55 protein-coding genes (2 of these 55 cut by a window edge) are annotated in these 57,671 nt (G+C 70.6%); 39 read left to right on the forward strand and 16 right to left on the reverse strand.

The features are described 5' to 3' along the window. The 9 genes from FS641_RS06835 to FS641_RS06875 form a co-directional block, all read right to left on the reverse strand. Positions 1-2,102, reverse strand: partial view of a glycoside hydrolase domain-containing protein gene (locus FS641_RS06835; RefSeq protein ID WP_144761878.1) — the 5' portion only. The gene continues 244 nt to the left of window position 1, outside the view; the window shows 2,102 of its 2,346 coding nt (coding positions 1-2,102); it begins with the start codon at positions 2,100-2,102; the stop codon falls past the left edge of the window. A 14-nt stretch (positions 2,103-2,116) separates the two neighbouring features. Continuing rightward, entirely contained in the window at positions 2,117-3,181 is a 1,065-nt protein-coding gene (locus FS641_RS06840) for a hypothetical protein (RefSeq protein ID WP_144761881.1), read from the reverse strand. A 68-nt stretch (positions 3,182-3,249) separates the two neighbouring features. Next, positions 3,250-3,630: a peptidoglycan-binding protein gene (locus FS641_RS06845; RefSeq protein WP_144761883.1), complete on the reverse strand. Its 381-nt coding sequence runs from the start codon at positions 3,628-3,630 to the stop codon at positions 3,250-3,252. 300 nt (positions 3,631-3,930) lie between these two features. After that, on the reverse strand, positions 3,931-5,037 hold the full coding sequence (locus FS641_RS06850) for a sugar-binding protein (RefSeq protein ID WP_144761886.1): 1,107 nt from the start codon (positions 5,035-5,037) through the stop codon (positions 3,931-3,933). A gap of 124 nt (positions 5,038-5,161) precedes the next feature. Next, the gene (mmsB, locus tag FS641_RS06855; protein WP_144761889.1) at positions 5,162-6,454 is read right to left on the reverse strand and encodes a multiple monosaccharide ABC transporter permease; all 1,293 of its coding nucleotides are present in this window, start codon (positions 6,452-6,454) and stop codon (positions 5,162-5,164) included. Further along, the gene (gene mmsA, locus FS641_RS06860; protein ID WP_144762862.1) at positions 6,451-7,974 is read right to left on the reverse strand and encodes a multiple monosaccharide ABC transporter ATP-binding protein; all 1,524 of its coding nucleotides are present in this window, start codon (positions 7,972-7,974) and stop codon (positions 6,451-6,453) included. The genes mmsB and mmsA overlap by 4 nt, the downstream gene beginning before the upstream one ends. 563 nt (positions 7,975-8,537) lie before the next feature. Then, positions 8,538-9,560, reverse strand: a complete 1,023-nt coding sequence (locus FS641_RS06865) for a LacI family DNA-binding transcriptional regulator (protein WP_144761893.1) — start codon at positions 9,558-9,560, stop codon at positions 8,538-8,540. A gap of 166 nt (positions 9,561-9,726) precedes the next feature. Beyond that, entirely contained in the window at positions 9,727-10,782 is a 1,056-nt protein-coding gene (locus tag FS641_RS06870; protein WP_144761896.1) for a magnesium and cobalt transport protein CorA, read from the reverse strand. Positions 10,783-11,152: 370 nt separating this feature from the next. Next, positions 11,153-11,650, reverse strand: coding sequence for a hypothetical protein (locus FS641_RS06875; RefSeq protein ID WP_144761899.1), 498 nt, complete (start codon positions 11,648-11,650; stop codon positions 11,153-11,155). Between the two features lie 621 nt (positions 11,651-12,271). Between FS641_RS06875 and FS641_RS06880 the strand changes: the two genes are divergently transcribed. The 7 genes from FS641_RS06880 to FS641_RS18005 all read left to right on the forward strand — a co-directional run bounded on the left by FS641_RS06880 (position 12,272) and on the right by FS641_RS18005 (position 15,160). After that, complete coding sequence (locus tag FS641_RS06880; RefSeq protein WP_144761902.1) at positions 12,272-12,556, forward strand: hypothetical protein; 285 nt, start codon at positions 12,272-12,274, stop codon at positions 12,554-12,556. Further along, positions 12,553-12,699: a hypothetical protein gene (locus FS641_RS18000; protein ID WP_186317620.1), complete on the forward strand. Its 147-nt coding sequence runs from the start codon at positions 12,553-12,555 to the stop codon at positions 12,697-12,699. Before FS641_RS06880 ends, FS641_RS18000 begins: the two co-directional genes overlap by 4 nt. A 247-nt stretch (positions 12,700-12,946) precedes the next feature. Beyond that, complete coding sequence (locus FS641_RS06885; RefSeq protein ID WP_144761905.1) at positions 12,947-13,333, forward strand: hypothetical protein; 387 nt, start codon at positions 12,947-12,949, stop codon at positions 13,331-13,333. Beyond that, positions 13,330-13,563, forward strand: coding sequence for a hypothetical protein (locus FS641_RS06890; RefSeq protein WP_144761908.1), 234 nt, complete (start codon positions 13,330-13,332; stop codon positions 13,561-13,563). Before FS641_RS06885 ends, FS641_RS06890 begins: the two co-directional genes overlap by 4 nt. A gap of 76 nt (positions 13,564-13,639) precedes the next feature. Beyond that, positions 13,640-13,972, forward strand: a complete 333-nt coding sequence (locus FS641_RS06895) for a hypothetical protein (protein WP_144761911.1) — start codon at positions 13,640-13,642, stop codon at positions 13,970-13,972. Next, a complete protein-coding gene (locus FS641_RS06900; protein ID WP_144761914.1) occupies positions 13,972-14,400 on the forward strand; it encodes a hypothetical protein in 429 nt (142 codons plus the stop codon). Before FS641_RS06895 ends, FS641_RS06900 begins: the two co-directional genes overlap by 1 nt. A 601-nt stretch (positions 14,401-15,001) precedes the next feature. Further along, positions 15,002-15,160 (forward strand): hypothetical protein, encoded by a 159-nt coding sequence (locus FS641_RS18005; RefSeq protein ID WP_186317621.1) that lies wholly within the window; start codon positions 15,002-15,004, stop codon positions 15,158-15,160. Positions 15,161-15,242: 82 nt separating this feature from the next. On the opposite strand, the gene FS641_RS06905 is transcribed toward FS641_RS18005, so the two are convergent. Continuing rightward, positions 15,243-16,028, reverse strand: coding sequence for an alpha/beta fold hydrolase (locus tag FS641_RS06905; protein ID WP_144761917.1), 786 nt, complete (start codon positions 16,026-16,028; stop codon positions 15,243-15,245). Then, entirely contained in the window at positions 16,028-16,555 is a 528-nt protein-coding gene (locus FS641_RS06910) for a phenolic acid decarboxylase (RefSeq protein WP_144761920.1), read from the reverse strand. Before FS641_RS06910 ends, FS641_RS06905 begins: the two co-directional genes overlap by 1 nt. 64 nt (positions 16,556-16,619) lie before the next feature. Here FS641_RS06910 and FS641_RS06915 point away from each other — a divergent pair, with 64 nt between their 5' ends. Both FS641_RS06915 and FS641_RS06920 read left to right on the forward strand, forming a co-directional pair. Continuing rightward, positions 16,620-17,093, forward strand: a complete 474-nt coding sequence (locus FS641_RS06915) for a MarR family winged helix-turn-helix transcriptional regulator (RefSeq protein WP_260855718.1) — start codon at positions 16,620-16,622, stop codon at positions 17,091-17,093. 135 nt (positions 17,094-17,228) lie between these two features. Beyond that, a complete protein-coding gene (locus FS641_RS06920; RefSeq protein WP_144761923.1) occupies positions 17,229-18,065 on the forward strand; it encodes a hypothetical protein in 837 nt (278 codons plus the stop codon). Between the two features lie 82 nt (positions 18,066-18,147). On the opposite strand, the gene idi is transcribed toward FS641_RS06920, so the two are convergent. After that, entirely contained in the window at positions 18,148-18,681 is a 534-nt protein-coding gene (gene idi / locus FS641_RS06925; protein WP_144761926.1) for an isopentenyl-diphosphate Delta-isomerase, read from the reverse strand. A 21-nt stretch (positions 18,682-18,702) separates the two neighbouring features. On the opposite strand from idi, the gene FS641_RS06930 reads away from it, so the two are divergent. From FS641_RS06930 to FS641_RS06975, 10 genes are all read left to right on the forward strand, one after another. After that, positions 18,703-19,761, forward strand: coding sequence for a polyprenyl synthetase family protein (locus tag FS641_RS06930; RefSeq protein WP_144761929.1), 1,059 nt, complete (start codon positions 18,703-18,705; stop codon positions 19,759-19,761). After that, complete coding sequence (locus FS641_RS06935; protein ID WP_144761932.1) at positions 19,758-20,693, forward strand: phytoene/squalene synthase family protein; 936 nt, start codon at positions 19,758-19,760, stop codon at positions 20,691-20,693. The genes FS641_RS06930 and FS641_RS06935 overlap by 4 nt, the downstream gene beginning before the upstream one ends. Next, positions 20,690-22,366, forward strand: a complete 1,677-nt coding sequence (gene crtI / locus FS641_RS06940; protein ID WP_144761934.1) for a phytoene desaturase family protein — start codon at positions 20,690-20,692, stop codon at positions 22,364-22,366. Before FS641_RS06935 ends, crtI begins: the two co-directional genes overlap by 4 nt. After that, entirely contained in the window at positions 22,366-22,701 is a 336-nt protein-coding gene (locus FS641_RS06945) for a lycopene cyclase domain-containing protein (protein WP_144761937.1), read from the forward strand. The genes crtI and FS641_RS06945 overlap by 1 nt, the downstream gene beginning before the upstream one ends. Further along, complete coding sequence (locus tag FS641_RS06950) at positions 22,698-23,117, forward strand: lycopene cyclase domain-containing protein (protein ID WP_260855719.1); 420 nt, start codon at positions 22,698-22,700, stop codon at positions 23,115-23,117. Before FS641_RS06945 ends, FS641_RS06950 begins: the two co-directional genes overlap by 4 nt. After that, complete coding sequence (locus FS641_RS06955) at positions 23,114-24,022, forward strand: prenyltransferase (protein WP_144761940.1); 909 nt, start codon at positions 23,114-23,116, stop codon at positions 24,020-24,022. Before FS641_RS06950 ends, FS641_RS06955 begins: the two co-directional genes overlap by 4 nt. 63 nt (positions 24,023-24,085) lie before the next feature. Beyond that, positions 24,086-25,129 (forward strand): Gfo/Idh/MocA family protein, encoded by a 1,044-nt coding sequence (locus FS641_RS06960; protein ID WP_144761943.1) that lies wholly within the window; start codon positions 24,086-24,088, stop codon positions 25,127-25,129. A gap of 188 nt (positions 25,130-25,317) precedes the next feature. After that, a complete protein-coding gene (locus FS641_RS06965; protein ID WP_144761946.1) occupies positions 25,318-25,782 on the forward strand; it encodes a hypothetical protein in 465 nt (154 codons plus the stop codon). A gap of 2 nt (positions 25,783-25,784) precedes the next feature. Then, entirely contained in the window at positions 25,785-26,816 is a 1,032-nt protein-coding gene (locus FS641_RS06970) for a YihY/virulence factor BrkB family protein (protein ID WP_144761948.1), read from the forward strand. A 51-nt stretch (positions 26,817-26,867) separates the two neighbouring features. Further along, entirely contained in the window at positions 26,868-27,563 is a 696-nt protein-coding gene (locus FS641_RS06975; RefSeq protein WP_144761951.1) for an SDR family oxidoreductase, read from the forward strand. Here FS641_RS06975 and FS641_RS06980 read toward each other — a convergent pair. Next, positions 27,560-29,122, reverse strand: a complete 1,563-nt coding sequence (locus tag FS641_RS06980; RefSeq protein WP_144761954.1) for an ABC-F family ATP-binding cassette domain-containing protein — start codon at positions 29,120-29,122, stop codon at positions 27,560-27,562. The two genes, FS641_RS06975 and FS641_RS06980, sit on opposite strands and share 4 nt — an antisense overlap. 284 nt (positions 29,123-29,406) lie before the next feature. Here FS641_RS06980 and FS641_RS06985 point away from each other — a divergent pair, with 284 nt between their 5' ends. Next, complete coding sequence (locus tag FS641_RS06985; RefSeq protein WP_144761957.1) at positions 29,407-29,826, forward strand: DUF3151 domain-containing protein; 420 nt, start codon at positions 29,407-29,409, stop codon at positions 29,824-29,826. A 149-nt stretch (positions 29,827-29,975) separates the two neighbouring features. On the opposite strand, the gene FS641_RS06990 is transcribed toward FS641_RS06985, so the two are convergent. Beyond that, positions 29,976-32,966, reverse strand: a complete 2,991-nt coding sequence (locus tag FS641_RS06990; protein WP_395879254.1) for a glycoside hydrolase family 2 TIM barrel-domain containing protein — start codon at positions 32,964-32,966, stop codon at positions 29,976-29,978. Positions 32,967-33,180: 214 nt separating this feature from the next. Here FS641_RS06990 and FS641_RS06995 point away from each other — a divergent pair, with 214 nt between their 5' ends. After that, positions 33,181-34,329: a Vms1/Ankzf1 family peptidyl-tRNA hydrolase gene (locus FS641_RS06995; protein ID WP_144761963.1), complete on the forward strand. Its 1,149-nt coding sequence runs from the start codon at positions 33,181-33,183 to the stop codon at positions 34,327-34,329. Positions 34,330-34,409: 80 nt separating this feature from the next. Here the strand turns inward: FS641_RS06995 and FS641_RS07000 are convergent, their stop codons facing one another. After that, positions 34,410-35,555, reverse strand: a complete 1,146-nt coding sequence (locus FS641_RS07000; RefSeq protein WP_144762868.1) for an MFS transporter — start codon at positions 35,553-35,555, stop codon at positions 34,410-34,412. A gap of 152 nt (positions 35,556-35,707) precedes the next feature. Between FS641_RS07000 and FS641_RS07005 the strand changes: the two genes are divergently transcribed. The 8 genes from FS641_RS07005 (at position 35,708) to FS641_RS07040 (ending at position 45,569) form a co-directional block, all read left to right on the forward strand. Then, positions 35,708-36,409: a GntR family transcriptional regulator gene (locus tag FS641_RS07005; RefSeq protein WP_260855720.1), complete on the forward strand. Its 702-nt coding sequence runs from the start codon at positions 35,708-35,710 to the stop codon at positions 36,407-36,409. Between the two features lie 113 nt (positions 36,410-36,522). After that, on the forward strand, positions 36,523-37,584 hold the full coding sequence (locus FS641_RS07010) for a LacI family DNA-binding transcriptional regulator (RefSeq protein WP_260855721.1): 1,062 nt from the start codon (positions 36,523-36,525) through the stop codon (positions 37,582-37,584). Positions 37,585-37,957: 373 nt separating this feature from the next. After that, positions 37,958-39,790 (forward strand): ABC transporter substrate-binding protein, encoded by a 1,833-nt coding sequence (locus FS641_RS07015; protein WP_260855722.1) that lies wholly within the window; start codon positions 37,958-37,960, stop codon positions 39,788-39,790. Beyond that, positions 39,787-40,767: an ABC transporter permease gene (locus FS641_RS07020; RefSeq protein WP_144761968.1), complete on the forward strand. Its 981-nt coding sequence runs from the start codon at positions 39,787-39,789 to the stop codon at positions 40,765-40,767. Before FS641_RS07015 ends, FS641_RS07020 begins: the two co-directional genes overlap by 4 nt. After that, complete coding sequence (locus FS641_RS07025) at positions 40,764-41,717, forward strand: ABC transporter permease (protein WP_144761971.1); 954 nt, start codon at positions 40,764-40,766, stop codon at positions 41,715-41,717. Before FS641_RS07020 ends, FS641_RS07025 begins: the two co-directional genes overlap by 4 nt. Continuing rightward, positions 41,714-43,480, forward strand: coding sequence for an ABC transporter ATP-binding protein (locus FS641_RS07030; RefSeq protein ID WP_144761974.1), 1,767 nt, complete (start codon positions 41,714-41,716; stop codon positions 43,478-43,480). The genes FS641_RS07025 and FS641_RS07030 overlap by 4 nt, the downstream gene beginning before the upstream one ends. Further along, on the forward strand, positions 43,477-44,349 hold the full coding sequence (locus tag FS641_RS07035; RefSeq protein ID WP_144761977.1) for an alpha/beta fold hydrolase: 873 nt from the start codon (positions 43,477-43,479) through the stop codon (positions 44,347-44,349). The genes FS641_RS07030 and FS641_RS07035 overlap by 4 nt, the downstream gene beginning before the upstream one ends. Before the next feature lie 8 nt (positions 44,350-44,357). Next, positions 44,358-45,569 carry a glycoside hydrolase family 1 protein gene (locus tag FS641_RS07040; protein ID WP_395879256.1) on the forward strand — a complete coding sequence of 404 codons (1,212 nt, stop codon included), beginning with the start codon at positions 44,358-44,360 and terminating at the stop codon, positions 45,567-45,569. Here the strand turns inward: FS641_RS07040 and FS641_RS07045 are convergent. After that, positions 45,566-46,735: an ankyrin repeat domain-containing protein gene (locus tag FS641_RS07045; protein WP_186317622.1), complete on the reverse strand. Its 1,170-nt coding sequence runs from the start codon at positions 46,733-46,735 to the stop codon at positions 45,566-45,568. The genes FS641_RS07040 and FS641_RS07045 overlap by 4 nt on opposite strands. Before the next feature lie 174 nt (positions 46,736-46,909). Between FS641_RS07045 and dnaK the strand changes: the two genes are divergently transcribed. The 10 genes from dnaK to FS641_RS07095 form a co-directional block, all read left to right on the forward strand. Beyond that, positions 46,910-48,778: a molecular chaperone DnaK gene (dnaK, locus tag FS641_RS07050; RefSeq protein ID WP_144761983.1), complete on the forward strand. Its 1,869-nt coding sequence runs from the start codon at positions 46,910-46,912 to the stop codon at positions 48,776-48,778. Between the two features lie 2 nt (positions 48,779-48,780). After that, positions 48,781-49,440: a nucleotide exchange factor GrpE gene (locus tag FS641_RS07055; RefSeq protein ID WP_144761986.1), complete on the forward strand. Its 660-nt coding sequence runs from the start codon at positions 48,781-48,783 to the stop codon at positions 49,438-49,440. A 22-nt stretch (positions 49,441-49,462) separates the two neighbouring features. Further along, a complete protein-coding gene (locus tag FS641_RS07060; RefSeq protein WP_144761989.1) occupies positions 49,463-50,455 on the forward strand; it encodes a DnaJ C-terminal domain-containing protein in 993 nt (330 codons plus the stop codon). 121 nt (positions 50,456-50,576) lie between these two features. After that, the gene (locus FS641_RS07065) at positions 50,577-50,987 is read left to right on the forward strand and encodes a heat shock protein transcriptional repressor HspR (RefSeq protein WP_144762876.1); all 411 of its coding nucleotides are present in this window, start codon (positions 50,577-50,579) and stop codon (positions 50,985-50,987) included. Between the two features lie 192 nt (positions 50,988-51,179). Further along, entirely contained in the window at positions 51,180-51,791 is a 612-nt protein-coding gene (locus tag FS641_RS07070) for an acyltransferase (RefSeq protein WP_144761992.1), read from the forward strand. Next, positions 51,788-52,906: a DegT/DnrJ/EryC1/StrS aminotransferase family protein gene (locus tag FS641_RS07075; RefSeq protein ID WP_144761995.1), complete on the forward strand. Its 1,119-nt coding sequence runs from the start codon at positions 51,788-51,790 to the stop codon at positions 52,904-52,906. Before FS641_RS07070 ends, FS641_RS07075 begins: the two co-directional genes overlap by 4 nt. Next, positions 52,903-53,898, forward strand: a complete 996-nt coding sequence (locus FS641_RS07080) for a Gfo/Idh/MocA family protein (RefSeq protein ID WP_260855723.1) — start codon at positions 52,903-52,905, stop codon at positions 53,896-53,898. Before FS641_RS07075 ends, FS641_RS07080 begins: the two co-directional genes overlap by 4 nt. Further along, entirely contained in the window at positions 53,895-55,244 is a 1,350-nt protein-coding gene (locus tag FS641_RS07085) for a nucleotide sugar dehydrogenase (RefSeq protein ID WP_144761998.1), read from the forward strand. Before FS641_RS07080 ends, FS641_RS07085 begins: the two co-directional genes overlap by 4 nt. A 63-nt stretch (positions 55,245-55,307) precedes the next feature. Beyond that, the gene (locus FS641_RS07090; RefSeq protein WP_144762002.1) at positions 55,308-56,531 is read left to right on the forward strand and encodes a glycosyltransferase; all 1,224 of its coding nucleotides are present in this window, start codon (positions 55,308-55,310) and stop codon (positions 56,529-56,531) included. A 39-nt stretch (positions 56,532-56,570) separates the two neighbouring features. Then, positions 56,571-57,671, forward strand: partial view of a lipopolysaccharide biosynthesis protein gene (locus FS641_RS07095; protein WP_186317623.1) — the 5' portion only. Its footprint extends 132 nt past the window's final position; the window shows 1,101 of its 1,233 coding nt (coding positions 1-1,101); it begins with the start codon at positions 56,571-56,573; its stop codon lies beyond the right edge, outside the window.

The raw sequence follows: 57,671 nt of genomic DNA on the forward strand, positions 1-57,671 counted from the left end.
CACGTGCGGAACGACTCCGGCACGGTCACCGTGCCGAGGATGTCGCGTCCCACGAGCCATCCGTCGGCATCCGAGATCACGTCGGCTCGACTCCACTCGGTCTTGTCGGTGTCCTGACCCATGTTCTCCGTCACGAAGACGTCGATCTTCTGTCCGGCGCCGAACTTGACCCAGTTCGCCCAGAGTTGGACGACGTCCAGGGCCCAACCGCCGAGGTCCGCGGGCCCGATGCGCGCGTTGCCTTCGCAGGTCCCCCAGCCCACGATGCCCTGCAGGACGACGCCGACGTGCTCGATGTCGCCTTCGTAGCCGGCAGTGTGGCCGGTGGGCACCCCGGCGAGCTTCATGTACGTGTCGAAGGCGATCTGCTGGTTCCCGTCGTTGCCGGTACCCGGCACCGGGAAGGGGGTGTAGTCCTTGAAGCTCGCCGATGTGTACTTGACTGACTCCAGGTAGAAGAAGAAGAAGTAGTTCGCGTAGGTCCGGACCGTCGGGTCCACCTGGTCGATCACATGCTCGATGAGGACCTGCTGCCGGACCAGGTTCCAGTAGAAGTCGAGCTCGTCGTCACTGCGATCGAGGATCCTGTCGACGGCGTTCCTGACGAGGGGGACCGCGTTCTTCGACACGACGTCGTGGTCGATGCCGAGCTGCTTGGTGACGCCGCCCTCGGTGTACGTGGTCGTGAGGTCGACGGCGACCTGGTTGTACCACCAGTTCTTCGGCATGGTGTACCCCTGGTTCCCAGACCACCCCGTCGACGCACCGGACACCCAGACCGCGTCGACGAGTCCGGCGTCCGCGAGGCGAGTACAGACGTTCCGCGCTGCGTATACGCCGATCCGGTAGCGGACGGACACCGAGATGGCGAGTCCCTCGGCGACGCCCTCGAAGTAGGGTTTCAGGAACCCGTCGATGTCGGTGTCGTAGGCGTCGTAGTCGACGGCGAAGAAGATGACCGCTCCGGCGTGGATCCCGAGTTGCCGTGCGCGGATGGCCGCCTGCTGGCCCTGATCGACACCGATGTCGTGGTTGAAGTACGCGGCCTGGTTGTTGTAGTTCTCGAAGATCGGGACGACCTTGAGGCCCGCGTCGAGCAGCATGCTCAACTCACCGCGGGCGAACCCCTTCGCCGCCACCGTCAGGTAGCGGAGCACGACGCCGTAGCCGGCATCGATCAGCTTCTGCGCGGAGGCACTGGTGAGTGGTGTGCTCGTGTCCACGCCGCTCGTTGCACGGGCAGGGTCGCCCGAGGTGACCAGCAGTGCTGCCCAGGTCGCGAAGTCGCCCTTCCCCGACGCCGGGAGTTCCATGAACGACTGGAAGGCCGCCACCGCCGCGGACGTCGCCGCATCGAAGCTCCCGGTGAGCGCGACGTCGTAGCCGTTGAACGCCAGAGCGATCTGGAAGAGGGTGACCCAGTGGTTGGTGCTGCTGTCGAACTGGTTCGAGCTCACCGTACCGCTCGACCGGATGCCCGTCTGCGTCCCCGGCCCGAAGTTCGCGTTGGCGGTCGCATCGTCCATCCCGATCTGGTACTGGATCGCGAGCATGAGCCCACGCTGGACGTCCCGGGTGAACCGGCCGTCGCAGGGAACGATCGTGAAGAGCGACCGAGACGTGTACCGGGCGTTCAACCACACCTGTCCGGCGCGGATCCGATCCGTTCCACCGGTGACGAGCACGTACGGGTCGAGTGTGAGCAGCGACCGCATGAGCTTGACGTCGACGGACGCCGAGCTGGACAGCCCGATCTGCGTCCGGATGGTCGACACGGAGTTCGCCACCACCGTCGACCACTTGCCGAACGTCGTGTCTCCCGAGTACCCCTTGCACCACAGAGCGCACTGCAGGATACCGAGCACCCCCGCTCCGGACGTGCTGGCGGTGATGCTCCCCACCTTGCTCCGGAACGCTGAGGCCGTCCCGTCGCCGAAGTTGTCCGACAGCGCGGTGATCCCGAGCTCGTGCTGCAGCGCGCGCGTCAGCGCGTACATCGTCTGCCAGCCCGTGACACCGTCCTCGGCGACCTTGTTGTAGCCGGAGACCTTCGCGTAGCGCTGGTTGAGCCACACCTGCGAGTTCTTGACCCAGAGATCCATGAGCGAGCGTCCTGTCAGTTCAGGCTGAGAGCCGGATCGGCTCCGAACGGGCGTCCGGAGGACGACACGGGCACGTTCGACTCGAGCCCGGTCACACGCTGGTACACGCCGCTCGCGCTCCGCGCCGAGAACACGACCCTCGGGAGGACCATCCCGGTCGCGAGAGCAGCATCGTCCTGGTCCGAGATCTCCAGGGCGATCTCGATCGAGGTGCCGGCCGGCACGACCACGGGGATCCGCAGGCTCGTCCGAGCACCGGGCGCGACGGCTCCGAGCCACTGTTGCGCAGTGCCGTCGACGGTGACGGATGTGACCGAGAGCGCCCGCACGACGTGGTCGTCGACGAAGACGTCCACCTGCCCGTTGGCCGGGATCGCGCCGGGCCCGGAGCTGACGACGCGGATGTGCGTGGGGTAGTTGTACGTCGCTCCGCTCTCGGCCTGGACGTCCGCGAACACGGCCCACGCGGCGTAGACCGATGCACCCCACGCGCTGGACACCGGAGCGATCACGGTCGCCTCTGACAGCACCGTCTCGGTACCGCTTGCGGTCCGGACCGAGACGCTCGCGGCGACGGCGTCTCCGACGTTCTCGACCGGGTAGCGTGCGGCCACGTCGACCGGGAGGCTGACCGACACCTCTGCCGTCCCGAGGCCCTCCGGAAGCGTCACGGTGATCCGCGAGTTCGCTCCGTCCTGCTGCTCCTCGACGGGAACGGTGGTGACGTGTCCGCCTTCGTTCACGACGGCAGGGGAGCCACTCCACCGGAGCAGAGCGGTCGGGAGCGTCACCGTGACGGCTGCGCCCGCGGCCTCCGTACCGGGAGGGAACGACAGTCCCACCGGCACGGTGAACTCGAACCGGGTCGCGTAGTCGGGGGAGAAGGCGACGGCCGTGCTGGACTGCAGGGCGATCGCTGCCGTGGTGCCGCCGGCCGTGGTCGCGCCCGGTTCGCCGACGGTGTCCGCACTCTTCGACACCACATCGGCGTGCGCCGCGTCGGCGACGATCGTCGACGACGCCGAGGCCGCTCCGGCAGCGACCGCACCGATGAGTTGGCGTCTCGTGAACGTCGTCATCGTCCCCTCTTCGAAGCTCGTTCGACCATCTCGGTCACGTCCGGATCACACCGCATCGGCATCCTTCGTCATCCCCACTGGATCGCCTTGCACCCGGCGTCCACCTGCGGACCGGTTGCCTCGTACTTCTGGCAGACGAGGCGCCAGGTCTGCGGTCCGACGATCCCGTCATGGGTGTAGCCGTACGCGGACTGCAGCTTCATCACGTCGGCCTTCGTCTGAGCGCCGAAGACTCCGTCGACGGTCAACCGGTACGGTCCGATCCCGCGGTCGTTCACGAGCTCCTGGATGTCGTAGACACAGTGACCCGTCGACCCGTCCCGGAACGTGCTGTTCACGCAAGCGGTCGCTGCCTCGGCGGTGTCCGATGCGCCCGTGTCCAGGACCGAGAGCCCGACGAGTGTCATCGTGGCCGCAGCGGCCGCGATGAGCTTGGTCGTACCGATCATGTGCGATCCCCTCGTCGCTCGTGGTGCGTGTCCCGGACGGACAGCTCACGCGCCCGTGTGGTCGTCCCGACAGGAGGACGGCGAGGACGTCGAGCCTCCGCGACGCCACCGTTCGACCGGCCCCCTGCAGGAACTGAGCGCTCCTTCACGGTATCGAGAGCCAGTTCGGGAAGTAAAGAGGTGGAGCCCTGAGGGAGCGCACAGCCGGGGTCTTCCCGACGCAGCGTTCGACGGATCCGACGCAGGACGGCCCCGCCCCGCTGGAGCGGGACGAGGCCGTCGGTGGTGCCGAAGTGTGGGTCAGCCCTGCTTGGCGAGCTGCTCCAGGGTGTCGTTGCCCTTGTAGGCCTCGACCGCGTTCTCCTTGGTGACGAGGATCGGGGTCAGCTCGATGGCCGGCACCGTCTTCACACCGTTGTAGTTGTTCGTCTTGTCGATCTTGGTGTCCGGCTTCTTGCCCTTGGCGAGGTCCGAGACCAGGTCGACGGCCGCCTGGGCCTCTTCGGTGGTGTTCTTGTAGATCGTCGAGTACTGCTCGCCGCTCATGATGAGCGGGATCGAGGCGGTCTCCGAGTCCTGGCCGGTGATGACCGGGTTCGGCTTGCCGGCGGCCTTGGTCGCCTGCAGGATCGCACGGGCCAGGGTGTCGTTCGGCGAGAGGACACCGTCGAGCTTGGTGTCGCCCGAGTAGTACTTCGAGAGCAGGTCGGACATGCGGGACTGCGCGTTCTGCGCGAGCCAGCCCTGCGTGTTGACGTTGCCGAACTCGGTCAGGCCCGAGACGACCTTGAGGGTGCCGTCGGCGATCTTCGGCTTGAGCACGCTCATCGCACCGTTGAAGAACACGGTGGCGTTGGCGTCGTCGGGCGAACCGGCGAACAGCTCGATGTTGTACGGGCCGCTGCCCTTCTCGTCTTTGAGGCCCTTGAGCAGTGCGTTCGCCTGCAGCTGGCCGACCTTGTAGTTGTTGAACGCCACGTAGTAGTCGACGTTCTTGGTGTTCAGGATGTTGCGGTCCCAGGCGATGACGACGGCGCCGGCGTCCTTGGCCGCCTTCACCTGCGAGCCGAGCTGCGAACCGTCGGCCGCACCGATGATGACGGCCTTGTCGCCCTTGGTGACCATGCTGGAGATCTGGCCCTGCTGGTCCGGGACGGTGTTCGACGCGGCTGCGTACTGGATGTCGGCCTTGAAGCCGGCGTCCTCGATCGACTTCTTGAACGCGGCGCCCGCGAGCACCCAGTTCTGCGAGGTCTTCGCCGGGAGCGCGACGCCGATGGTGTCGCCCTTCTTGATGCTGGCGCCGGAGCTGTCGCCCGAGCCGGAGGTGCCACGAGCCGAGCAGCCGCTGAGGGTGAGGCCCGCGATGAGCGCCAGGCTGAGGCCGGCGACGATCTTCTTGCGCATGTGATTGCTTTCTCTTCGTTGAGGAGGGTGGGGCCGGGGCCCCGCTGTGGGGAATGGGAACGTGGTCCGATCCGGGGGCACGAGCCCCCGGGGACCCGGGGGCCGGAGCCCCCGGGCTGGACGGCTAGGGGAGGGTGACCTTCTCGGGCTGGTCCTCGATCGAGCGCGGCTGCTGCGCGGCCACCGTGTTCTGCTCGGTGTCCTTCCGCTGGAACTGCCGCATCATGCCGCCGATGAGCGACGGTCGGCCCTGCGACTTCGAGTAGACGTCGAAGGCGACGGCGACGAGCAGCACCAGACCGCGGATGATCTGCACCTTGTTGGACTCGAGGCCCATGAGCTGCAGACCGTTCGACAGCAGCGCCATCACGAGACCACCGATGATCGACCCGGAGATCGTGCCGACACCACCGGCGACCGCGGCACCACCGACGAACACGGCGGCGATCGCGTCGAGCTCCCAGCCGGTGCCGTCAGCGGGGCCGGAGGCTCCGGCGTAGCCGACGAAGACCATGCCGGCGACGGCGGCGAGGACGGACATGTTCATCATGACGAAGAAGTTGACCTTCTTGGCCGAGACACCGGACAGGACGGCGGCGCTGGAGTTGCCACCGACGGCGTAGACCTGGCGACCGAAGATCGTGTTCTTCGTGACGAAGCCGTAGATGATCGTCAGGACGCCGAGGATGATCGCCACGATCGGGACCGAGGTGCCCGGGCGGCCGGAGGCGAACAGGTAGGTCGCGACCAGGGTGACGGCCACGAGGACGCCGGTGCGGACGAAGGAGACCCACAGCGGCGGGACCTCGGCCTGCATCTTCTTGCGACGCTGGCGGCCGCGGACCTCGACGATGATGAGCACGAGGACGGTCACCAGACCGAGGAGCACGGTGCCGTTCGAGAACGGCGTCGCCGGACCGAAGTCGGGGATGAAGCCGGAGCCGATCTGCGCGTAGCCGTCCGGGACGGGCAGCGAGGTCGAGTTGCCGATGATCTGGTTCGCACCGCGGAAGATGAGCTGGCCGGCCAGCGTCACGATGAACGCCGGGACGCGGACGAACGCCACCCAGAAGCCCTGCCAGGCACCGACGAGACCGCCGACGACCAGGCCGAGGATGATCGCGAGCCAGGCCGGGAAGTGCCAGACGGCCATCGACTGCGCCACGATGATGCCCGTGAACGCCGCGACCGAACCGACCGACAGGTCGATGTGGCCGGCGATGATCACCATGACCATCCCGAGCGCCAGGATCAGGATGTAGGAGTACTGCAGGAACAGGTTGATCACGTTGGTGGGCTGCAGGATGAGCCCGTTGGTCGTGATCGAGAAGAAGATCAGGATCGCGATCAGGGCGATGATCATGCCGTACTGGCCGATGCTGTTGCCCTTGCCGAACAGCAGTTTCAGGTTGTTCATGAGACGGTGGCGCCCTTCCGCGCGGAGGTCATGCTGCGCATGAGCGATTCGGGATCGGCCTGGTCGGCCGGCAGGTCAGCGGTGATCTGGCCTTCGAAGATGGTGTAGATCCGGTCGGACAGGCCGAGCAGTTCGGGGAGCTCGGACGAGATGAGGATGATGCCCTTCCCCTCGGCCGCGAGCTGCTGGATGATGCCGTAGATCTCGAACTTGGCGCCCACGTCGATGCCGCGGGTCGGCTCGTCGAGGATGAGCAGGTCGGGGTCGGTGAACATCCACTTCGACAGGACGACCTTCTGCTGGTTCCCGCCGGAGAGCTTCCCGACGTTCTCCTCGACGGTCGGCACCTTCGTGCGGAGCATCTTCCGGTACTTCTCGGCGATGTCGTACTCCTGCAGGGAGTCGACGACACCGGCCTTCGAGATCTTCTGCAGGTCGGCCGCGACGGTCGAGCGCTTCACGGAGTCGAGCAGGTTCAGCCCGAGCGCCTTGCGGTCCTCGGACACGTAGCCGATGCCGTTGTCGATCGCCTGCTGGACGTTGTTGACCTTGATCTCGCGGCCGTCCTTGAGGATCTGACCGCCGAGGAACGTGCCGTACGAGTGACCGAAGAGGCTCATCGCCAGCTCGGTGCGTCCGGCACCCATGAGGCCGGCGAACCCGACGATCTCACCACGACGCACGTGGAAGTTCGAGCCCTTGCAGACCAGGCGCGAGGAGTCGAGCGGGTGCTGCACGGTCCAGTCGCGGACCTCGAAGAACGTCTCGCCGATCTTCGGCGTGCGGTCCGGGAAGCGGGACTCGAGCGAACGCCCGACCATCCCGCGGATGATCCGGTCCTCGTTGACGCCGTCCGCCTTGACGTTGAGCGTCTCGATGGTCTTGCCGTCGCGGATGATCGTGATGCTGTCCGCGATCTGCTCGATCTCGTTGAGCTTGTGGCTGATGATGATGCTCGAGATGCCCTTGGCCTTCAGCCCGACGATCAGGTCCAGCAGGTGCTGGGAGTCGTTCTCGTTGAGGGCGGCGGTCGGCTCGTCGAGGATGAGGAGCTTGACGTCCTTGTGCAGGGCCTTGGCGATCTCGACGAGCTGCTGCTTGCCGACACCGATGTTCTTGATCTGCGTGTCCGGGTCGTCGGCGAGGCCGACGCGGGCGAGCAGGTCCTGGGCGCGGAGCTGGGCGACCGTCCAGTCGATCCGGCCGAACCGGCTCGGCTCGTTGCCGAGGAACAGGTTCTCGGTGATCGAGAGCTCGGGGATGAGCGCGAGCTCCTGGTGGATGATGACGATGCCGGCCTGCTCGGACTGCTTGATGTCCTTGAAGCGGACCTCTTGGCCCTCGAAGACGATGTCACCGGTGTAGGTGCCGTACGGGTACACCCCGGACAGGACCTTCATCAGGGTCGACTTGCCGGCGCCGTTCTCGCCGCAGATGGCGTGGATCTCGCCGGCGCGGACGTTGAGCGACACGTCGGACAGTGCCTTGACACCAGGGAACTCCTTGGTGATCGATCGCATCTCGAGGATCGTCTCGGGTGCGGTGATCGACCGGGTCTCGAGTCCGGTGTCGATCGGGTTTGACGCCACAGTGCATCTCCTTCTGCCGCTTCGGTGCAGGAGTCCTTCGGTGGTTCTGCGAGCGGCAGCGAAGGCGCAGGGAGATCTGCGTGGACTTCGTTGTCGCGTCCGGGGTTCCGATGCCGGTGTGACGGTCCATGTGAACGGTCACATCGGCTGGAACGGAGGTAATACTACGCACGGCGTCGGCACCGGTGTCAATTCGGATTGGTCGCGTTTCGGTAACGGCCCGCTCCGTGCCTGCCTCGACGGCCCTCCGTGCCCCCCGGTGTGGGGTCACTTCCGCGGCGTGCCGCGGATCGGACGGGAGGCTCTCGGCGGCCCGGCACCGTGCCTCCAGTCCGTCAGATGGCGGGTTCCCGCAGCGGCACGGGTGCCCACGCGCGCCGCTCGCCGCTCCGGCGGGCGCGCGTCGGGTCGCACCTCGCTGCGGACGTCGCGCCCCGCGCTGAGGGGGCGCGACGTGTGTCCCGGGGTGCGGACCCGCGGAGGCCGCCCCGGCGCTACCCGCGCTGGCGAGGTGCGCCGGTCGAGGCGCGCACCACGAGCTGCGGCACGATCTCGATCGCGCGGAGCCGCTCGTGCTCGCCCGGGAGCAGCATGTCGACGCAGCGCCGACCGAGCTCGGCGAAGTCGACCTGCACGGTCGTGAGCGGCGGCCAGAAGTGCTTCGCCTCGGGGATGTCGTCGTAGCCCACGACCGACAGGTCACCGGGGACGTCGAGTCCGTAGGACCGGGCGGCGTGCACGACGCCGAGCGCCATCGCGTCGTTCGAGCAGAACACGGCGGTGCAGTCGCGCCAGCGCAGCAGCTCCCGTCCGGCGTGGTATCCGAAGTCCGCGGTCCAGTCGCCGAGGATCGGGGGCTGCACGGGCTTGTCACGGTCCGACATCTCGCGGAGGAAGCCCTGCATCCTGGCGTCGGCCTCGATCCAGTCCTGCGGTCCCGCGATGTGGCGGATGTACTCGTGCCCGAGGTCGAGCAGGTGCGCCGTGGCGAGCCGCGCGCCCTCCATCTGGTCCACCCACAGGGCCGTCGGGTCCTCGCCGATGCTGGACCGCAGCGTGATGTACGGCGTACGGACCCCGAGCTCCTCGATGAGGTCGAACACGCGCTGCTGCGGGGCGATCACGATGATGCCCTCGACGTCCTGGTCGAGCAGGTGTCCGAGTCCGTCGCGCACGGCGGCGTCGGTGGGTTCGGCGATGTTCGCCGTCGTGACCGAGTAGCCGCGCGCCACCGCGGAGTCCTCGATCGCCTGCATCGTCACCGCCGGCCCGTAGTGCGAGCGCTGCGCGGTGAGGACGCCGATCGTCCGGGTCCGGCTCGTGACCAGCGCCCGCGCCGCCCGGTTGGGGCGGTACTGCAGCTGCTCCATCGCGGCGACCACGCGCTCGCGGGTCTCGGCGCGGATGGCGTCGGAGTTGTTGAGCACCCGTGACACGGTCTGGTGCGACACCCCGGCGACCCGCGCGACATCGCGGATGCTGGGCGATCGCGGTTGCTGTGCCCGCGTCGACGCCATTGCTACTCGTTTCTCGCTCGGAGCCGCGGCACGCCCATGTGCACGTTCACATTCCGAGCCAGATCATTATGCACGTCTACCGCCCCGGCGCCACCTGAGCGTGTGTTCCGCCTGCTCCGGAGGCACGGTGCCGGTCCGCCGGACCGGCACCGTGCGTGGCGTCCGGCTACAGCCAGTTGCGCTTCCGGAAGACCACCCAGAGGACCCCGGCCAGGGCGAGCATCGCGACGATCGCGGCTGGGTAGCCGTAGCGCCAGTGCAGCTCGGGCATGTGGTCGAAGTTCATCCCGTACACGCCGGCGATGAGCCCAGGGGCGAACAGGATCGCCGCCCACGAGGAGATCTTCTTGACCTCCTCGCCCTGCTGGTGCGCGGCGCGCGCGAGCTGCCGGCTCTCCTCGCCCTGCGCCAGGCTCGCGCTCGTCATCCGCCGCATGGCCTCGTTCTGCTCCTGCGACACCAGCGTGGAGTGCAGGGTCAGGGCGTTCTCGAGCAGTGCGCGGAACGAGTCGATCCGCTCCGTCACCCGCAGGGCGTGGTCCATCACGTCGCGCAGACGGTGCTGGACGTCCTCGTCGACGGCGTACTTGTCCGCGCCGCGGAGCAGACCGCGCACCATCGCCGGGACGGGCTTCGTCGCACGCTGGAACGCCAGCACCTCGCTGAGGAGCTGGTAGATGCGCTTCGAGACGTCGGCGGCGACGTGACCGGCGAACAGCTGGTCCTCGATCTCGTCGATCTCGTCCTGCAGCACCTCGACGACCGGAGCGTAGCCGTCCACGACCTCGTCGAGCACCGCCGCCGTCACCGCCTCGGAGCCCTTCGCGAGGAACTCCGGGTCCTGCTCGACCCGCGCCCGCAGTGCGGCCAGGTCGGGACGGTCGGCGTGTCGGACGCTGACGACGAACCGATCACCGACGAACAGGTGCACCTCGCCGAACTCGACCGTGCCGGACTCGGCGTCGTACCAGGCCGGGCGCAGGACCACGAAGAGCGTGTCGCCGTACCGCTCGAGCTTCGCGCGCTGGTGGCCCTTCTGCGCGTCCTCGACGGCGTTCTCGTGCAGGTCGAACTCCGTCGCGACGGTCTCCAGCTCGTGCGGATCCGGGCGCAGCAGCCCGATCCACGCCAGGTCACAGTCCCGCCGTGCATCGAGCGACAGGGTCGATGACGACTCGACGCGACGTCCGTCGACGTAGACCGCGTTGTCGATCATTGCCATGCTGTGCTCCTCGGGGTCGGGAGCAGGCAGGCGCGAGGCCTCAGCGGCAGTGCCGCTGCGAGGTGTTGCCCTGGGACACGGGCACGGGGACGACCGGGAGGGTCAGCGGGCCCGTGCGAGGATGACCACCCGACATCGCGCCTCACCTGCCCTACTGGTTCGTCCTGCGGCTCGTGTACCGCGCGGCGCGTGCGTGCGCCCGGCTGCACCGGAGGTGCAGCCAACGGGGAAGCGTACGCCGATCCGGTCGTGATCGCGAATGGTCGGTCGTCCCTCGGGCTCGTCGCGTCGTGGCGGTCCGCCTCGGCCTCGTCGCGTCGTGGCGGTCCGCCGCTGCCTGGTGGCGTCGTGGCGGTGAGCCGCTGCCTCGTCAGGAAGCCGAGTGGTCGCGATGCGTCTCGGTACCGGTGCCCTCGGAGCGGCCCAGGAGGGCAGCCCACGAAGCCACTTCACGATCGACGTCGGCAGACGGCCGGAGACCGGCGCCGTCGAAGTCGAACACCTCGAGGTCGACGTCCAGGGGATGCGTCCCCACCCCGGCGACCGACAGCCGGAGGACCTGCTGCGCGAGGGGCGGGGTGGCGTTGAGCTCCGTTGCGGTCCGCACACTCGTGACGTCGGTCGCAGCGATCCAGCCCGCCTCCTCCACCGGGTCGGCACCCGAGTAGAAGCGCACACCCTGCTCGTCGACCGCTGCCGTCAGCGGGGTCTTGCCGAGGAGGGGGATCTTGTCGTCGCCCTCGTGCTCTTCGACCGCTCGCAGCACCACACGAGCCGGCAGCGTCGCACGGACGTGCTTGCGCGTGGTCGTGGGGTGCATCCGAGCGACTTCTGCGTCGCGGGCTGCAGCGGCTTCATCAGCGTTCATGCCGAGAAGTTATCTCCGCGACGCTGCTGTGCTCCGCTCCCTGTAGGAAGCATCAGCCGTGGTCGCTCGCGAGTGATCGTCGCCGTGCAGATCGACTGCAGCTGTGCTCAGCTTCGAGCTGTTCGACGCAGCGTGCACACAGGCCTCCGGCGCAAGCTGCGCTGGAGTTCAACTCCTCCCCGCTGTCGTTGCGCATGGGATCACGTCAGGCGCTGTCACCGCTGGGAGACTGGGAGTCGCGACACCCGGCCTGACGGGCTACAGGAGTGTGCTGAAACTCGCGCTGGCCTCCACACGGCTGTCGATGGAGGCCACTCCGCACTCGCTGCGGGCACCTCGTTTCGGGCTTCACGAGACAGGCAGGAAGCAACGATGATCGCGGCGGGACAGCAGATCTGGGGCCCTCTGCCCCTCATCGTGATTGCAATTGCAACCGCCTTCGTACTGGTGGCGATCCGAAGTCGTCGGGGTAGGAAGTGAGTACGTGGCTGATTGACGACACCGACGCGAATGGACACTCGGCAGCGTCTGTCGTCGACGGCATCAGCAACCAGGGCCGTGCAGCTGCGGGGCTGTGGGTCGGCGAGACCCCCCAGGTCTCGACTCGATCGCGGCTGTGGGATGCCGGAAGTCAAGTTGACCGATCACAGCGATGAACGAGAGTGCCAGATGAATCTCCATGACAACGACATCCCCGGCGAGCAGACGCCTGTCCAGAGGTTCGAATTCGGGAAGAGCGTCGTGCTCGGCATTGCCGTCATCGTGCTCGGTGGGATCCTCGCCGTGGTCGGGATCGTGGGGCATCACAACCCGATCGTTCCCATCGTCGCCGTGGTTGCGGGTGTTCTGATCGTCGTCTTCGATCTGTCGACGAGGCGATCTCGACGCGAGCGCCAGGGCAGATGACGCTCAGCGACGCGGTCGACGTCGACGGCTGGCAGCAGCTGGCGGACAGCATCGGGGTCCTCAACAGGGTCGCCGAACGTGATCGCGCAGTCGGCGGGGTCGACGTGGGAAAGGTCGTCGTCCGATCGCCGGTGCAGGACTGAACACGACGGCGCGGAGTGCCGACCGGAGCCAGGCTGACTGACACCGACGGGGTCGGCGTTGCGGCGACGTCCCCGGCGGCGTGGCGTCGCGGGCGGAGATGCTGTCGAAAACCACAGCCGGCCCGCACGCGTACACCTCCACGTACAGCAGGACGGAGCGGATGTGCTCGAGATCGACACGGAGACCACGAACGGACCGACGCGTGCGCGAGCTCTGCCGTGGGGACGGCACTGCGACCGTGGTGCGGTGCATCAGCGAGCCGAACGCCAGCGTGGGAGGTTCGTGATGAAGGGCAGAGACGTCGCGCTCGCCATCGCGGTCCTCATCGGACTCGCGTTCATCGGTGCACTCGGCGGTCGTCAAGCGCGCGGGGAAGACAGCTTCGGCCTCCTGTGGATGGTCGGGGCGGCAGTCGCCTCCGTGGCGCTCCTTGCTCGCAGAGTGCGCGCCGCGCAACCACTTGCGAGCTCGGCGTGGTGGTTCGCGGTGGCATCCCTCTGCTGCGTGATCGGCGCCCTGACCGTTGTGACGTTGGCGCCGCTGGCGTGGATCGGAGGGGTGATCGTGGGTGCCGGGATGGCAGTGCCCATCCTCAAGATCCCGACGGTGAGGGGCCCGGAGGACTTCCGGTGAAGCGGGGCGTCTTCGATGTCCCGCACCCGTGGGCCCTCATGGTCGCTGGAGTCGCGTTCATCGTGTTGGGCGTGGTCCTCGCACCGACGCTGGGCCGCCCTGGCCACCGTTCCGTGATCGATCCGTTCACGGAGTTCGCCCCCTCGTCACTGATCATCATCGTGATGGGGCTCATCGGAGCGTGGTTCATCGTGCAAGGCGCGGTGACGCTGTTCCGGAGGCGATCGTGAGGACCCGACGGGGGCCGTTCGGTCGACGGCGTCCCCAGCAGGCCGCGGAGGCAGAGCCCTCGCGGCACGCGGATTCGTGGACGTCGGAAGCCAAGGGCGCACCGACACGTCTGCAGGGATCACCGCCTGTCTCGACTTCTGCGTCGACGTCGGGGTTGACATCTCCGATGGTGACTTTGCGTTCAGGTCCGGACTGGGCTTTGGAGAAGGACTCGACGTCGAGTGGTTCGACGACCCTGGAGAACCGGGGACGGAACAAGGCGGGGAGGGGGAACGTGCCGCCGGGAACTCCAGGTTCGGCGGCTCCCTGACTGGCGATGACGGCGCTACCAGCATGAGCGCGGGGTCGACGTGTTCCGATGGCGGTGACTGTTCTGCGAACGACGAGCACATGAGGATGATCAGCTGATGGTGTTTCTGTTCGGTCGCATGGACGGTCCTCGTGAGAAGAACCCTCCCCGCTCTGTCCGGGTTGCGTTCTGGCTGTTCATCGTCGGTGCGTCTCTCAGATTGATCGCTGCCGGAAGTCAGTTGCTCGCCGAGGATGCCGGGCATGGTCACGTGCAGCGCGGTGGTGCAGCGGTGGATGCATTCGGCTTGTTGTTCTCAGCGATATTTGCGGGCCTGACGGTGGTCGTCGTCATCCGCTTCAGGCAGGGAAGCCGAGTCGCCAGGGTCTTGCTGCTCGTCGTCGTGGTGTTCAGCCTCCTGATCGCTCCCGGGCCGAACTTCGTCCTCCTACTGCTTCCGGCTGTCGTGTCCGCTTGTGCTGTCGTCATGGGCTTCACTCGATCGGCGAATGAACACTTCAAGGAGTCGATGCACAGGACAGGTTGAACCACGTAGCCCTCGGCGGCGGCGCGGGCGCGTCAGCTGGCCTCAGCGATTCGTTGCGTGTTCAGTCCGGTTCAATCTCTTCTGGAGATAGCTATGCCAAGTCCTGCGGAGGAGCGGCAGGACTTGGGCTTCACGGCGCCTACTCCACGCCCGTCGACGGGTGGTCTTGGGCTCATGGCACTTCTGAGTGCAAGACCGGTGGCACGGATGTACTGCAACCTGGACAAGCAGTTGTCCGGACGCTCACCAGTGTCGGAGCGAACTCTCGAATGGGGCGTTCGTGGAGCTGGTTCTGTTGCTCTCGTCATCTGCGCGGTGCTGCTCTTGTCGGACTGAGCCGACAGCGCCCATGCCATACGTGTCGAAGCCGCTGAGCGCGCCGACGCGCAGCCGCCGGCGAGTTCGGGGGCGGGAGAGTGGCTGCCGCCGAACGAGAGGGTGTTGATGCATTCGACAGGCATTCATTCGGGGCCGCCAGGCATTCCCAGGCCACGTCTGGAGGACCTCGACCCCTACTGCCGCGGCGGTTCAGCGCCTTGCACGGAACAGCGTCGAGCTGCAGCAGCGCGATCATGCGCGAAATGTCGGTCGAGGCCGCAGTGTGGCTAGCGTCGTTCTCCTGGTCATCGCGGCGTTCAGCCTGATGATCGCGCTGGGACCGGACCTCTCGCTCCTGCTGCCCGCGGCGGTCTCCGTGTGTGGTGTGGTCGCCAGCTTCACGAGATCGGCGAACGAGTACTTCACGCCAGCGACGCAGTAGTCGCTGGCTCGGGGAGCTGCGCCTCCGGCGGGTGCGGGCACTCCGGCCGCGCGGACCGTCCGCGGAGTGCCCGCTGGGGCCTTCAGGCGGCGGGGGAGACCCCGACGAACCTGGTGAGGTGATCGAGCAGCAGCCGCCGGAAGGGGACCGACGACCATCCGTGATCGGCGCCGTCCACCGCGGTGAACGTCGCTCCGGGGAGTCGGTCGGCGTACCGCTGGCCGTACTCCAGCGGCACGATCGCGTCAGCGGTGCCGTGCAGCACCTCGGCCGGCCCGGTGTAGGCGTCGATCGCGGCGTAGACGTCGAGCCCGGCCGTGACCTCCTCGATGAACGCCATGCCGAGGGCCATCCCACCGAAGTCGAACCACCCCTGTTCACGTGCCGGGGCCAGCGGCTGCCCCTGGATCGCGTCGTGCTCGGCGATGTCGTCGACGACCACCCCAGCCGGGGACCACAGCGTCAGCGTCGCCACCAGCTCCGGCACACGTGCCGCCGCCATGGCCGACTCGACCGCGCCGAGGCTGTGCGCGACGACGTGGACCGGGGCGTGTGCGTCGTCGGCGAGTCGCCGGATCATCCGCGTGACCTGGTCGACCTCGTCACCGATCGTGATGTCGGCGAAGTCCCCGTCGCTCGTGCCGTGGCCGAGTCGGCTGTAGGACCGCACGGTCGCGCCCCGGTCGGCGAGCGCTCGTGCGGTCTGCACGAAGAGCTGCTGGCCGCCGGTGTCGGTGCTGCCGAACCCGTGCACGAGGAGCACCGGCGCGGCGCCCGTGACCGGACCGGTGCCGAGCTGCCAGCCACGCAGGGTGTGGCCGTCGTGCTCGAGGGTCACCGGCACCAGGCCGGACAGCGGCGCCGGCATCAGTTGCTCCGGTCCGCGAAGCCCTCGGGCAGGTCGCCGGGGGCGGTGTCGACGACGGTCTCGTCGTCCTCGCCGACGTGCTCGAACAGCGTGATGTGCGCGAACTCGGGGACGATGTAGATCGGGTAGGTCGGTCCCTGGTCGCGGTACTCGCGCATCCGGTCGAGGTGGTCGTTCTGGAACAGCACGGTCTTGCTGCCGTCCTCCTCGACCCAGTGCGGGAAGAAGATCGTGCCGTGCAGCACACGCTCACCGGGGACGACGTTCACGACGACGCTGGTCCCGGTCGGTTCGTTCCACGACACCTTGTAGACGCCCTTCGTCAGCACGACGAGGTCGACCTGCTGGTCCTTGACCCAGCGGCCGCCGACCATGCCGCTGTGGATGCGGTAGTCGATCGTAGTGGCGTTCTTGACGTACATCTCGTACTGCCAGCCGTTGGCGTACGTGTAGATGAAGCGGTGTCCGACGATCCCGGACAGGTCCTGCTCGGGGACGGGGTGCTCGACGCTCGTGGTGATGTCCATGCCCTCGATTTTGCTCCCGAACTGCGTTTGTTGCAAGCGCAGTTGCTGTGACTACGCTGAGGGCGTGAGCGACTCCACGACCGACCCCGACCTGCCCATGGTCGCCCGTCGCCTGAGCGCCGAGATCGGCCCGTTCCGGCGGGCTCTGTTGGGCACTGCCCGGCGATCGGTGGCGCTGCCGGACATCCCCGACGCGCAGATCGAGGTGCTCCGGCGGCTCGACGAGGACGGCTGGTCCAGCCCGACCGCGCTCGGCCGCGCACTGGGACTGGCTCGGTCGACGGTGAGCAACCTCGTCGCGGCGATGGAACGGGACGGGCTCGTCGAACGACGCCTCGCGGTCGGGGACGGCCGCAGCACCGAGGTGGGCCTCACCGACCTTGCACGCCGGCGGCTCGCCGAGTACGACGTCTCAGCGGAACACGTCCTCGTCGCGGCACTCGTCGCCCTCCCGCAGGAGGACCAGCGGGCGCTCGCCGCAGCGCTGCCCGTGCTCGAACGGCTCAGGGCGCAGCTCGATCCCGCCGCGCGGCACTGAGTCGCTGGATTGCCCGCTGCTGCACAGGAGGGTGAACGCGCTTGCCTCTGCGCAGGTGCGGTCGGTACTGTCGTGATGTCCAGAACATCGGATATCACACGAGGGAGTGTCATGAAGAAGAAGCAACCGATCACCGTGGGGCTGGTGATCGCGTCAGTGGGGCTCATGGCTCTGGCGTTCGCACCCGTTCTGCGCGACGGGGCCGCCGTCTGGTGGTTCATCGGCCTCGTCGGACTGATGACGGCCTTCTCGATCGAGCAGCGAGCGGCGCGGACGACGGCGCGCTCGGTCACGCTGCCGGGGATCACATTCGTCGCGGCGGCCGCAGCTGGGATCGCCCTCGTCGGAGTCGTCGCGCCGGCATCCGCTCAGGCCGCGGAGCTCGAGGTGCCCGGGGCGGCGGCGGGTCCGCGTCGTGTCGTGCAGCTGGCGTCCGAACTCCAGGAGGCCGATCGCGATCGGTCTGAGAACCTGATCCGCGCGGCCCAGCGTCTTCGCTACGAACCGCGATCGGGGCTGACGCCGAACTGGGCAGCAGCGACAGCGTACGACCACCGGGGGGCCGAGGTGGTCTCGGTGCCTCTCACCGGGACAGACGTCCCGGAGATGACCAAGATCTCGTTCCTCACCGCGGGCGGCAGGACGTCGGTGACGGAGATGGCATCAGCGATGCAGTCATCCACCGAAGTCCACTTCGCGATGTGGGAGGACGGGACGCTCACCAAGAACGTGAAGCTCGACGAAGGGACGCCCGAAGTGCAGCCCTCGTCGATCGGGACAAATGGCCTGGACTGGAACCGACTGAACAACTGTCTGAACAGCATCGGGATCAGCTGGGCTGTCATCGCGATCCTGGGCGTCGCATGTGGCGCGGCCTGTGCAACCGCGCTCCTCTGCGCGCCGTGCCTCGCAGCGGCAGCCGGGTTCACCACCGGAACCATCGCGAAGTGCGTCTCGATCGCCTGGTCGTGACGCTGTGACCACTATCCCCGGGTGTGCGGGCCGGACGGAGCTCGCACACCCGGGGATCGTGGGCGCGAAGGCTTCTTGCGTCTCAGTCCAGCGCGCGCACCGGCAGCTCGGTGAGCTGCCACCCGAGCCACGGGCTGAACGCGAACGGCGCAGCCGACACGGCAGCGCGCAGCTTGTCCTCGGAGAGCCACACCCACTCGGCGACCTCGTCGGGTGCCGGCTCCGGGTCGCGGTCGACGGCGGCACGGAACACCGGGCAGACCTCGTTCTCGACGATGCCCGAGGCGTCCACGGCGCGGTACCGGAAGTCGGGCAGCACGCACTCGATGTCCGACACGGTGATGCCGAGCTCGCGGGCGGCGCGCCGGGCGATCGCGTCCTCGAAGGACTCGTCCGGACCGGGGTGTCCGCAGAACGAGTTCGTCCAGACGCCTGGCCAGGTCTTCTTCGACAGCGCACGCCGTGTGACCAGGAGTTCCCCGGCGCCGTTGGTGACGTGACAGCTGAACGCGAGGTGCAGCGGAGTGGCGTCGGTGTGGACGGCGAACTTGTCCGCGGTGCCGATCGGGGTACGGTCTTCGGCCAGCAGCACGACGGATTCAGGGAACTGGTTCATCTGACTCGATACATTAGGCCAATGACGGACGAAGCGGCCACCGTGGCGCCCATCGACCTCGCGTTGGTCGACGAGTGCCTGGAGCGCTTCTTCACCGCGTCCTCGACCCGGGCTCAGGCGTTCGGTCGGCCGTCCGCAGAACTCTGGCGGGTGCTCCGCAAGGCGTCCATGGGCGGCAAGCGCTTCCGCCCCCGCATGGTGTTGACCGCGTACGCCGGACTGGGCGGGACGGACGAACACGCCGCCGCGAACGTCGGGGCCGCGTACGAGCTCCTGCACACCGCGCTCGTGGTCCACGACGACGTCATCGACCGCGACTGGTCCCGCCGCGGTCAGCCCAACGTCGCCGGGTCCTTCCGCGACACGGGCACGACGGGCGGTCTGCCGCTCCCGACGGCCGAGCACCGCGGGATGAGCGCCGCCGTGATCGCGGGGGACCTCGCACTCGCCGGTGCTCCGCGCTTCATCGAGTCGAGCGGTGCGACCGGGGAACGCCGCGCCCGGCTCCTCGACCTCTTCGACGACGCGGTGTTCGCCAGCGCTGCCGGTGAGATGGCCGACGTCGACCTGACCCACGGCGTGATGCCGACGGTCGACGAGGTCCTCGCGATGGAGCGGGCGAAGACGAGTGTCTACTCGTTCGAGGCGCCCCTGCAGTCCGGGGCGGTCCTCGCCGGCGCTCCGGAGTCGGTCGTCACCGCTCTCGGCGCCTTCGGTCGTGAGATCGGCATCGCCTACCAGGTGGTCGACGACCTGCTCGGGGTCTTCGGTGACGAGGCGGCGACGGGCAAGACCGCGATCGGCGACCTCCGTGAGGGCAAGCGCACGATGCTCATCGCCTACGCGGCGACCACCGACTGCTGGTCCGAGCTGGCGCCGTACCTCGGCGACCCGGACCTGACCGAGGAGCGTGCCACCGAGATGCGTCGCCTCCTCGTGCACTGCGGCGCCCGTGACGCCGCGCTGGCCCGCGTCGAGGAGCACACCACGATGGCCCGCGCCGAACTCGCCGCGCTGCCGTGCGACCTCGCGGTCCAGCTCGAGGCGCTGGTCTCGGAACTGGTGGAGCGCGTCCGGTGACCACGAACCCCACCGGGAGCACGCACGCCGCGCGGCTCCCGCTCTACGACGCCACGGCCGAGGCCGCGTCCGCCGTCGTCATCGACCGGTACTCCACGTCGTTCGGGCTCGCCAGCCGCCTGCTCACCAAGGACACCCGGGAACACATCACGAACGTCTACGCGCTGGTGCGCGTCGCCGACGAGGTCGTGGACGGTCCGGCGACCGAAGCCGGCCTCGACCCGGTGCTGGCCCGCACCGTGCTCGACGAGCTCGAGCAGGACACCGAACGGGCGATCGCGCGCGGCTTCTCCGTGAACCCGGTCGTCCACGCCTTCGCCAGGACGGCCCGCGCGACCGGCTTCGGCGCTGAGCTCACGCGGCCGTTCTTCGCGTCGATGCGGATGGACCTCGAGCAGACCGAGCACGACGACGCCTCGTTCGCCGCGTACGTGTACGGCTCCGCCGAGGTCGTCGGGCTGATGTGCCTCCGTGCCTTCGTGTACCGCGCGGGTCGCCCCACCTTCGACGAGGCGGTGCTCGTCGACGGCGCGCGTGCACTCGGTGCGGCGTTCCAGAAGGTGAACTTCCTCCGCGACCTGCACGCCGACTTCGAGGTGCTCGGGCGGTCGTACTTCCCCGGTGTCGACGTCCGCACCTTCGACGAGGCCACCAAGCACCGGCTCGTCGCCGACGTGCAGGCCGACCTCGACACGGCGGCCCGCACGGTGCCGCTGCTGCCGAGGGGTGCCCGCAACGCCGTCGGGCTGGCGCACGCGCTGTTCCAGGAGCTGAACGACCGGATCGCCGCCACCCCGGCGCACCGCCTGATCACGACGCGCGTGCGCGTCCCCAACCCCGTCAAGGCGCGGCTCGCCGCGCAGGTGCTCGCCGGGCGCGCGCCGCTGACGTCCCGAACCGTCCCCCCAGGACAGACTGGAGGCTCCTCATGAGCCCGACACGTGCCTCCCGTCCGGAGTCCATCCGCAAGGTCCCCGTGCGTCGCGCCGTCGTCATCGGCGGCGGCATCAGCGGGCTCGCCTCCGCCGCGCTGCTCGCACGGGACGGCTTCGCCGTCACCGTGCTCGAGCAGCGCACCCAGCTCGGCGGCCGTGCCGGCTCGTGGGAGCAGAACGGCTTCCGGTTCGACACCGGCCCGTCGTGGTACCTCATGCCCGAGGTGTTCGACCACTTCTTCCAGCTGCTCGGCACCAGAGCCGACGAGCAGCTCGACCTGGTCAAGCTCGACCCCGGGTACCGCGTCTACAGCGAGGGCTACGACGACCCGATCGACCTCCGGGCCTCGCGCGAGGACAACCTCGCGCTGTTCGAGTCGATCGAGCCCGGCTCCGGCGCGCGGATGGCGAAGTACCTCGACTCGGCGGCCGACACGTACGAGATGGCTGTGCGCCGGTTCCTCTACGGCACGTTCCAGGACTTCCGGAAGCTCGCCGCTCCCGACGTGCTGCTCCGGATGGGCAAGCTCGCCCGGCTGCTGCTCGAGCCGCTGTCGACCTTCGCCGAGAGCGCCGTCCGCGACCGCCGCCTCTGGCAGGTCCTCGGCTACCCGGCGGTCTTCCTCGGCACGAGCCCGTACTCGGCGCCGAGCATGTACCACCTGATGAGCCACCTCGACCTGGCCGACGGCGTGCTGTACCCGAAGGGCGGCATCACCGAGGTGATCGCCGCCGTGGAGCGCGTCGCCCGGGCCGAGGGTGCGCAGATCATCGCCGGCGCGAAGGTCGAGCGGATCCAGGTCGAGGGCGGCCACGTGACCGGTGTCGTGCACCGCGACCGCCGCGGGGCGCAGCACGTCGCCCCCGCGGACGTCGTCGTGAGCGCCGCTGACCTGCGGCACACCGAGATGCAGCTGCTCGACCGCGAGCACCGGACCCACGGTGAGTCGCACTGGAAGAAGCGCGACCCCGGTCCCTCCGCCGTGCTCGTCTACCTCGGCGTCGACGGTCCCGTGCCCGGGCTCCTCCACCACACGCTGATGTTCACGGCGGACTGGAAGGCGAACTTCGGCGCGGTGTTCGGCGACGACCGTCACGTGCCCGATCCGGCGTCGATCTACGTCTGCGCCCCGTCCGAGACCGACCCCACCGTCGCCCCGCCCGGGTCGAGCAACCTCTTCATCCTGGTGCCGCTGCCCGCGGACGTCGGCATCGGCAAGGGCGGCATCGACGGCGCCGGCGACTGGGAGGTCGAGCAGATCGCGGACCGCGCGATCGACGTCGTCGCCGAACGGTCCGGCGTCGCGGACCTGCGCGACCGCATCCGGGTGCGTCGGACGATCGGTCCGCGGGACTTCGCGGACGACTTCAACGCCTGGAGCGGGTCGATGCTCGGGCCGGCGCACACGCTCAAGCAGAGCGCGTTCTTCCGCGAGGGCAACAAGTCCGCCAAGGTCGAGGGGCTGTACTACGCCGGGTCCTCGACCATCCCGGGCATCGGGCTGCCGATGTGCCTGATCAGCGCCGAGGTCCTGCTGAAGCGCATCCACGGCGACACCTCGACGGAGCCGCTGCCGACGCCGCTGGAGCGTTCCGCCGGAGCGCCCCCGCGGCCGGCGGCGCGTGCTCCGCGGCGCACGGAGGCCGCGGCGTCGGCCACGACCACCTGATGCCGGGGCTGTACCTCCTCGGACTGCTGGTGTCCCTCACCGGCATGGTCGTCCTCGACGCACGCTTCCGGCTGTTCTTCTGGCGGGCACCGTGGCGTGCCGCGGTGGTCCTCGCCGTGGGCGTGGCGTTCTTCCTGGTCTGGGACGCCTCGGGCGTCGCGCTCGGCATCTTCTTCATCGGCCCGCAACGGCTGTTGACGGGCGTCGTGCTCGCGCCGGACGTGCCGCTCGAGGAGGTCTTCTTCCTGCTGCTGCTCGGCTACACGACGATGAACCTCATCGGGTTCGTGCGGCCCGTCGTCGCGCGGGCGCTGGACCGGGCGGACCGGTCGTGACGGGCTCGGGCGCGTACGCGCTGCTCAGCCTGCCGTTCTTCGCGGTCGTCGCGGTGGTCGGCGTCGTCGCGGCCGTGGTCGCCGCCCGTCGGGAGCGCCGGGCCGGACGGGACGCGGGGCGTGGCCGTCGGGTCACCCTGGTCACCGGGCTCGTCGCGGGCGTCGTGCTGCTCGTGATGACCGTCGTGTTCGACAACGTCATCGTGGCCCTGCGGATCGTCGCCTACGACCCGGCGCTCATCAGCGGGGCGAGGATCGGGGTGATCCCGATCGAGGACCTGGCGTACTCGATCGCGGCGGTCGTGCTGCTGCCGAGCCTCTGGGTCCTGTTCGACCGCACCGACCGCAACCAGGCGGACCCCACCCGCACCGGGCCCGTCACCGGGCCATCCACCGGACAGGAGCACGACCGATGACGGCGACCCCGGCCTCCCGGCAGTCCACCATGCGCGCGCTGTTCACCTCGTCGCGCCCGATCAGCTGGGTGAACACCGCCTACCCGTTCGGTGCCGCGTACCTGCTCGGCAGCGGGGACGGCTTCTCGCTGACCGCGTTCCTGATCGGCGTCGTGTACTTCCTGGTGCCGTACAACCTGGCGATGTACGGCATCAACGACGTCTTCGACTACGAGTCCGACCTCCGGAACCCGCGCAAGGGTGGCGTCGAGGGAGCCCTCCTCGACAAGAGCGTGCACCGCACGACGCTGTGGGCTGTGGTCGTCACCAACGTGCCGTTCCTCGTCGCGCTGGTCGTCCTCGGCGCGGTGTCCGGCAACGGACCGTGGTCGTGGCTCGTGCTCGCGATCAGCGTCTTCGCGGTGATCGCGTACTCCGCGCCGGGCCTGCGCTTCAAGGAGAAGCCGTTCCTCGACTCGCTGACCTCGAGCACGCACTTCGTGTCACCCGCGGTCTACGGGCTCGCGCTCGCCGGGCCGCACTGGACGGGGCAGCTCGTGGCGGTGTGCGTGGCGTTCTTCCTGTGGGGTGTGGCCTCGCACGCGTTCGGCGCCGTGCAGGACGTGCTCGCCGACCGTGCCGGCGGGATCGGCTCGGTGGCGACCGTGATCGGTGCCCGGGCGACCGTCCGGCTGGCGTTCGTGGCGTACGTCGTCGCCGGGGTCGCGCTGCTGTTCTCGGCGTTCCCCGGCCCGATCGCCGCGGTCGTCGTCATCCCGTACGCGCTCAACGTGCTGCCGTGGTGGAACGTGACCGACGACCAGGCCGAGTCGGCGAACGCGGGGTGGAAGCGGTTCCTGTGGATCAACTACCTCGCCGGGTTCCTGGTCACCATGGCGCTCATCGGGTACGCCTTCACGCGCTGACGTCCTCCTGACAGACTGGACGGGCGCGGACATCGCGCGCGTCGAACACGAAGGAGTGCACGCATGACGGTCCGGATCATCCACGTCGGTCTCGGAGGGTGGGGCGGCAGCTGGGCACGCGAAGCGCTCCCCGCGGTGTCGGAGGTCGAGGTGGTCGGGATCGCCGACCCGAGTGCGCCGACGCTCGAGGCGGTGCGGGAGGACCTCGGCCTGCCGGCGTCGGCGGCGTTCGCGTCGCTGACCGATGCGCTCGCCGGCGTCGACGCCGACGCCGTGGTCGTCACCGCCCCCGCGGTCACCCACGTCCCGCTCGCGCTCGAGGCGCTCGAGGCCGGCAAGCACGTGCTCGTCGAGAAGCCCTTCGCCAACACGACCGCCGAGGCCGCCGAGGCCGTGCGCCGTGCCGAGGAGCTCGGGCTCGTGCTGCAGGTGAGCCAGAACTACCGCTGGTACCCGGCGCCCCGCGTGACGAAGGACCTGCTCGCCGCCGGCGCCGTCGGGGAGCTCTCCGCGATCAACGTCGACTTCCGCCAGTGGGACAACGACCGGGCGTTCGAGGACCACCCGCACTACCGGTTCCCGCACGCGATGATCAACGACATGGCGATCCACCACTTCGACCTGCTGCGGATGATCACGGGGCAGGAGGCCGTCCGGGTCTTCGCCCGTGCCACCTACCCGTCCTTCAGCAAGTACCAGGACGAGGCCGTGGCATCGATGCTCATCGAGCTGTCCGACGGCCTCGTCGTCAGCTACCGCGGCAGCTGGCTCAGCCGGGCCCCGCACACCGCGTGGGCGGGGGAGTGGAGCATCCAGGGCGAGGACGGCGAGCTCCGGTTCACCAGTCGCGCCGGCGAGCCGGGTGACGTCTCCGGCGACCTCGTCACCGTGCGGAAGGCCGGTGAGCAGGAGCCCACCTCGGTGGAGCTGCCGACCGCGGAGCACCACGACCGGCAGGGCGGGCTGCAGGCCTTCGCCCGGTCGGTGTCGGGCGGTCCCGCACCGGAGACGAGTGGGCGGGACAACCTCCGGAGCCTGGCGCTCATGGAGGCGGCGACCCGGTCGGCGGCGTCCGGACTGCCCGAGGACGTCGTCGTCCCCGACTGACCCACTCCGTCGGAGTCGCTCGCGCTGACGACGACCGCACCTGCGCCCGCGTGCGCACCTGTCGCCAGCGCGAGCGGTCGTCCGACGCGCGCGGAACCGCACCTGTCGTCAGCGCGAGCGGTCGTCCGACGCGCGCGGAACACCGCAACCGCGGGCCGTGCTCGGCGTCGAGCGTGTACGAACGACGTATGGCGAACGACAGTCTTCCTGAGCTCGAGCTCGCGAACGTCCGTACCCGAGAGCGCATCACCGACACCGTGGAGCTGATCCGACACAAGGTGGACGTGCCCGCACGCACCCGTCTCGCCATCGCGAAGACGCGGCAGCGGTGGCACCGTGACCCCACGCCGCTCGTCGCCCTCGCTGCCACCGCTGCCGCCGGGATCGCCGCGATCGTCGTGGGGGTCCGGATCCGCCACTCGCCGGCCGCCCGCATGGAGGCGCTCCGCACCCCGGCGCCCGTCCCGGTGTTCAAACCGGTGAAGCTCGGCAAGGACGGCACGGCGAAGGGCGTCCCGGTGTTCGCGCGCAAGGACGACAAGCACAACCCCGTGCTGCAGGACCGGCAGGCCGCCGAGAAGCGGCTGAAGAAGGCCCGGAAGCAGGCGAAGAAGGCCGGCGGGCAGGCTCGTCGCCGAGCGAAGCGGATCTGAGGATGGCACACGACAACGGCAAGCCGGCGGCGAACGACCCCCGCAAACCCGACAGCCCGATGGACCTGACGAAGCCGACGTTCGTCTACACGCTGAAGAAGACCCTGCGGGAGTTCTCCTCCGACCAGTGCACCGACCTCGCAGCGAGCCTGACGTACTACACGGTGCTCGCCCTCTTCCCCGGCCTGCTCGCGATCGTGTCGATCCTGGGGCTCATCGGGCAGGCGCAGTCCGTCGTGGACACCCTGCTCGGGATCATCCGGCAGGTCGGGTCCGAGCAGGTCGCATCGCTGCTCAAGGACCCCATCGAGGGGCTCGTGCGGTCGCCCGCCGCACCGATCACGTTCGTCGTCGGTGTCGTCGGTGCGATCTGGTCGGCGTCCGGGTACGTCGGCGCCTTCGGCCGCGCGATGAACCGCATCTACAACGTGCGCGAGGGACGCCCGATCTGGAAGCTCCGCCCGACCATGCTCGGCGTGACGCTGGCCACGGTGATCCTGCTGGTGATCGGGCTGCTCGCACTGGTCAGCGGTCCCCTCGCGCGGAGCTTCGGCGACGTCATCGGCCTCGGCGACGTCGCGGCCACCGTGCTGTCGATCGTGCAGTGGCCGATCCTGCTCGTCATCGCGATCGTCGTCGTGGCGGTGCTGTACTACTTCGCGCCGAACGTGAAGCAGCCGAAGTTCCGGTGGGTGAGCGGCGGGTCGATCCTCGCGATCGCGATCCTCGTCGTCGCCAGCGTCGGCTTCGGGTTCTACGTCGGGAACTTCTCGAACTACAACGCCACGTACGGCTCGCTCGGCGGGGTCATCGTGTTCCTGCTCTGGGTGTGGATCACGAACAACGCCCTGCTCTTCGGTGCCGAGTTCGACGCCGAGCTCGAGCGCGGGCGGGAACTGCAGGCCGGCATCCGCGCGGAGGAGGACATCCAGCTCCCCGAGCGGGACACCCGCCAGATCGAGAAGCAGGACGAGAAGCGCGCACAGGACGTCCTCGACGGCATCCGCATCCGCGAGAACGCGGACCGCGACTGAGCAACCGGGACCGGACGGGAGGCTCGGCGCGGCGTCCGTAGGCTGGCCTGCGTGACGACACATCAGCCTCCCGTCCGTCCGGTCGCCCTGGTGACCGGAGCCACCCGCGGCATCGGCCGCGCGATCGCGGCCGACCTCGGCCGCACGCACCACGTGCTCGTCGGCGGGCGGTCCGCTGACGCCGTCGCGGCGGTCGTCGCATCGCTCCCCAGCGCCGCGCCGTCCGTCGGCGATCTCGGCGCGGGCGAGGTCCCCGCGCTCCCCGAGCGGCTCGACGTCCTCGTGCACTCCGCCGGCGTCGAGCAGGGCACCCGGATCGGCGACACACCGCGCTCCACGTGGGAGACGGTCTTCGCCACGAACGTCTTCGCCGTCGCCGAGCTCACCCGCCTCGCGCTGCCGGCGCTCCGGGCGTCACGGGGCATCGTCGTGACGATCAACTCCGGCTCGGGCTTCGTGTCGGGCCCGGGCGGTGGGGTCTACGGCGCGTCGAAGTTCGCCCTGCGCGCGTTCACCGACGCCCTGCGCGAGGAGGAACGTCCGAACGGCGTGCGGGTGTCGAGCGTGCACCCCGGTCGGACGGACTCGGACATGCAGCGGGCGCTGACGGAGAAGCTCGGCGAGACCTACGACACCGAGTACTTCCTCGCCCCGGAGGACGTCGCGGATGCGGTGCGGACCGTCGTCGACCTGCCGGAGCGGGGCACGGTCGAGATGCTCTCGATCCGGCCGACCCGGAAGCGCTAGGGGAGCTGCAGCCGTTCGTCCAGGCCCAGCCGGTCGAGGAACGTCTCGTCATGGCTGACCACCACGACGGCCCCGCGGTAGGCCCCGAGCGCGTCGACGAGCTGGTCGACGCTCGTCATGTCGAGGTCGTTCGTCGGCTCGTCGAGCACGAGCAGCTGTGGCGGCGGGTCGGCGAGCACGAGGCCGGCCAGCGCGACGCGGAAGCGCTCGCCGCCGGACAGCGTGCCGGCAGCCCGGTCGACCGTGTCCCCACGCACCAGGAAGCGCGCGAGACGGTTCCGGAGCACGGCATCGGCGACGTGGGGTGCACCGCGACGGACGTTCTCGATGACGCTCGCTCCGTCGTCGAGACCGTCCTTCCGCTGCGGCAGGTACCCGATGTGCTCCACGTGCGCCTCGACCCGGGTCCCCGGCAGCGGGTGTTCCCGCGCCGTCGGGAGCCCGACGAGCTGGTCGAGCAGCGTCGTCTTGCCGACGCCGTTGTCCCCGGCCACCGCGACCCGCTCCGGCCCCTGCACGACCGTCTTCCGCCCGTGGACCGTGATCGTCGCGATCCGCCGTGACGCCGGCACGCCCGGGTCGGGGAGCTCGACGTGGAGGGACTCGTCGACCCGGAGCCGGGACTGCGCCTCGCGTTTCGCCGCCAGGGCCGCGGCCTCGTCGTCCGCGACGCCCACCCGCATCCTGCCGGCGGTCGCCTCGGCACGCTTCCGCATCTCGTTCGCGAACATCTTCGGCATCGACCGACCGGCCTGCGCGCCAGCCTTCGCCCGCCGTGCGATCGTCGTCTCCGCCTCGATGCGCTGCCGCTTCTCGGTGCGGTGCCGCTGCTCGGCCACCCGGACCTCGCGCTCGACCGCGGCCTGCTGGACGGCGAGGTGCTCCTCGAACGCGCTGAACGTCCCGCCGAACACGGTCATCGACCCGGCGCGGAGCTCGGCGACCTCGTCCACGTGTTCCAGGAGTTCCCGGTCGTGGCTGACGACGACGAGCGTGCCGTGCCAGGCGTCGACCATGTCGAGCAGCATCGTGCGCGCTCGTCGGTCGAGGTTGTTCGTCGGCTCGTCGAGGACCGCGATCGGCGACCGTCGCAGTCGGATGCCCGCGACGGCGGTCAGGACCGCCTGACCGCCGGACAGCGTCGCGACAGGCCGGTCCACGTCGATGCCGATCGGGTCGAGCACGGCCGCCGCCCGCTCCTCGACGTCCCAACCGTCGCCGATGACGTCGAAGTGCTCGGGTGCCGCGTCGCCGCCGAGCACGGCGCGCAGCGCGCGGAGCTGGTCGCCGACCCCGAGCAGGTCGGCGACGGTGTCGTCCCGACCGGTCTGCAACCGCTGGGGGAGGAGGTCGACGGGACCCGACGTCGTGACGGTGCCCGACGTGGGCTGGAGCCGACCGGTGACGAGCCGGACCAGTGTGGACTTGCCGGCCCCGTTCCTCCCGACCAGGCCGGTGCGGCCCGGTCCGAAGGCGCCGGAGAGGTGGTCGACGACGGTGCCGCCGTCTGGCCAGGTGAAGGTGAGGTCGTGCAGGACGACCGAGGGGTTCGCGGGCATGGGGGTGCCTCCGGATGTCGTTGCGGGCGCACGACACCGTCGGCCGCGAGGGCGGCGGTCACCCGACGGAGTCGGGCGCGATCACGGTGTCAGCGCAGGGGCAGCTGCTGCGAGGACGCAGTACCGGTGATCACGCGCAAGGCGACTTCTTCCGTCGGTTCACCCCCGTTTCCGTGACCCGAGCCGGCGGTCGGTCTCCCGCCCCGCTGCTCCGCGGTCACGACGGAGTGCCCTCCACGGTAAGCCCGTTCCCGGACGGCCGCAAGGGATGACAGGGTGGAGGCATGCCCGAGAACCTGCTGCCGACCCCGTCGAGCAACCCCGAGACCCTGCTCCCCGCCGAACCCGAGGTGACCGCGGCGCTCGCCGCGGACGCCCCCGTCGCCAGCGTGGTGGTGTCGCACCCGTCGTCGAGCCTGGCGTGGGCGCTCCTCGCCGACGAAGCGTGGGAGCGCGGCGCGACGCTGGAGTCCTACGCGTACGCCCGCGTCGGGTACCACCGCGGACTCGACGCGCTCCGCAAGGCCGGGTGGCGTGGTGCCGGTGCCGTCCCGTGGTCGCACGAGCCGAACCGTGGCGTGCTGCGGGCGCTGTTCGCCCTGCGTCGTGCCGCGATCGCGATCGAGGAGCCCGGCGAGCCCGAGCGTCTCACCGAGTTCCTCGACGGCGCCGACCCCGCGGTGATCCCGGCGCTGTCGGCGTAGCGGGAGCGCGAGCGCCCTCCGTCCATCGCACCCCGCTACGGACATCGCACCCCGGCAGGACGGGGTGCGATGTCCGTAGCGGGGTGCGAACCCGCCGGCGCGACCCGCGCCCGCCCCGCGCCCGCCCGGTGCCCGCGCCCGGCCCGCGTCTACCCCAGCAGCACGCTCCACGCGGTCGTCGCCGGCCAGAGCTGGTGCTCCGGCAGCACGTCGAGCCCGCACGCGCGGCTCCCGAGTCCGTGCTGCGCCGCGTCGAGGTACAGGTACAGCGCGTCCGGCGTGGGCAGCTCGTGCGGGTGCTGCGCCCGGCCGACCTGCTGCGCCGTCCAGGGCGTCAGCGTGAAGCCGGTCCGCCGCGGTCCGACCGACGACACCGTGAAGGGGCCGACCCGCAGCGTGCGGAGGTCCGGCCGGTGCCCGGTCTCCTGCGGCATCGAGTAGTCCACCGTCAGCAGGGACACCGGGGACCCGAACACGCCGACGTGCGCCGCGTGCGAGGAGTCCGGGTACGACTCGAGCGGCCCGGTCCCGAACCACTCCGCCGACTCCGCGACGAGCGAGGCCGGCAGGTCGATGCGCACCCCGATGCGCGGCCAGGTGATGCCCCACGTGCCGTACGGCACCGCCTCGGTGGCGAGCAGCAGTCCGTCGTCGGTCAGCGTCCACCGGTGGGTGACGTCGACGCCGGCACCACTGGCCGCCGCGGCGACCCGCACCCGCTGCACGAGCCCGTGCTCGGTCCTGGACACCGACACCAGCCGGTGGGTCAGCCGGTCGAGGCCGTGCTGCAGCCACTTCGTCGCCGACGCCGGCGCGTCGGGGTCGCCGACGCCGTGGGTCAGCACCGGGTCGGCCGTCTCGTAGCCGCCCTGCGACGCGAGGCGGTCGTTGTCCGTCGGCGCACGCCAGAGTTCGAGCCGGGGACCCGCCACGGCGTGCCCCTTCCAGCTGGACAGGTCGCCCCGCGCCGTGAACGTCGCCTCGCCGAGCCGGTCGCCGTCCCAGCCCTGCCGGGAGGCCCGTGGGGCCTCCGCCTCGCGGGCCGCGACGAGCGTCTGGGCGCGGGCGACGACGTGGCCGGTGTCCGCCCACGCGGTCGGTCCCGCGAGTTCGGCGACGACGTCGAACCACAGCTCCTCGCCCGGAGCGACCGGACCGGTCGCCGCGTCGAGCACCTCGGGCGGGACGGGCACGGTCGCGGAGGCACGGGCGGCGACGACGCCGGGTGCCAGGCGGCCGGTGGCCTCGACGACGCCGTTGCGGGCCAGCGTCCACCGGAACCGCAGTCCCGCGGTGGACGCCGAGTGGTACCGGTTCTCGATCAGCACGGTCGTCCCACCGAACGACAGGCGCACCGGGGCGACGACCGCCGCGAACTCCGCGAGCCCCGGCGTCGGGGTGCCGTCGGGCAGGACGAGTCCGTCCATCACGAAGTTGCCGTCGTGCACGACCTCGTGGAAGTCCCCGCCGTACCCGAAGTACGGCGTGCCGTCGGGGGTGTGCGTCAGGAGCCCGTGGTCGCGCCACTCCCACACGAAGCCGCCGTGCAGCCGCGGGTACCGCTCGACGAGCGCCTCGTACTCGGCGATCTGCCCGGGGCCGTTGCCCATCGCGTGCACGTACTCGCAGTGCAGGAACGGCTTCGACCGCTGCCGCGCCGCCTCGGCGGGGCCGCACCCGAGGAGCGGCGTGGGTGTGCCACCGCCGATCGACTCGGTCTCCTGCAGCGTCGGGTACATCCGCGAGTACACGTCGGTGTACTCGCCGGCGTAGTCGCCCTCGTAGTGGACGGGCCGCTCCGGGTCGCGGGCGTGCACCCAGTTCGACATCGCGGCGAGGTTCCGCCCGGTGCCTGATTCGTTGCCGAGGGACCACAGCACGATCGAGGCGTGGTTCTTGTCCCGCTCGACGGTGCGCGCGATCCGGTCGAGGTAGGCGTCCTCCCACGCGGGGTCGTCGGACGGGTTGCCCTGCCAGTCGAGGAAGAAGAACCCGTGTGTCTCGAGGTCGCACTCCAGCACCACCCAGAACCCGAGCTCGTCGGCCAGGTCGAGCACGCGGGGGTGCGGCGGGTAGTGCGAGGTCCGGATGGCGTTCACGTTGTTCCGCTTCATGAGCGCCATGTCCGCACGGGCGTGCGCCTCGTCGAACACCCGGCCACGCTCGGGGTGCGTCTCGTGGCGGTTCACGCCGTGGAACACGACCCGTTCGCCGTTCACCAGGAACCGGTCGCCGACGATCTGCACCGTGCGGAAGCCGAGCCGGAGCGACACGGTCTCGCCGCCCTCGGTCCCGCCGGCAGCGGTGCCCGAGGTCACCGTCGCGTCGTACAGCCGCGGCAGCTCGGCACTCCACGGCTCGACGCCCTCGACGGCGATCGGGGCGACGTCCTCGGGTGACTGCCACACCACGGACACGCCGAGGTCCGGCACGGCGAACCGCACGGGGAACACCGCGTCGAGCGTCGGGAACGTGATGGTGCCGGTGCCCGTCGAGGTCCGTGTCGGGTCGGCGTCGCCGGGCGCCGGAGACCACCCCGCGCGCACGAACACGTCGTTGACGGGTGCGGTCGGTCGGGCGAGCAGCGTGACGTCACGGAAGATCCCGGGGAGCCACCACTGGTCCTGGTCCTCGAGGTACGAGGCGGCCGACCACTGGTGCACGCGCACGCGGAGCTCGTTCGACCCCGGGCGGAGCAGCTCCGTCACGTCGAACTCGGTCGCCAGCCGCGACCCGGTGCTCCACCCCACCAGGTCCCCGTTGAGCCAGACCCGGAAGTGCGACTCGACGCCGTCGAACCGGAGCAGCACCCGGGCCGCGTCGCCGAAGGACGCCGGCACCGCGAACGTCCGCCGGTGGTCGCCGGTCGGGTTCGCCTCCGGCGGGTGCGGCGGCTCGACCGGGAACGGGTACTGCACGTTCGTGTAGATCGGGGCACCGTGTCCGTGCAGGACCCAGTGCGACGGGACCGGCAGCGTTCCCCACCCGTCCTCGTCCTCGAACGGGGCCGCGTCCGCGACCGGGGACCACCGGAAGTCCCACGACCCGTTCAGGGACAGAGCGGGAGCGTCGGTGTGCAGCCATGCCCGCGGTGCCAGACGGGACGCCGAGCCGGGGGCCGTCGAGGCCAGGTCTGGGATGGTCAACCGGGATCGGTCCTTCCGTCGGCCCCGGCGCCGTCGCACGGGGTGCGAGACAAGCCAACCACGGCGGGACGACGCACGCGACGTGGGACGCCCTGGGCGTTCGCTGAAGGAGTCTGGTCATCGTGGGCCGTCAGGGTGGAGTGTGGTCGGAACGTGAGAGCGCAGGAGCTCCTCGAGCTCCTGCTTCCGTCCGACCGAAGGAGCTGCCATGACGTCGACCAACGTCACGAACGAACTGCACCGGACCCTGGGCCAGCGACTGGAGGGCGGCGGCACGTGGGCCTGGGCCTACGTGGACGCCTCCGGCAACGTCGAGGACCCGAGACGCCAGGCCGCGCTGAAGCTCCGCGGGGTCGAGGACGCACTCCGCGCACAGGGCTCCGACCTCGCCGCCGTCGACGTCATCGCCGGGGAACTCGAGGACAGCCCCGGTGTCCCCGCTCCGGTGGCCCGGTACGTGCTCGTGCACGACGGCGAGCTCGTCCTCAGTGAGGTGCTGCCCGGCCCCATGCACGCCGCCGAGTCGATCGGCGTCGGCGCCGTGCCCGACCTCGTGCCGCTCGTGGCGCACCGCCCCGTCCACCTGCCGTTCCTCGTCGTCCAGGTCGGCAAGGACGGCGGCGGCTACCGCGCCTTCACGCTCGGGCACCCCGCCACCGCCGACGACGAGGAACGCATCTCGGGGGAGACGTTCGACCAGCACAAGGTCAAGGGCGGCTTCGGCGACTGGAAGCAGCCGCGCTGGCAGGGCCGCACCGAGGAAGTGTGGCGCCAGAACACCGCCGAGGTCGCGGCCGCCGTCGACCGGGCCGTCGTCCGGCTGAGCCCGGCGCTCATCGTCGTCGCCGGCGACCTGCAGGCCCGGCCGATGCTCGTCGAACGCCTGTCCGCCGAGGCCAGGAAGATCGTCAGCGAGGTCCCCGTCGGCGGATTCGACGAGGACGTCATCGGCGACCACGTCCGTGTCGGTCTCGCCCGGGTCATCGCGAAGCACCGGCACGACCTCGAGGACGCGCTCCGCACCCACGTCGGCCGCGGTGACAACCAGGCCGTGACCGGCCTCGGTCCCGTGGTCGAGGCACTCCAGCAGGCGCAGGGCGCGACGGTCGCGCTCGACGCCGTCGCCGTGGGGGACCGCACGCTGCTCGCCCTCGCCGAGGCGCCGTGGGTCGCGACCGCGCCGGAGCAGGCCGCCGGGGTCCCGGTGATCGGGCCCGTGCCCGCCGTCTGCGCGCTGGTGCGCGCGGCGGTCCTCACCGACGCGGAACTCGTGCTCGTCAACGCGGCCTCGCTGCCCGGCGGCGCCGCCGCCGCGGCGCTGCTCCGCTGGCCGGTGGGACCGACCGTCCCGGCCTGATCGGTACTGGATGGCGGACGCCAGGCGCGGTGCCGACGGGTGCCGCGCCTCCCGTCCGGGGTCGGTGCGCGCCACCAGCGTCAGTCGTGCGACCGGTCCGCTCGTGGTATCAGCGGGAGCGCCGCGAGCGGCAGGACCGCAACGATCCCGAACGCGGCGGCGAAGCCGAGCGCACCCACGAGCGCGCCGATCCCCGGTCCGACGGCGCTCGCCGCGATGAACTGCCCGGTGTTCTGCGCCCCGAGGGCACGGCCGGACCAGAACGGACCGGCAGCCTCGGCGACGGACGTGTACGCCAGACCGTTGTCGGCGACCGTGACGCTCGTCGCGACGACGAGGAAGACTGCGGCGGCGGCGAGGTGCGTCGCGTCGACGAGTGCGAGGACCCCCATCACGGCGGCGGCGCTCACCGCGACGACCCGCAGGGGGCCGACCCGGGATCGGGCACGGTCGCTCCACAGACCGACGAGGATGCGGCCGACGGCCCCGACGAACTGCGACGCCCCGACGAGGAGTCCCGCGGCCGGCGTCGACCAGCCGAGTCCGACGAGCCACACCAGGCCGTACGTCGACAGCGTGAACTGCGGCACCACGAGCAGGACCGACACCGCGTGGACGCGCCAGAGGAACCCGTCCGTCCGGTAGGGGTTGTCGGTCACCGTCGTCGGGACGGCCGACCGTGCCGGACGCGGCGGGTCGACGATGCCGACCGCGCAGAGCACGGCGAGCACCGCGCACAGCACGATCGGCGCCACGAGCGAGGCCCGGATCCCGTGGGCCTCGGCGAGCTGCGGCACCGTGACCGCGGCGAGCGTCACGCCGAGCGGTTGTGACATCTGCCGGATGCCCATCGCGAGGCCGCGGCGCTCCTTCGGGAACCAGCCGACGACCACCCGCCCGCTGGCCGCGTTCGTCGACGCGCTGGTCATCCCGCCGAGGAGGAACGCGAGGCCGAGCAGCACCGGGTCCCCGGCCGCGGCCCAGGCGCCGACGACCGCCAGCGTCGTGAGGACCAGGCCGCCGGCGATCACGACCCGCTCCCCGACCCGGTCGGTGACCGCTCCCCAGGCGATGAGCGTCAGGACCATGCCGAACGTCGGTGCCGCCGCGAGGACCCCGGCCAGTGCCAGCGGCGTGCCCTGCGCGTGCAGGTACGGGATGAGCAGCGCCGGGGCCGAGACCACGAGCGTCCCCGCCGCCTGCGCGGCGACGCCGAGCGCGAGCATCGTCCAGGCGCGGGCGCTGATCGGCGTCGGGGTCCGGCGGGCTGCGGTGGTCGTCACGGGAGTCGTCCCTCCGGGGTCGTTCCGGTGCGGAACCGATTGGTACACCAAGACGGTATACCAACTCGGAGGGACCGCCACTAGGCTGCTGTGCCGTGACCGAACCGATCGACGCCGCCCCCGTGTCGCAGACGGCCCAGCTCTACGACAACCTCCGCGGCGCGATCCTGACGCTCGACATCGCACCGGGGGAACGCATCTCGGAGCGCGGGCTCGAGGCGCGGTTCCACGCCTCCCGCACCCCGGTGCGGGCAGCGCTGTCGCGGCTCGAGCGGGAGGGGCTCATCCTGCACGAGGGGCGGTCGTGGACCGTGACCCCGATCGACCTCGACGAGATCGCCTCGCTCGCCGAGCTCCGTGGCGTGCTCGAGCCGGCAGCGGCGCGGCTCGCCGTCGCGCGGGCGTCCGAGGACCAGCTCGCCGAGGTCCGCGCGCACCTCGACGCCCTGCGCCCGACGCCCGACCAGCAGGCCGGGATCCGGATGGGGTCCACGTTCCACCTCGACCTGGCCTCGCTCGGCGGCAACCGGTTCATCACCGACGCGATCGCCGACGCACTCACCCGGCTCGAGCGGACCCGCTGGATCGAGGTCCGCACGCCGGAGGCCCGCGACGCCGCCTGGGCGGAGCACAGCGCGATCCTCGACGCCGTGCGCGCCGGGGACGCCGACCGGGCGGCCGACATGCTCGCGGCGCACGTCGCCGGCACGAACGACCGGCTGCTCGCGTGGATCGCGCAGGAGCGCCGGCGCCTGCGCGGTGCGGGGATGGCGATCGTCGGCGCGACCGAGCGCTGACACGGGCGGTGCCTAGGATGGTGCGCGGTCGGGGCGGGTCGCGTCGACACCACCGGACCGACGGGAGGCACGGGTTGCCGGAGCAACGCACCGCACCACCCACGGTCTACGACGTGGCCTCCGCGGCCGGCGTGTCCATCGCCACCGTCTCCCGTGTGCTCCGCACGCCGGACGCGGTCCGGGAGGGCACACGGGGTCGCGTTCAGGCCGCGATCCGCTCGCTCGGGTACGTGCCCTCCGGCACGGCGCGGGCGCTCGCGGGACGGCGGACCGGCGTGGTCGGGCTCCTCCTGCCCGGGTTCGACGTGGTGCCCGACGAGCGACCGGGGCTCGTCACGGACGGTGGTGTCCGGGTGGTCGACGACCGTCGGCACGTGACGCAGCCGTTCTCCTCGAACCTGTACTTCGACGAGGTGCTCCGCGGCGCCGAGACCGAGGCGTGGCAGCGCGGGCTGGCGCTCATGGTCGCCGCCGGGCGCGGACCCTCGCGGGACGTCATCGTGAACGACGTCGCCGGACGCGTCGACGGCCTGGCGGTCCTGGCGCAGACCGTGCCGGACGAACTGCTCGAGCACGTCGCCCGACGCGTGCCGGTGGTGGTGCTCGCCGCGGACCGCCGGGAGCACGGGTTCGACTCGGTCAGCGTGGACAACGCCGCCGGCATGCGTACGGTCGTGTCGCACGTGGTCGGGCGGCTCGGCATCCGGTCCCTCGCGTACCTCGCGGGGCCGGTGGACTCCCCGGACGACCAGGAGCGCGCGGCGGGCTTCGCGGCGGCGCTCGCGGACCACGGCCTCGAGGCGTCGTCGGTGCGGACCGTGCACGGCGACTTCGGACGGGTCCGGGCGCGGGAGCTCGTGGCGCCGCTGCTCGCCGACGGGGTACCGCGGGCGATCGTCTGCTCGAACGACCAGTCGGCCCTCGGGGTGCTCGACGGGCTCCTCGCCGCCGGGCTCCGCGTGCCCGAGGACGTCGTCGTCACGGGGTTCGACGGCATCGACGCGGGGCGCTTCTCGACCCCGCGGCTGACGACGGTGCACCAGCCGATGGGGGAGCTCGGGCGTGCGGCGGTCGCGGCGATCGTCGACCGGCTCGACGCACCGGAGGGGCCGCCCCGGTCGGTCCGCCTGCCGGTCGAGGTCCTGCTGCGCGAGAGCTGCCCCCCGGCGCTGTGAGCCGCGCGGGGGCGTGCCCGGCCCCGCGTGCCGGTCGAGGTTCCGCAATTGCGGCATCTCGACGCGCGGGACGGGTGTGTCGTGGAACCCCGGCGGACGTGAGCGGCGGGTTGTGGAACCGCGGGCGGGCGGCGCGGGCGTTCCGGCAGCCCGAGTGGTCGCGACACCCCGTCCGCTGATCGCCGAGGTGTCACAACTCGTCAGCAGCCGAGCGTCCGCCCGACCGTCCTCGGCCACTCGGCAGACCTGAGCGGGGAGTCGTGACCGGCGGGCGGCGGCGGGCGGCGGGCGGCGTCGGCTCGCGGGCTTGCGCGACGCGATGTAAGCGCATACATTGACCTCGTACCCACTCGACACGGAGGTCGACCGAGCAATGACGCTTCCCCCACAGCGCACGCCGGATGAGCGCACCCGCGATCAGCGCACCGGCACCCGGCGCATGCGCGTCCGGCAGACACCGGCTCCGCAGACACCGGCCCCGCAGACACCGGCGCGGCAGACACCGGCCCCCCGCCGACGCGGACGCCTGACGGCAGCCCTCGCCGGTCTCGCGGTCGTCGCCCTCGCGGCGACCGGCTGCAGCATCCAGGTCCGCTCGCAGCCGGACCCGAGCATCGGCAAGGACACGATGCTCATCAACGCGGACCACGGCAACCCGCTGTTCGACCGCAACTTCAACCCGTACATCGCGAACGCCCGCACCGCGTCGAAGTGGATGTACGAGCCGCTCATCGAGGTGAACCCCCTCGACGGCAAGCGCACCCCGTGGCTCGCGAGCTCGTGGACCCAGCCGGACGCGAAGACGATCGACATGACGATCCGCAGCGGTGTCGAGTGGTCCGACGGCACGCCCTTCAGCGCGAAGGACGTCGTGTTCACGTTCGAGCTGCTGAAGAAGTTCCCCGCGATGGACGTCAAGGGCGCCTGGCAGCACATCGCGAGCATCGAGCAGCACGGGCAGCACGTCGTCTTCCACCTGCAGTCCGACGACGTCCCGAGCCTGACGATCATCGGGCAGACCTACATCCTCGGCGAGCAGCACTGGGGCAAGGTCAAGGACCCGACCACGTGGCGTGACCCGGACCCCGTCGGCACCGGTCCGTTCGTCCTCGGCAACTACTCCGACCAGCAGTACTCGATGGACAAGAACCCGCGGTACTGGCAGGCGAAGAACATCGCCATCGAGCACCTCGTCCTCCCCGCGACGAACACGCAGCTCGACACGGTCACCCGCGGCTACGACTGGGCGTACTCGTTCATCTCCGACGTCAAGGGCACGTGGGGTGCCGCGTCGTCGACGAACACGTACTGGTTCCCGCCGGGCGGCGTCATCGGCCTCATCCCGAACCTCACGAAGGCGCCCTACAACGACGTCAACGTGCGACGGGGCATCTCCCTCGCGCTGAACCGGGACGACATCGCCGAGACCGCGACCGAGGGCAACCTCGCGGCGGCGGCACAGACCGGGCTGATCCTGCCGAACCAGGAGCAGTACGTGAACCAGCAGATCCCGGACAAGGGCGTCGTCACGCAGGACGTCGCCGCTGCGAAGGCGAGTCTCGCGAAGTCCGGCTACGTGGAGCAGGGCGGCAAGATCGTCAAGGACGGCAAACAGCTCGAGATCACGATCATGACCGCGAACGGCTACTCCGACTGGCTCCGCGCCGCGCAGGAGGTCCGCCGGAACCTGACGGCGATCGGCATCAAGGTGACGATCCAGGCCCCGCAGCCCGCCGGGTACCAGCAGAACATCAACAACGGCACGTTCGACATGGCGATGGGCGGCATGGGCAACGGCGACGTCTTCCAGGCGTTCAACTCCCTGCTCAGCACCGACTTCTACCAGCCCGTCGGCAAGTCGACGGTGAACAACTACGAGCGCTACCGGAACCCGGAGACCCAGGCCCTGCTCGACCAGTACAAGGCGACGACCGACACCGCGAAGCAGCAGGAGATCCTCGACCAGCTGCAGGAGGTCGTGTACGACGACCTGCCGGTGATCGGCATGTACTACGGCGGCCTCTGGGGGCTGTTCAACACCAGCAAGTTCGTCGGGTGGCCGAGCGCTGCAGACCCCTACATGGCCCCGCAGAACTACGACTCGGCTCCGCTGCTCATCTTCTCGAAGCTCCGGCTCCGCGACAGCGCCGCCGGCCAGCAGATCCTGCGGGAGCAGAAGCAGCAGGAACAGGAGGCAGGCAAGTGAAGTACATCCTGCAGAAACTCGTCCTCTTCGTCCTGACGCTGTGGGCCGCGGTCACGCTCAACTTCGTGCTCCCGCGCCTCATGCCCGGCAGCCCGACCGACGCCGCACTCGCGAAGCTCAGCCAGAACGGCCCGGTCACCGACGCCACGAAGAAGGCCATCGAGGCCCAGCTCGGCGTCCCGACCGGCAACCTCTGGGACCAGTACGTCAGCTACCTGCACCAGGTCGTGACGCTCGACTTCGGCGTCAGCTACACGTTCTACCCGCAGCCCGTCGGCGACCTGGTCGGCCGGGCCCTGCCCTACACGCTGGTCCTGGTCGGCGCGGTGACGATCCTGGCGTTCGTCATCGGTACCCTCATCGGCGTCGCCGCGGCCTGGAAGCGCGGGACCTGGCTGGACTCCCTCCCGACCCTGTCGGGGAGCTTCATGTCGACGTTCCCGTACTTCTGGACCGCGCTGCTGCTGCTGTTCTTCCTCGGCTACGTCCTGCACTGGTTCCCGACGACGGGCGCCTCGTCGGCGACATCCGTCCCGGGGTTCACCGGCGAGTACATCGGCGACGTCGTCCGACACGCGATCCTGCCGGCCCTGACGATCCTCGTGACGAGCCTCGGCGGCTGGATCATCGGCATGCGCAACGCGATGATCAACACGCTCGGCGACGACTACGTGACGTTCGCCGAGGCCAACGGCCTGCGCGGTCGCACGGTCGCCGTCCGCTACGCCGCCCGGAACGCGATCCTGCCGAACCTGACCGGCTTCGGCCTGGCCCTCGGCGGTGTGGTCGGCGGTTCGGTCCTGGTCGAGCAGGTGTTCGGCTACCCGGGCATCGGCTACCTGCTGTTCAACGCCGTCATCGGGCAGGACTACCCGCTCATGCAGGCACTCTTCCTGATGATCACCGTGTCGGTGCTCATCGCCAACTTCATCGTGGACGTCCTGTACGGCGTCCTGGACCCGAGGACGCGTCGATGACCAACACAAGCACGCCCAACGCCACCGTCGCGGTACGGACACAGGACCCAGACCAGCAGCAGGCCCCCTCCAAGCTGCGCTCAGCCGCCCGCCAGCTCGGCGTCGTCTGGGGCAACACCAAGGCCCGCATCGGGATCGTCATCCTGGCGGTCTTCGTCCTCGTGGCGGTCCTGGCCCCGCTCCTCGCCCCGTACGGCGCCAGCCAGAACGGGTTCGCCCGGTCCGCGGACGCGACCGCCGCCCACTGGATGGGCACCACGGCCGCAGGCGAGGACGTCCTCTCGCAACTCATCTACGGCGCGAGGATCTCGGTCTTCGTCGGGGCGGTCGCCGGCATCCTGTCGACGCTCGTCGCCGTGGCGATCGGCCTCAGCTGGGGCTACGTCCGCGGCTGGGTCGCCGAGGTCATCGGGTTCATCGTGAACCTGTTCCTCGTCATCCCCGGCCTGCCGCTCATGATCGTCATCGCCGCGTACCTGCAGAACGGCGGCATCGCGGTCATCATCGCGGTGATCGTCGTGACCGGCTGGGCATGGGGTGCCCGCGTGCTCCGCTCCCAGACGCAGTCGCTCCGCGGTCGCGACTTCGTCACGGCGGCCCAGTTCTCCGGCGAGGGTGCAACCCGCATCGTCTTCCGCGAGATCCTGCCGAACATGACGAGCCTCATCGTCGGCAGCTTCTTCGGCGCCGCGACGAGCGCGATCCTCGCCGAGGCCGGCCTGGAGTTCCTCGGGCTCGGCGACTCGTCCATCGTCAGCTGGGGCACGATCCTCTACTGGGCGCAGAACTCCAACGCGCTGCTCACCGGCCAGTGGATCCTGCTGTTCGCACCCGGCCTCTGCATCGCCCTCCTGGCGATGAGCCTCACCCTCATCAACTTCGGCGTCGACGCCGTGTCCAACCCGCGGCTGCGCGAGGGCGCGCGCCGCAAGAAGGAGGCAGCAGCATGAGCAGCCAGCCCACCACCGGCCTGGAGGCCCGTGACGGCGCCGCCCCGCGCCTCCCGTCCGACGGTCCCACCGGATCCGACGTCCTGCTCGACGTCCGCGATCTGTCGGTCGTCTACGAGTCCGCCGGACAGACCGCCGTCCAGGCGGTCGACCACGTGTCGTTCTCACTGCGGAAGGGCGAGTTCGTCGGCCTGGTCGGCGAGTCCGGCTCCGGCAAGTCGACGCTCGGCTACGCGCTGACGCGGCTGCAGAAGCCCCCGGCACGGACGAACGGCGGCAGCATCGTCTTCGCGGGGAAGGACATCCGTGACCTCGACGACGAGCAGCTCCGCCAGCAGCGGCAGGGCGGCTTCGCGATGGTGCTGCAGTCCGGCATGAACGCGCTCAACCCGGTCCGGACGATCCGCAACCACTTCATCGACGTCTTCAAGGCCCACGGCCACGTGCCGCGCGAGCGCTGGGACAGCCGGATGCGGGAGCTCGTCGGGAAGGTGAAGCTGCCGGAGTCGATGCTCGCCCGCTACCCCGGCGAGCTCTCCGGCGGCATGCGGCAGCGCGTGTCGATCGCGATCGCGCTCTCGCTCGAGCCCCAGCTCATGGTGTTCGACGAGCCGACCACGGCGCTCGACGTCCTCGTGCAGCACGCCGTGATGGACACGATCATCGAGCTGCAGCGATCCGAGGGCTTCACCGCGGTGCTCATCAGCCACGACCTCGGCATCGTGCTCGAGGCCACCGAACGTGTCCTCGTGATGCACGAGGGGCGGATCGTCGAGGACGGCGGCTCCCGCGAGGTCCTCCGCGACCCGCAGGACGAGTACACGAAGATGCTGCTCTCGCACTACGCCGACCCGCGCGCCGAGGTGGTCTCGCTGCCGGGCTTCCCCGACCGGTCGCAGCGCTCGGCCTCCCGGCAGGAGACGACCTCGTCGTTCGCCACCGTCGGTTCCCGCGAGCGTTCCGCCGCGGAGACCCCGATCGTCGTCGACCACCTCGTCAAGACGTACGCGCCGCCCCGCCGCGGTGAGGACCCGGTGCTGGCCGTCCGGGACGTGTCGTTCACCCTCGAACCAGGGCAGTCGCTCGCCCTCGTCGGCCAGTCCGGGTCGGGCAAGTCGACCATCGCGAAGATGCTGACCGGCGTCGAACAGCCGACCAGCGGCACCGTGCGCTTCGGCAGCACGGACGTGGCGAAGCTCGGTCGGCGCGGCCTGAAGGACCTGCGGTCCGAGGTGCAGATGGTCTTCCAGGACCCGTACGCCGCACTCAACCCGCTGCACACCGTGGAGTACACGCTCACGCGACCCGTGGTGAACTACACGGGACTCCGCGGCAAGGACGCCCGACGCCGCGTGCTCGAGCTGCTGGACACCGTGGGCCTGACGCCGGTGGAGCAGTTCGCGCAGAAGCTCCCGCACCAGCTCTCCGGCGGGCAGCGGCAGCGCGTGGTCATCGCCCGGGCGCTCGCGAGCGACCCGCAGGTGATCATCGCCGACGAGCCCGTGTCGATGCTCGACGTGACGCTCCGTGCCGGGGTGCTCGCGCTCCTCGAGGACCTGCGCGAGCAGTGGGGCGTCTCGCTGCTGTACATCACGCACGACCTGCTGAGCGCCCGACTCATCACCGACGACATCATGGTGCTGCACGACGGTGCCGTGGTGGAGCGGGGCCGCACCGCCGACGTGCTGCAGCACCCGCAGGACGACTACACGGTCGCGCTGCTGGACGCCGTGCCGAACCCCCGTCGCAGACTGAGCGCATGACGAACCTGCACGCGTTCCCCACCGTCCCGCCGTTCGGTCACCTGCCCACCCCCGATGGTGTCGACGTCGTCGGCATCGACCTGCCCGTCGGTCGGTTGACCGCCTACCGCGTCGTGCCGTCGGGGGAGTCGAAGGGCGTCGTGCTCGTCGTCCCCGGGTACACCGGCTCGAAGGAGGACTGGCGCACCTTCATGCCCCTGCTCCGTGACGCCGGCTGGACCGCGGTCGCGATCAGCCGCCGCGGCCAGGCCGACTCCGCAGCGCCGACCTCGCCGTCCGCCTACACCCTCGACGAGGAGGCCGCCGACGTCGTCCGCGTCGCCCGGCTGCTCGACGACGGTGCCCCGGTGCACCTGGTCGGGCACTCCCTCGGCGGCGTGATCGTCCGTGCCGCCGCGATCCAGGACCCGAGCGCGTTCCGCGACGTCGTGCAGTTCTGCTCTGGCCCGTACGGCTGGCCGTACCGCAAGGTGACGGAGCTGACGATCCTGCACGACACCGACGGGAACCTCCGACAGCTGTTCGACTCGACGAACCCGCTCTGGGCCGGTCGTCCGGACGCCGAACTCCCCGACGACGTGCGCATGGTCCGGGAGCGCTTCGACGCGACGAGCCCGCTGAGCGTCGTCGCGGGGGGACACGTCCTCGAGGACCACACCGACTCCTCCGCCGAGCTCCGCGCCACCGGGCTCCCCGTCCTCGTCACGCACGGGGAGTGGGACGGCGCCTGGCCGATCCCGTGGCAGCGCCAGATGGCTTCGGACACCGGTGCGGAGTACGTCGTCATCCCGGAGAGCTGGCACGGCCCCCAGGTCGAGAACCCCCAGGGAACGGTCGAGGTCTTCGACCGGTTCCTCTCCGCTCACTGAAAGGCACCATCATCAGCACGCTGCACTTCCCCGACGGCTTCCTCTGGGGCGCCGCCACCGCCGCCCACCAGATCGAGGGCAACAACGTCAACAGCAACTGGTGGGTGCACGAGCACGAACCGGACACCACGATCGTCGAGCCGTCCGGCGACGCCGCGGACAGCTATCACCGGTACCGCGAGGACATCCGGATCGCGGCCGAGCTCGGGCTGAACTCCTACCGGTTCAGCATCGAGTGGGCACGCATCGAGCCCGAGCGCGGGTCCGTCAGCCGCGCCGAGGTCGACCACTACCGCCGCATGGTCGAGACCTGCCATGAGTTCGGCATCGAACCGATCGTGACGCTCATGCACTTCACCGTGCCGCGGTGGTTCGAGCGCGACGGCTTCTGGTGTGCCCCCGACGCGGCCGACCTGTTCGCCCGCTACACCGAGGCGGCGCTGCCCGTCGTCGCCGACGGCGTCCGCTACGTCTGCACGATCAACGAACCGAACATCGCCGCGATGCTCGCCGGCGGCGAGGACGCCGCGAACCTGGTGGCCTACGGCCTGCCGAACCCGGACCTGCAGGTGGCCGACGCGCTGCTGGCCAGCCACCGACGGTCGCGCGACGTCCTCTCCCAGGTCGACGGCCTCCAGTCCGGGTGGACCATCGCGACCCAGGCGTTCCGCTCGACCGGCGAGCCCGGCGCGGACGCCATGCTCCGCGAGTACGGGTACCCGCGCGACGACTGGTACCTCGAAGCCGCCGCCGGTGACGACTTCCTCGGCGTGCAGGCGTACACCAGGACCTTCATCGGGCCGGACGGGCCGCTGCCCGTGCGCGACGACGTCGAGACGACGCTGACCGGGTGGGAGTTCTGGCCGGAGGCATCGGCCGAGGGGCTCCGCAGCGCATGGGAGCTGTCCGGGCACGTGCCGCTGATGATCACCGAGAACGGCATCGCGACCGCGGACGACTCCCGTCGCGTGGCCTACACGCAGGGCGCTCTCGAGGGCATCCACCGCTGCATCGAGGACGGCATCGAGGTCCTCGGGTACCAGCACTGGTCGCTCCTGGACAACTACGAGTGGGCGTCCGGCTTCCGGCCGACGTTCGGGCTCGTCGCCTGGGACCCGGAGACGTTCGAGCGCACCCCGAAGCCGTCGGCGCACTGGTACGGGGGAGTCGCTCGGGCGAACGCGCTCGAGTCCGCGACGGACCAGGGAGCGTCCGACTAGCCGCGTGCGACGAGCAGCTCGGCCACGGTCGGCTCCCGGAGGAGTGCGGCGCGGTCGGCGGCGCTCGAGCCCTCGTCGTCGCGGGCCTCGCGGTCCACGCCGAGCTCGAGTGCGGCGCGCACGGTGTCGAGGTCGGCGGAGTCGACCGCGGCGATGAGCAGCGTGGCACCCCGCGAACCGCGGGTGGTCGGATCGGCGCCCGCTGCGGCGAGGGCGCGAACGGCGGCCGCGTGGCCGCCCCATGCGGCGCGGACGATCGGGGTGTTCCCGTCGGCGTCCCGTGCCTCCAGGTCGGCTCCGGCCTCGACGAGCACGGCGAGTGCGCGGCGGGCGTCGCGGTCGACGGCCAGCGTCAGCGGCCGCCGCCCTTCCGCGTCCGGCAGTTCGAGGGACGCCCCGCGGCGGACGAGCTCCTCGAGCATCTCGGGGCGGTCGAACCACGCTGCGGCGTGCAGCGGGGCGAAGCCCCAGCGCGGATCGAGGTCGTCGACGTCGCTCGCGTCGTCGGCCAGGTGCAGGCCGCCGAGGTCGCCGTACGCCGCCGCACGGACGACCTCGGTGGCGAGTTCGACCCAGCCGTCCGGGACCGGGCCGTGCCAGCCACGGGCCGGCCGGTCGTCGAGGTCCGTGAAGTCGGACTCGTTGACGCTGCGGACCTCGACCGTGACGTCCGTGAACCGGATCGCGACCTCACCGATCGGGGAGACGAGCAGTCGGAGTTCCCAGGTGTCGCGTCCGGCGTGCTCGAGCTCACCACGAGCGACGGTGGCGTCACCCGCGAGGAGCGTGGCCGGGTCGAGCAGCGGAGGTTCGACCACGGCGTCGTCGAACCGCATCCGCACGCGCGCGTGGTTCCAGCGCCGCCAGAGGCCCTCCGGGGTGTCGAGCACCTCGTCGTTGCGGACCACCACGTCGGCGTGCAGGACGACGGGCTCGGGTTCGCCGTGGTCGGGGAGTGCCGCGGTGTCGTCGTCGGGTGTCTGGCGGCGACGAGCGGCCTCGGCGGTCCAGGCCGCGATGCGCGAGTCCGACCAGTGGACCGTGGCGAGGGCGGCGACCGGCGGGGGTGCGTCCTCGAGCAGCCGGGTCCGGTGTTCGGCGAGTCCGTCGAAGTCCTCGAGGGACACGTAGCCCACCGAGGGCCAGTTCACTCGACTCCATCGCACGGGTCCGAGACTAGCGGGAAGCGGTGGCGCCACCCTCGCCACAACTTGAGTCATTCGGACGCAACTTCCAGCTTCCTGGGTTGACGTCGGCGGTGGTGCGAGTAGAGTTGAGCCCATCGGACGCAAGTCCGGCAGACTTCAGCACCACGCATCCAACAGAAGGAGCATCACCACATGGGACGTGCAGTAGGCATCGACCTCGGAACCACCAACTCGGTCGTCAGCGTGCTCGAGGGTGGCGAGCCCACCGTCATCGCGAACGCCGAGGGCCTCCGCACCACGCCGTCGATCGTCGCCTTCACGAAGGACGGTGAGGTGCTGGTCGGCGAGACCGCCAAGCGCCAGGCCGTCACGAACGTGGACCGCACCATCGCCAGCGTGAAGCGCCACATCGGCACCGACTGGACCGTCGAGATCGACGGCAAGAAGTACACGCCGCAGGAGATCTCGGCCCGGACCCTCGGCAAGCTCAAGCGCGACGCCGAGCAGTACCTCGGCGAGGACGTCACCGACGCGGTCATCACCGTCCCGGCGTACTTCAACGACGCCGAGCGCCAGGCCACGAAGGACGCCGGTGAGATCGCCGGCCTCAACGTCCTCCGCATCATCAACGAGCCGACCGCCGCCGCGCTGGCGTACGGCCTCGACAAGGGCAAGGAAGACGAGCTCATCCTGGTCTTCGACCTCGGTGGCGGCACGTTCGACGTCTCGTTGCTCGAGGTGGGCAAGGACGACGACTTCTCCACGATCCAGGTCCGCGCGACCTCCGGTGACAACCGCCTCGGTGGTGACGACTGGGACCAGCGCATCGTCGACCACCTGATCAAGAAGTTCAAGGACGAGCACGGCGTCGACCTGTCCACGGACAAGATCGCCAAGCAGCGTCTCAAGGAGGCCGCGGAGCAGGCCAAGAAGGAACTGTCGAGCCAGCTGAGCGCCAGCATCCAGCTGCCGTACCTCACGCTCACCGCCGACGGCCCGCTCAACCTCGACGAGACCATCTCGCGCGCGCAGTTCGAGCAGATGACCTCCGACCTGCTCGACCGCACCAAGAAGCCGTTCAACGACGTCATCAAGGAAGCCGGTGTGTCGGTGGGCGACATCGCGCACGTGGTGCTCGTGGGCGGCTCGACCCGCATGCCGGCCGTGGCCGAGGTCGTCAAGAGCCTCACCGGTGGCAAGCAGCCGAACCAGGGCGTGAACCCGGACGAGGTCGTCGCCGTCGGCGCCGCACTGCAGGCCGGTGTCCTGAAGGGCGAGCGCAAGGACGTCCTCCTCATCGACGTCACGCCGCTCTCGCTCGGCATCGAGACCAAGGGCGGCCTGATGACGAAGCTCATCGACCGCAACACCGCGATCCCGACCAAGCGCAGCGAGACCTTCACGACCGCCGACGACAACCAGCCGTCGGTCGCGATCCAGGTCTTCCAGGGCGAGCGCGAGTTCACCCGTGACAACAAGCCGCTCGGCACCTTCGAGCTCACCGGCATCGCGCCGGCTCCCCGTGGTGTCCCGCAGGTCGAGGTCACGTTCGACATCGACGCCAACGGCATCGTGCACGTGTCCGCGAAGGACAAGGGCACCGGCAAGGAGCAGTCGATGGTCATCTCCGGCGGCTCGTCGCTGCCGAAGGAGGACATCGAGCGCATGGTCCGCGAGGCCGAGGAGCACGCCGCCGAGGACAAGGCCCGTCGCGAGGCCAACGAGCGTCGCAACCAGGCCGAGCAGCTCGTCTACTCGATCGAGAAGCTCATCAAGGAGAACGACGACAAGCTCCCCGCCGACGTCAAGAGCGAGGTCCAGGGCGACGTCGACGCGCTGAAGTCCGCCCTCGCGGGTGAGGACGAGGACGCCGTGAAGACCGCCTTCGACAAGCTCAACGAGTCGCAGGGCAAGCTCGGCCAGGCGATCTACAGCCAGCAGGACGCGGGTGCCGCGGCCGGTGGCGAGCAGCCGACGGCCGACGGCCAGGCGCAGGCGGACGACGAGGACATCGTCGACGCCGAGGTCGTGGACGACGAGGACGACAAGGACAAGAAGTAACCATGACGGACCCCAAGGACAACGTGCCCGAGGAGGGCGAGCCCCAGGTCGAGGGCGACGCCACGAACGCGGCCGAGCCAGAGGACCTCGTCGAGGCGGAGGGGCCGGACGTCGAAGTACCGACGGACGGCCCCGCCGCCGGCGGCCCGGCTGCGGACGCGGCGAACGACCTCTCCCCGGAGGACGAGGCACTGCTCGCCGACGCCGCCCGCGGCATCGCCGAGGACAAGCTGTCGACCGAGGACCGCGACCTGGTCGCCGAGATGCGCGCGGACATGCTCCGGGCGCAGGCCGAACTGGTGAACTTCCGGAAGCGCGTCGAGCGCGACCGCGAGGCGAACCGCGAGGTCGCGATCGCCGAGGTGGTGCGTGCACTCCTGCCGGCGCTCGACGACCTGACCCGCGCCGAGGCGCACGGCGACCTGACCGAGGGCCCCATGCAGGTCATCGGCCAGAAGATCCGCGGCGGCTTCGAGAAGTTCAAGCTCGTGCAGATCGGTGAGAAGGGCGAGTCCTTCGACCCGAACATCCACGAGGCGATCGTGCAGCTCCCGACCCCGGGTGCCACCGGCCAGACCGTGGCGGACGTCGTCGAGCCGGGCTACAAGCTCGGCGAGCGCGTGCTCCGTGCGGCCAAGGTCGCGGTGGCGGTCCCGGCCTGAGCGCGGGAGGAGGTAGGGATTCATGGCCAGTCAGGACTGGTTCGACAAGGACTTCTACAAGGTCCTCGGCGTCGACAAGACGGCGAGCGACGCTGAGCTGAAGAAGACCTACCGGAAGCTCGCGCGGCAGTTCCACCCGGACTCCAACCCGGGTGACGCCGCCGCCGAGAACCGCTTCAAGGAGATCAGCGAGGCGTACTCGGTCCTCTCCGACAAGGACCAGCGCGCCGAGTACGACCAGGTCCGCGCCATGGGCTCCGGCGCTCGCTTCACGGCGGGCGGCGGGGGCCAGGGCGGGTTCGAGGACGTCTTCGGCGGCATGTTCGGGCAGCAGGGCGGCGGACAGCGCGTCCGGTTCGGCCAGGGCGGCGGTGGTGGGTTCGAGGACATCCTCGGCGGCATGTTCGGCGGTGGGACCGGCTTCGGCCAGTCCTCCGGCGGGTACCGCGGCTTCGGTGGTCCGACGAAGGGGCGCGACGTCACCGCGACGACGACGCTCGACTTCGTCACGGCCATCGCCGGCGACACGATCAAGCTGGCGCAGGGCAACGGCCGACCGGTCAACGTCCGGATCCCCGCCGGGGTCGCCGACGGGCAGAAGATCCGGCTCCGCGGCCGCGGCGAGCCCTCGCCCGACGGCGGTGACGCAGGCGACCTGGTCGTGACCGTGCACGTCCGCAAGCACCCGGTGTTCGAGCGCGACGGGCAGCACCTCCGCGTGGACGTCCCGGTGACGTTCGTCGAGGCGGCGCTCGGTGCGACGATCCAGGTGCCGACGCTCGGTGGCGAGCCGGTGAAGCTCCGGGTCGCGCCCGGCACGCCCTCCGGGCGGGTCCTGCGCGTCAAGGGCCGCGGTGTCGCGACGAAGAACGGGACGGGCGACCTGCTCGCCACCGTCCAGGTCGCGGTGCCGTCGCACCTCTCCGACAAGGCGAAGGAGGCCGTCGAGGCCCTCGCGGCGGCCCTGCCGGACGAGGACCCCCGGGAGGACCTCCTCGCCAAGGCGCGCAGCTAGCGCTCGCAACGACACAGCACGAACCAGCCTGGAGGCTCGGCGCGGCTTCCTGACGGACGCTCGCCCAGCCTCCAGGCTGTTTCCACACCACGCGACGACGGAAGGACACCCCATGACCGACATGGACGAGAACTCGCCCGTCTTCGCGATCGCGGTCGCTGCGGAACTTGCGGAGATGCACCCGCAGACGCTGCGGCAGTACGACCGGCTCGGCCTGGTCGTACCGGGCCGGACCCGTGGTGGGTCCCGTCGGTACTCGATGCGGGACATCGCCCAGCTGCGCGAGATCGCGCGCCTCGGCTCCGAGGGGGTGTCGCTGGAGGGGATCCGGCGGGTGCTCGACCTGGAGAACGACAACCGTGCGCTGCGTGAGCGCGTCCGCGAGCTGGAGACGGCGCTGGCCGACCAGCTGATCAACCGTCCGGGTGCGCGGGTGTTCGCGGCGACGACGACGGGTGCCGCGGTGTCGCTGCGTGCCGGCGCCCGGCCGCAGCGGAACACCCAGATCGTGCTCTGGCGGCCCCCGCACTGATCCACTCCTCCGACGACACCGGGAGCCCCGGACCGCACGAGCGGTCCGGGGCTCCCGTGTTCCACGCGGTCGGGCTCCGGTGGACCAGCCATCACCGAAGCGCAATACAACACGTGAACTGGTGGAACTGGAGTATCAGTCTCGCTACGCTTCCCCCGACGGCAGGGCTGCCGACGAACGGGGAGTGGGCACATGAACGGGCAGGAACCGAGGCGGTCGTGGCTGTCTCCGCTGGCGGACATAGCGTCATCGGCGCAGATCGGAACCGGTGCGGCGGTCTGGGACGGCAGCCACATCGAGGCCGATGCCGCCGTCGGCGCGGAGACCGTCGTGGGTCGCGGAGTGACCATCGGTCGCGGGGTGCGCATCGGTCGCCGGTGCAAGGTACAGAACGCGGCACTCGTCTACGGGCCGGCCGTCCTCGGTGACGGTGTGTTCGTCGGACCCGGCGCGGTGCTGACGAACGACACCGTGCCGAGAGCGGTCCACCCCGACGGGACACTGAAGACCACCGGCTCGTGGGAACCCTCGGCCGTCGTGGTCGGTGCGGGAGCATCGATCGGAGCGGGAGCGATCTGCGTCGCGCCCGTCCGCGTCGGGTGCTGGGCGATGGTGGCGGCGGGAGCCGTGGTCACGCGCGACGTCCCTGACCACGCGCTGGTCGTCGGGGTGCCCGCGCGACGGATCGGCTGGGTCGGCCGGAGCGGCGTCCGCCTCGAGCAGGGCGACGACGGGGTGCTCGTCTGCCCGCGGACCGGTGACCGGTACCGCGACCACGGCGACGGGATCGAGGCGGTCCGGTGAGTGCGGACGCGCTCGAGGAGATCCCGGCCGCACGACCGCTCATCGGGGCCGACGAGCGTCGCGCGGTCGACGCCGTCCTGGCGAGCGGCCAACTCACCCAGGGGCCGGAGGTCGCGGCGTTCGAACGGGACTTCGCCGCGACCCTGCTCGACGGACGGCCCGTCGTCGCGGTCAACAGCGGCACCGCTGCACTCCACCTGGCACTCCTCGCGCTCGGCATCGGCGCGGGGGACGAGGTCATCGTCCCGTCCTTCACGTTCGCAGCCACCGCCAACGCGGTGCGCCTGGTCGGTGCGACCCCGGTGTTCGTCGACATCGAGCCGTCGACGTTCTGCATCGCACCGTCCGCGGTGGAGCGTGCGATCACGCCCCGGACCCGTGCGGTCGTGCCGGTGCACCTCTACGGGCACCCTGCGGACATGACCGCGGTGGGAGCGCTCGCCCATGCGAACGGGTTGCTCGTGATCGAGGACGCCGCACAGGCGCACGGTGCGCGCTGGGTCGGACGCCGCGTCGGGTGTCTCGGTGACGCCGGGGTGTTCAGCCTCTACCCGACGAAGAACATGACGTCGGCGGAGGGCGGCATGGTCGCCGTGGCCTCCCCACGGACGGAACGGACGGTGCGGCTGCTCCGCAACCAGGGGATGGCCCAGCGGTACGCGAACGAGATCGTCGGGTTCAACGCCCGGATGTCCGACGTGCACGCCGCGATCGGTCGAGCGCAGCTGCGCAAGGTGCTCACGTGGACCGCGCAGCGCCAGGCGAACGCGGCGTACCTCAGCGGGGAGCTGACCGGCGTCGTCACGCCGGTGGTGCACCCCGAGGCGGAGCACGTGTTCCACCAGTACGTCGTCCGCGTGCCGGAGGACCGCGACGGCTTCGTGGCCGCCCTCCGCACGGAGTACGGGATCGGTGCCGGCGTCTACTACCCGACACCCGTGCACCGGCTGCCGTCCTTCGTCGACGCATCGGTCGACCGATCGGCACTGGTCGAGACCGATCGCGCGGCCGCCGAGGTGGTCGCACTGCCGGTGTACCCGACGCTCACCCTCCGCGAGCTGGACCGGATCGTGCATGCGGTCTCGACGCTCGCGGCGGCGGGAGGCGCACGGTGACGCGCACGCTCCGGGTGGGGGTCGTCGGGCTCGGCATGATGGGGCGGCACCACGCCAGGGTCCTGCAGGGCCTCGACGGCGTCGCACTCGTCGGCGCTGCCGACGGGCGGGGCGACGTGCACGGTGTCGCCGGTGCGGTACCGGTCGTGTCCACCGTCGCGGAGCTCGTCGACCTCGGCGTGGACGCCGTCGTCGTCGCGGTCCCCACCGCGGAGCACGAGGCCGTCGGACTCCGACTCGCCGCCGCCGGTGTGCACGCCCTCATCGAGAAGCCGCTGGCCTCGACCGCTGCGGCGGCGGAGCGCCTCGTGCGGGTGTTCGAGGACACCGGTCTCGTCGGGGCCGTCGGTCACGTCGAGCGGTACAACCCCGCGCTCCAGGAGCTCCGCCGACGCCTCGACGACGGGCAACTCGGCGAGGTCTACCAGATCGCCACGCGTCGGCAGGGTCCGTTCCCCGCACGCATCGCGGACGTCGGTGTGGTGAAGGACCTCGCGACGCACGACATCGACGTGACGACGTGGCTGGCCCGCGCCCCCTTCGTCCGCGTCGGCGCCGGTGCGTGCCGGAAGAGCGGCCGCGGGCACGAGGACCTGGTGACCGTGACCGGCGAGCTCGCCGACGGCACGCTGACGGCGCACCTGGTGAACTGGCTCACGCCGTACAAGGAGCGCGTCGTCGTCGTCACGGGGGAGCACGGCACCTTCGTCGCGGACACCGTGAGCGCGGACCTGACCTTCCACGAGAACGGCACCGTCGCCACCGGATGGGACCAGGTTGCGGCGTTCCGCGGAGTCGCCGAGGGGTCGAGCACCCGGTTCGCGATCCCGAAGCGCGAGCCGCTCGTGGTCGAGCACGAGGCGTTCCGAGACGCCGTGCTCGGTCGCCCGGCGGACGTCGTGTCGCTCCGCGAGGGGCTCGGGATCGTCCGAATCGCGGAGGCGGTGCTCGAGTCCGCTCGGACCCACGCGATCGTCGAGGTCCCGTCGTGAGGGTCGCCGTGGTGGGCCTCGGCAAGATCGGCCTGCCGCTCGCGGTGCAGTACGCGGCGTCGGGCGCGGAGGTCATCGGGCTCGACGTCGACCGGCGGGTGGTCGACTCGGTCGCCGCTGGTCGGGAACCGTTCCCCGGGGAACACGGCCTCGCCGGTGCGCTGGCGTCCGTGGTCGATGCCGGACGGCTCCGGGCGACGAGCGATCCGGTGGTCGCCATCGGTGCGGCCGAGGTCGTCGTGGTGGTCGTCCCGCTCGTCGTCGGCGACGACGGTGCACCCGACTTCCGGGCCATGGACGCGGCGACCGACTCCGTGGGGCGCGCGCTCGCGCCGGGGACGCTCGTCGCATACGAGACCACGCTGCCGGTCGGCACGACACGGCGCCGATGGGTGCCCCGACTGGAGGCGGCGTCCGGCCTGGTGCACGGGCGGGACTTCGACGTCGTCTTCTCGCCCGAACGGGTGCTCACCGGCCGGGTCTTCGCGGATCTCCGCCGGTACCCGAAGCTCGTCGGCGGACTGTCGTCGCGGGGCGCGGCGCGTGCGTGCGCGTTCTACGAGCGGGTGCTGCAGTTCGACGAGCGCTCGGACCTCGGCAGACCGAACGGGGTGTGGGACCTCGGGAGCGCCGAGGCCGCCGAGCTCGCGAAGCTCGCCGAGACCACCTACCGCGACGTCAACATCGCCCTGGCCAACGAGTTCGCGGTGTTCGCCGAGCGCGAGGGCATCGACGTGGACGTCGTCATCGACGCGTGCAACTCGCAGCCCTACAGCCACCTGCACCGGCCGGGCATCGCCGTCGGCGGGCACTGCATCCCCGTCTACCCGCGGCTCTACCTCTGGAACGACCCCGGTGCGTCGGTCGTGTCGGCAGCACGGCACCGCAACGCCGCCATGCCGGCGTACGCCGTCGACGTCCTGGAGCGACTGCACGGCGGACTGGACGGGCAGCGGGTCGTCGTGCTCGGCGCGTCCTACCGGGGCGGCGTGCAGGAGACCGCGTTCTCCGGGGTCTTCGGCACGGTCGCGGCCCTCCGTGCCCACGGCGCGGTCCCCACCGTCTCGGACCCGCTCTACGCCGATGCCGCGCTCGTGGCCATGGGACTGCCGCCGCATCGACCCGGGTCGCCCGTGGACGCCGTGGTCGTACAGGCGGACCACCGCGAGTACGCGCAGCTCGGGGAGGACGCCTTCCCCGGCGTGCGCACGGTGCTGGACGGACGTCGGGTGCTCGACGCGGCACGGTGGCCGTCGACGACGATCGGGTTCGTCGGAGCGCCGCCGGTCGTACCCTCGGACGTGCCCTCGGTCGCGCCGTCGGTCGTGCCTCCCGCGGCGCCGTAGCGGGGCGGAATGCGACATGTGAAGAACTCGTCGATGGGTCCTGGCCGCACCTAGCGTCGAGGCATGTTCTCGCGCCCACGCCCGTTCGACATCGTCCACGTCTCGAGCGCGCACCCGTGGACAGACAACCGGATCCACACCCGCGCGGCCGCCACGGCAGCACGGGCCGGGTACCGCACCGCGCTCGTCGCCGTCGTCGCCACCCGTGGCGAACGGCCCGACGTCGACTGGGACGCCCCGGACGAGCAGACCGGTGTCTGGGTGCGCCGGTTGCCGCGGCGCCGTCGGGCCGCGCGCCTCCTCGTCTCGACGGTGCAGGCCGTCCGCGCCGCGCTCTCGTCCCGGGCGCGGGTGGTCCACCTGCACGATCCGGAACTGGTGTGGGCGATCCCGGTCCTCCGTCTGGCGCGCCGTCGGGTCGTGTACGACGCGCACGAGGACCTGCCGGTCCAGGTGGCGGGGAAGGAGTACCTGGGCCACCTCCGGGGCGCCGCGGCCAGGGTCGCGCACACCGTCGTCGCGCTCGCGAGGCATGCGGACGTCGTCGTCGCGGCCACGCCGTCGGTCGCCCGGCGGTTCCCGGCCGACCGCACCACCGTCGTGCGGAACCTGCCGGTGCTCCGCGCCACGGATGCCCTGCTCGCGGACCCGTCCGACCGACCACCCGTGGCGGTGTACCTCGGGGCGATGAGCCACGACCGGGGTCTCGACGTCATCAGCGCCGTCGCGGCGTCCCCGGGGCTGCCGTCGGGGTGGTGCCTGCGGACGGCCGGTCCGATCGACGGTGCCGTGGACCGGCGTGCCTTCGACGCCCTCTGCAGCTCGGGACGGATCGACCACAGCGGTGTGCTGCCGCCGGACCGCGCCCGCGACCTGTTGCAGGGCGCGCGGGTCGGTCTGCTCCCGCTGCTGCCGACGCCCGCGTACGCGCAGTCGATCCCCACCAAGCTCTTCGAGTACCTCGCCGCCGGCCTGGCGGTCATCGCGACCGACATCCCGTCCTGGCGGGAACTGCTCGCTGGCGTCGACTGTGTGACCTGGGTGCCCGCCGGTGATCCGGATGCGGTGGTCAGCGCACTGCAGCGCTACGCCGGGCGGCCGGACCTGCTCGACGCACACGCCCGTGCCGGTCGCGCCGCGGTGGCGGAGCACTTCCGGTGGGAGCGAGAGGCTCCCGAACTCCTGCGCGTCTACCGGCAGTTGTTCGGTGCGGCACCGAGCGACGGGGTCAGACCGTTCACGCGGCGCGACCTCGACGACAGCAACCGAAATGTGGTATACAAGTGACCTCTCTCCGGACCGATCCATCGCAGAACGGATGTCGTCGTGCGCCGAGCCAGGGCCCGGTCGGCCGTCCTCACGATCCTCTGCGGCACGGTGCTCGGGCAGGGGCTCGTCATCGCGGTCTCCCCGCTCCTGACCCGGCTGTACGCCCCGACGGACTTCGGGCTCCTCGCCGTGGTCACCGCGATCGCCTCGGTCCTCGGGGCCGGAGGGGCCTCGGGGGCCGACCGTGCGGTGGCGGTCGCGCGGAACGGGTCGATCCCGGCGCTCGTACTGATCGGCGCCGTGTCGACGCTGCTCGTCGGGCTCGCGGCTGCTGCGGCGGCGTGGACGATGCGCGACCTCCTCGCGGCCGGGTTCGCTGCGCCGGCGTTCGCGGACCTGTGGTGGATCGTGCCCGTCACGACCGTTGCCGTCGCGCTCCAACGGATGGCCACCGCGGTCCTCGCACGTCGGCAGCACCATCGGTCGATCGCCGTGCGGAACGTCTGTCAGGGCGTGGGACAGACGCTGTGGAACCTCGGGATGGCATCCACCGGCGCGCTCGGACTGGCAGGTGGCCTGGCGGCCGGGCGACTGGCCGCGGTGCTCGGGACGCTGCGTCCGCGCCGGCAGCGCACGTGGGAGCGCCGAGCTCCGGTGACGGCGGTCCTGCACGTGCATCGTCGGTTCCTCTGGATCACGCCGTGGTCGTCGATGCTGAACGTCGTCGGCCAGCAGGCGCCGGGCATCCTCATCGCGGCCGCACAGGGCAGCGCGACGGCCGGACTGGTGGCGCTGACCATGCGGGTGCTCGGATCGCCGGTCGGGATGCTCGCGGACGCCGTCGCACAGACCGTCGCGGGTTCGTTCGGACGACGGGTCCGGGAGGGCGAGCCGATCCGGGCTCCGCTCCGCCGACTCGTCGCTCGCCTGCTCGTGCTGGGCTGTGCCGGAGCCGTGGGCGTGGTCCTGTGCGGCCCAGCGGTCTTCGGCGCGGTGTTCGGCTCGGAGTGGTCGACGGCCGGGGAGTACGCACGCATCCTGGTCCCGGCGTTCGCGCTGCAGGTCGCGGTCTCTCCGGTGAGTCAGGTCCTCGGCATGCTCGGACGGCAGCACGTGCAGCTCGCCTGGGACGCCGGACGGCTGGTGCTGACCGTCGGC

This window comes from Curtobacterium sp. 9128 (assembly GCF_007673775.1).
Lineage (GTDB): Bacteria > Actinomycetota > Actinomycetes > Actinomycetales > Microbacteriaceae > Curtobacterium.

Coding starts and splice junctions, on each gene's coding strand:
- FS641_RS06995 (WP_144761963.1), top strand. CDS start 33,181: ATGACGTCGACCAACGTCACGAACGAACTGCACCGGACCCTGGGCCAG.
- FS641_RS07030 (WP_144761974.1), top strand. CDS start 41,714: ATGAGCAGCCAGCCCACCACCGGCCTGGAGGCCCGTGACGGCGCCGCC.
- FS641_RS06875 (WP_144761899.1), bottom strand. CDS start 11,650: ATGAACGCTGATGAAGCCGCTGCAGCCCGCGACGCAGAAGTCGCTCGG.
- FS641_RS06930 (WP_144761929.1), top strand. CDS start 18,703: ATGACGGACGAAGCGGCCACCGTGGCGCCCATCGACCTCGCGTTGGTC.
- FS641_RS07060 (WP_144761989.1), top strand. CDS start 49,463: ATGGCCAGTCAGGACTGGTTCGACAAGGACTTCTACAAGGTCCTCGGC.
- FS641_RS06870 (WP_144761896.1), bottom strand. CDS start 10,782: ATGGCAATGATCGACAACGCGGTCTACGTCGACGGACGTCGCGTCGAG.
- FS641_RS06905 (WP_144761917.1), bottom strand. CDS start 16,028: ATGCCGGCGCCGCTGTCCGGCCTGGTGCCGGTGACCCTCGAGCACGAC.
- dnaK (WP_144761983.1), top strand. CDS start 46,910: ATGGGACGTGCAGTAGGCATCGACCTCGGAACCACCAACTCGGTCGTC.
- FS641_RS06910 (WP_144761920.1), bottom strand. CDS start 16,555: ATGGACATCACCACGAGCGTCGAGCACCCCGTCCCCGAGCAGGACCTG.
- FS641_RS06955 (WP_144761940.1), top strand. CDS start 23,114: ATGACGGCGACCCCGGCCTCCCGGCAGTCCACCATGCGCGCGCTGTTC.
- crtI (WP_144761934.1), top strand. CDS start 20,690: ATGAGCCCGACACGTGCCTCCCGTCCGGAGTCCATCCGCAAGGTCCCC.
- FS641_RS06850 (WP_144761886.1), bottom strand. CDS start 5,037: ATGCGCAAGAAGATCGTCGCCGGCCTCAGCCTGGCGCTCATCGCGGGC.
- FS641_RS18000 (WP_186317620.1), top strand. CDS start 12,553: ATGACGCTCAGCGACGCGGTCGACGTCGACGGCTGGCAGCAGCTGGCG.
- FS641_RS06960 (WP_144761943.1), top strand. CDS start 24,086: ATGACGGTCCGGATCATCCACGTCGGTCTCGGAGGGTGGGGCGGCAGC.
- FS641_RS07055 (WP_144761986.1), top strand. CDS start 48,781: ATGACGGACCCCAAGGACAACGTGCCCGAGGAGGGCGAGCCCCAGGTC.
- FS641_RS06970 (WP_144761948.1), top strand. CDS start 25,785: ATGGCACACGACAACGGCAAGCCGGCGGCGAACGACCCCCGCAAACCC.
- FS641_RS07070 (WP_144761992.1), top strand. CDS start 51,180: ATGAACGGGCAGGAACCGAGGCGGTCGTGGCTGTCTCCGCTGGCGGAC.
- FS641_RS07015 (WP_260855722.1), top strand. CDS start 37,958: ATGACGCTTCCCCCACAGCGCACGCCGGATGAGCGCACCCGCGATCAG.
- mmsB (WP_144761889.1), bottom strand. CDS start 6,454: ATGAACAACCTGAAACTGCTGTTCGGCAAGGGCAACAGCATCGGCCAG.
- FS641_RS06840 (WP_144761881.1), bottom strand. CDS start 3,181: ATGACGACGTTCACGAGACGCCAACTCATCGGTGCGGTCGCTGCCGGA.
- mmsA (WP_144762862.1), bottom strand. CDS start 7,974: ATGCGATCGATCACCAAGGAGTTCCCTGGTGTCAAGGCACTGTCCGAC.
- FS641_RS06965 (WP_144761946.1), top strand. CDS start 25,318: ATGGCGAACGACAGTCTTCCTGAGCTCGAGCTCGCGAACGTCCGTACC.
- FS641_RS06900 (WP_144761914.1), top strand. CDS start 13,972: ATGGTGTTTCTGTTCGGTCGCATGGACGGTCCTCGTGAGAAGAACCCT.
- FS641_RS06865 (WP_144761893.1), bottom strand. CDS start 9,560: ATGGCGTCGACGCGGGCACAGCAACCGCGATCGCCCAGCATCCGCGAT.
- FS641_RS07035 (WP_144761977.1), top strand. CDS start 43,477: ATGACGAACCTGCACGCGTTCCCCACCGTCCCGCCGTTCGGTCACCTG.
- FS641_RS06980 (WP_144761954.1), bottom strand. CDS start 29,122: ATGCCCGCGAACCCCTCGGTCGTCCTGCACGACCTCACCTTCACCTGG.
- idi (WP_144761926.1), bottom strand. CDS start 18,681: ATGAACCAGTTCCCTGAATCCGTCGTGCTGCTGGCCGAAGACCGTACC.
- FS641_RS06985 (WP_144761957.1), top strand. CDS start 29,407: ATGCCCGAGAACCTGCTGCCGACCCCGTCGAGCAACCCCGAGACCCTG.
- FS641_RS06945 (WP_144761937.1), top strand. CDS start 22,366: ATGCCGGGGCTGTACCTCCTCGGACTGCTGGTGTCCCTCACCGGCATG.
- FS641_RS06845 (WP_144761883.1), bottom strand. CDS start 3,630: ATGATCGGTACGACCAAGCTCATCGCGGCCGCTGCGGCCACGATGACA.
- FS641_RS07090 (WP_144762002.1), top strand. CDS start 55,308: ATGTTCTCGCGCCCACGCCCGTTCGACATCGTCCACGTCTCGAGCGCG.
- FS641_RS06880 (WP_144761902.1), top strand. CDS start 12,272: ATGCCGGAAGTCAAGTTGACCGATCACAGCGATGAACGAGAGTGCCAG.
- FS641_RS07000 (WP_144762868.1), bottom strand. CDS start 35,555: ATGCTCGCGCTCGGCGTCGCCGCGCAGGCGGCGGGGACGCTCGTGGTC.
- FS641_RS07065 (WP_144762876.1), top strand. CDS start 50,577: ATGGACGAGAACTCGCCCGTCTTCGCGATCGCGGTCGCTGCGGAACTT.
- FS641_RS07025 (WP_144761971.1), top strand. CDS start 40,764: ATGACCAACACAAGCACGCCCAACGCCACCGTCGCGGTACGGACACAG.